The organism is Pseudomonas sp. IB20, assembly GCF_009707325.1.
GTDB lineage: Bacteria > Pseudomonadota > Gammaproteobacteria > Pseudomonadales > Pseudomonadaceae > Aquipseudomonas.
This window is the reverse complement of the sequence record NZ_CP046103.1, coordinates 4,686,344-4,744,014: the sequence shown is the minus strand read 5'-3', so window position 1 is coordinate 4,744,014 and position 57,671 is coordinate 4,686,344. Positions and strand designations below refer to the sequence as shown.

The window sequence follows — 57,671 nt, the reverse complement described above, 5'->3', positions numbered from 1 at the left end:
TACGGGCATGCCCAGCACACCCACACCAGGATCTACGGATAAAGTGATGTGGACGCTTTGTGGACGGCAATGACTCTGTGAAATTTCCCGATTGGAAATTCTACACGTCAAAAAACGACAAAAGCCGCGCAGTGCGCGGCTTTCAAGATGGTGGGCCCAGTAGGACTCGAACCTACGACCAAGGGATTATGAGTCCCCTGCTCTAACCAACTGAGCTATAGGCCCTCAGTAGGTCGCGGATTATAACGATGGTTTCCCCACTGTGCCATCCGAAAAGTCTGAAACCCTCATATGAAGAAAAGCCTCGGCAAAAAGCTCGGGCGGCAGGGGCAGGCTGACGATGTAGCCTTGCATCTGTTCACAGCCTTCGGCGGCGAGGAATGCTTGTTGCGCGGGGTTTTCCACGCCTTCGGCGATGATGGTGAATTGCATGCTGTGGCCTAGGGCGATGATGGCGCGCACGATGGCGGCGTCGTGGGGGTCGTCGGGCAGGCCGCGTACGAAGGATTGGTCGATCTTCAGGAAGTCCAGCGGCAGGCGCTTGAGGTAGCTGAGGGATGAATAGCCGGTGCCGAAGTCATCAATCGCCAGTTGCACGCCCAGGCGTTTGAGTTGGTGCAGTACTTCCAGTGCTTCTTCGGCCTGGCTCATGATGAAGTTTTCGGTGATTTCCAGTTGCAGGCAGCCGGGCTCCAGGCGGTAGTCGCGCAGGAGCTGTTCGATGCGTGCGAGCAGGCCGGGGTGGCGCAGTTGGGCGCCGGCAAGGTTGACCGACAGTGGGCCGAAGTCATCGAAGGCTTCTTTCCACTGGTGCATCTGGCTGCATGCCTGTTCCAGTACCCAGTCACCGATCTGCAGGATCGTGCCGTTCTCTTCGGCCAGGGCGATGAAGTGTTCAGGCGGCACATCACCAAAGGTCGGATGGTGCCAGCGAATCAGGGCTTCGGCGCCGATCAGTTCCTGGGTGATCAGGCTCAGCTTCGGCTGGTAGTACAAAAATAACTCTTCACGCTCGATGGCGCGGCGCAGTTCGTGTTCCAGGGCCACGCGTTCGTTGGCCTGGGCGGTGAGGTCTTGGGTGTAGCTTTCGACGCGGTTGCGGCCCTTGGCCTTGGAGCGGTACATCGCCGCGTCGGCGTTTTTGACCAGGGTGGCGACGTCGGTGCCGTCCTGTGGGTACAGGCTGGTGCCGATACTGGCGCTGATAAAGAACTCGTGCTCGCCGGCCTGGAACGGCGGGGTGAAGCAGGCGAGCAGTTTATTGGCCAGGTGCTCGGCATCGCTGGCGTGCTGCAGGCCGGGCAGCAGGATAATGAATTCGTCGCCGCCCAGGCGAGCCACGGTGTCGACGTCGCGCAGTTGGTCTTTGAGGCGCACGGCGATGTCTTTGAGCAGCAGGTCGCCGACGGGGTGGCCAAGGCTGTCATTGATGTGTTTGAAACGGTCCAGGTCGAGGAATAGCACCGCGCCTTGGTTGCCGCTTTCTTGCTGGCCATTAAGTGCCGCCTGCAGCCGGTTTTCGAACAGGGTGCGGTTAGGCAGGCCCGTCAGTGGATCATGATGCGCCTGGTAGTCGAGGCGCGCCTGGGCATGCTTGAGGCTGGAGATGTCGGCAAACACGGCAACAAAGTGGGTGATCAGTTGCTCGCGGTTGCGCACGGCACTGATGGTCAGCCAACTGGGGTACAACTCGCCGTTCTTGCGGCGGTTGGAGATCTCGCCCTGCCAATGCCCCTGGGCGGTCAGTTGGTGCCACATGGCCGCATAGAACGCGCTGTCATGCAGGCCGGAAGCGAGCAGGCGCGGCGTACTGCCGAGGGCTTCGGCTTCGCTGTAGCCGGTGATTTCGCTGAAGGCGCGGTTGACGGCGCTGATGTTCTGCCGGGTGTCGGTGATCAATACGCCTTCGGCCGTACTTTCGAACACCGTCGCGGCCTGTTGCAGCTTTTCCTGCATGAATTGGCGTTCGGTGATGTCCCGGGCGATGGTCAGCATGCAATCTTCATCGCCGATGGGCAGTGGGCGGCTGGACACTTCACAGAGGCGAATCTGGCCGTCGTTGCGGCGTATGTGGCAGACGAAATCGCGGACAAGCCCGTCGCGCTGCATCAGTTCCAGCATGTGTTTGCGTTCGTTGAGGTCGACCCAAATGCCCAGTTCCAAGGTGGATTGGTCGAGCGACGTTGCGCTGGTGAACCCGGTCAGCCGGCTGAAACCGTCATTCACTTCAATCAGCAGCCCATCGCGCTGGCGGCTGAGCAGCAAGCCATCGGGTGAGGCGTGGAAGGCCTTGGCGAATTTCTCTTCGGAGGTTTGCAGTTGTTGCTGGGTTTCCTTGAGCGGGGTGATGTCACGCACCACCACCACCAAGGCTTCGGTGGTGTCGAGTTGGAATGGCTCTGCCGAGATCAACCCGGTAAAGGTTTGGCCGTTGCTGCGCCGAAAAGGCATTTCCAGGTTGCGGATGCTGGTGGTCTGCACCCGTTGCAGCAGGTCGGGACCGACGCCTTGAATACCCCAGATATCTAATTCGGTGGCGGTTTTGCCCACCACGTCTGCGGCGCTCAGGCCGATCTGGTCCTCAAACGCCTTGTTGACCTCCAGCAGGCAGCCATCGGACAAGCGCGCAATCACCAAGATGTCCGGGCATTGCTGGAACACCGAGGCAAATTTCTCCTCGGACAATTGCAAGGCTTCTTCGGTGCGCTTGGCTTCGCTGATATCGATCATCAGGCCGCGCAGTACTGGCTCATGCCCGTGCTCGATGAGGCTGACAATGTCGCGCACCCACAAGCAGCGGCCGTCGGCGGTGATTACCCGATAATCGACGCTGTGATCACGGTTGGCGCGGGTTTCCTGGTAGCAGTAGGCCTCGGCACGTGTCAGGTCGGCGGGGTGGATGATGTTGCGCCAGAAGCCTGGAATCAGCCAATGCGCACGCGGGTAGCCGAGCAAGTCTTCGGCATGGGGCGACACGTAGCTGTAGGTGAAATCGGTGATGCTGGCTTCCCAGGCGATGGCGGACAAGCTCTCTACCAGGCCGCGGTAGTGGTATTCGCTGCTGCGCAGTTCTTGCTCGAGGGCCACCCGGCGGGAGATTTCCGAGCTGAGCCGGCGGTTGATCCGAATCACAATGGCCAGCACGGTGCTCAGCAGCAGCACTGCCGGCAGGCCGTACATCAGCAGGTCGGACCAAAACGTGCGGTGATCGGTGATGCTGCCGACCCAGTGTTGCTGGATGGCGTCGGTTTCGCTGGGGCTGAGGTCGGCGAGGACCTTGTCGAGGATGCCCACCAGCATTTTCTCATCCCGCGGCACGCCCATTGCCAGCTGATAGCGGTAGGGCGTTTCGCCGCTGACGTATAAACCATCGAGCTTGAGCTGGCGCAGGCTCCAGACGCTGGACGCGAGGTCGCCGACCACGGCATCCACTTCGTCGGTGGCCAGGGCTTGCAGCGTCGAGCTGACGTTGGGCAAAGCCACCAGGTTGAGGTCGGGATGGTGGGTGCGCAGCAATTCGTGGGGGGCGTAGTTTTCCACTACGGCGATCTTCAGCCCGTAAAGGTCCTTGAGGTTGCGCGGTTTCGCGCCGCCTTCATGGGCGAGGATGACAATAGGGAAATCCAGGTACGGGCGCGTAAAGGCCAGGAAGCTCTGGCGCTCCGGCGTGGACATGATGCCGGGCAGCAGGTCGAGCTGGTTGTTTTTGGCCTGCTCAAGCACGGCGGTCCAGTTGACCGGCTCGATCAGCTTGATTCTGACGCCCAGGCGGTCCTGGATCAGGCGGATGTAATCAGCGGCCAAGCCCTGATAGCGGCCATTTTCATCACGGTATTCGAAGGGTGGCCATGAGGCGTCCACCCCAAGGCGCAGCTCCTGATGGTCCGACAGCCAGCCACGCTCTTCATCAGTAAGAGTCAACGCGCCAGCCGTTGCGGTCCAGGTCAGCAGCGACAGCAGTATCACGGTCGGCAGTCTGGGCATAACGGTCTCGTTATGGCACGGGGAATGTTTCGAGTGTAGACGGGCATTGCGGGGGAGGGGGGGGGCGCGGCAGTTAATCTATAGAAAGTAATCGGCACAAAGCAAAACCCCCGGCCTGGGCCGGGGGTTCTGGTATCACTCGTCGAGGAAGGAGCGTAGATGCTCGCTTCGCGTCGGGTGGCGCAACTTGCGCAGCGCCTTGGCTTCGATCTGACGGATCCGCTCGCGGGTCACGTCAAACTGCTTACCGACTTCCTCAAGGGTGTGGTCGGTATTCATGTCGATGCCGAAACGCATGCGCAGTACCTTGGCTTCACGGGCAGTGAGGCCGGACAGTACGTCGCGAGTCGCTTCTTTCAAGCTCTCAACAGTGGCGACATCGATAGGCGACTGCATAGTCGAGTCTTCGATGAAGTCACCCAAGTGGGAGTCTTCGTCATCACCAATCGGCGTTTCCATGGAGATCGGCTCTTTAGCGATCTTCAATACCTTGCGGATTTTATCCTCAGGCATTTCCATGCGTTCGCCCAGCTCTTCCGGGGTCGGTTCGCGACCCATTTCCTGCAACATCTGCCGGGAAATACGGTTGAGCTTGTTGATGGTCTCGATCATGTGCACCGGAATACGGATGGTGCGGGCCTGGTCGGCGATCGAGCGAGTGATCGCCTGACGGATCCACCAGGTGGCATAAGTCGAGAACTTGTAGCCGCGACGGTATTCGAACTTGTCCACAGCCTTCATCAAGCCGATGTTGCCTTCCTGGATCAGATCGAGGAATTGCAGGCCACGGTTGGTGTACTTCTTGGCGATGGAGATCACCAGACGCAAGTTCGCTTCAACCATCTCTTTCTTCGCGCGGCGGGCCTTGGCCTCACCGATCGACATGCGACGGTTGATGTCCTTGATCTCGGCAATCGTCAGACCGGTTTCGGTCTGCAGCGCAGTCAGCTTCTGCTGGCAACGGATGATGTCGGGCTGCAGGCGACCAATGGCTTCGGCGTATTTTGCCTTGCCTTTGGCCAGTGCGTCGGTCCAGCTTTCGTCAACTTCGTTGCCCGGGAACTGGCGCAGGAAGTCAGTACGCGGCATGCGTGCATCACGTACACAGAGCTGCATGATTGCGCGCTCTTGGGCACGCAGACGCTCAAGGGCACTGCGAACACGCTCAACCAGGCCTTCGAATTGCTTCGGCACCAGCTTGATCGGCATGAACAGCTCAGCCAGGGCTATCAGCTCGGCGATTGCCAGCTTGTTGCCACGACCGTGCTTTTTCAGGGCCTTGCGGGTGATTTCCATTTGATCGGAAACCGCACCGAAACGCTGGGCAGCGACGATTGGGTCCGGGCCGCTTTCGACTTCATCTTCGTCGTCGGTGCTGGCTTCAGCCTCGTCGTCATCAGTGTCGTCGTCAGCTTTAACCGCCTTCGGGTCGACTGGCGGCGGTACTTCGGCGGCAGGCGGCGCAATGCCGTCGTCCGGGTCGATGTAACCGCTCAAGACGTCAGACAGGCGACCACCTTCGGTGGTGACGCGGGTGTACTCGGAGAGAATGTGGTCAACCGTGCCAGGGAAGTGCGCGATTGCGCCCATCACTTCACGGATGCCCTCTTCGATACGCTTGGCGATTTCAATTTCGCCTTCGCGTGTCAGCAACTCGACCGTACCCATTTCGCGCATATACATGCGCACAGGGTCCGTCGTGCGACCGATATCGGTCTCCACTGCTGCCAACGCTGCTGCTGCCTCTTCGGCCGCCGCTTCGTCGGTATCGGCGTCGGCCAGCATAAGGGAATCCTTATCTGGCGCAACCTCGAATACGTTGATCCCCATGTCATTAATCATGCGGATGATGTCTTCCACCTGCTCTGGATCTGAAATATCCTCAGGCAGGTGGTCGTTGACCTCCGCGTAAGTCAGGTAACCCTGCTCACGACCGAGTGTGATCAACTCTTTGATACGAGACTGCTGTTGCGCTTTTCCGGACATAACACCCTATCCACTGAAGGTCTTGGCGGGCAAAAAACAAGCCGAGGATTATACCCGAGCTATGACCTCACGCGCCAGCTGAGGTCGGGTTTGATGCGGAAACATTCTGTTTTAAGAGGTCGCGCATCTGTTTTGCTATCTGAATTTGCTCTTCAGCCGACAATCCCGGCTGTCTTGCTCTTTTGATGAGTTCGTCGAGGGTCTGCGTATGCTGACCCGCGGATAACCTAGTAATGGTGTCTAAAAACTGTTGTTCAAGGTTATCGCCGTCAATTAGCCACTCCTTTTCTGCGAGTGCTCTCAAGAGGCGGCCTTGTTCGGTGCCATGCCAACGAGCCATAAGCTGAATTGAGTTTAGCTTAGGATTTTTCTGTACCGCCCCGATCAAGGCGATCAGTACCTGCGCATAGGTGTTGCTTTCGTTGGCAAAATGATCAGCGCTCTCGACCTTCTTGGCCAATTGCGGGTGGTGGATAAGCGTGCGCAACGCAATAAGCGTCGGTGCTTCCACCGCCACTGGCGTACGTGGCGCGTAGGCTTCATCGCGGTCGCCGCGTTTGCCGTTCTTGCTCCAGGGTTTCTTATCCCATTTCTTGCCGCCGGCGCCGGGTTTCTTCGGTGTCCACTCCTGCTGGGGCGTGAACGCATCCTGCGGTTGGTGGAAGTCTGAATAGTCCGGCATGGCGTCGTAATCCATGCCCGGGTCGTACGCCGGTGGCGCATTTTGTGGTGCGTTGTGCACCAGCTGGCTGACGGCTTCACCGCTCAAACCGGTGATTTCCAGCAGGCGCATGCGCATCAGTGATTTCAGGTTGGCGCCCGGCACTTTGTCGATCAGCGGTGCTGCGAGGGTAGCCATATGGGCCTTGCCTTCGAGCGAGCGCGGGTCGGCTTCTTCGGTCAATTGCTGGAAGAAATAGTCCGCCAGTGGTTGCGCGTGTTGATTGATGCGCGCACGGAACGCGTCGGTACCTTCGGAGCGCACCAGGGTGTCCGGGTCTTCGCCTTCGGGTAGGAACAGGAAGCGCGCACGGCGGCCATCCTGCAGGCTCGACAGCGTGGCTTCGAGTGCGCGCCAGGCGGCGTTGCGGCCGGCCTGGTCACCGTCGAAACAGAACAGTACGTTGGGCACCACGCGAAACAGGCGTTTCATGTGTTCTTCGCTGGTGGCGGTGCCCAGGGTGGCCACGGCGTTACGCAGGCCTTGCTGGGCGAGCGCGATCACGTCCATATAGCCTTCAACCACGATGATTTCATCGAGGTTGCGGTTGTTTTTGCGCGCTTCGAACAGCCCGTAGAGCTCCTGGCCCTTATGAAACACCGGGGTTTCCGGGGAGTTCAGGTACTTGGGCTTGTCGTCGCCGAGTACGCGGCCACCGAACGCGATGATCCGGCCACGGCTGTCGCGGATCGGGAACATCACGCGGTCGCGGAAACGGTCATAGCGCTTGCCGGTCTCGGCGTTTTCCACCAGCAGGCCAGCGTCGATCATGGCTTTCTGCTGCAGGGTGTCGCTGCTCAGGTGCTTGTACAGGTTGTCCCAGCCGGGCGGCGCGAAACCCAGGCCGAAGTCCCGGGCGATTTCACCGGTGAGGCCGCGACCCTTGAGGTACTCAACGGCGGCCTTGCGCTGCGGATGGCTTTTAAGCGCCTGACGGTAGAAGTCGGCAGCGGCCGTCAGCAGCGGGTACAGCGGCGAGTCGGTGGGTTGGCGCGGCTTGTGCGGGCGGCCACTTTCTTCGCGAGGTATTTCCATGCCCGCGGCTTTCGCCAGTTCCTCGACGGCCTGGGGGAAGTCCAGGTTGTCGTGGTCCATGATGAAGCCGAGGGCATTGCCGCCCGCGCCGCAGCCGAAGCAGTAGTAGAACTGCTTGTCGGGGCTGACGCTGAACGAGGGGGTTTTTTCTTTGTGGAACGGGCAGCAGGCGGTGTAGTTCTTGCCAGCCTTCTTCATTTGCACGCGAGAGCTGACAACATCGACGATGTCGGTGCGGTTCAGAAGGTCGTCAATAAAGCTCTGGGGAATTAGCCCGGCCATGGCGTTCTCGTCATCACTGCGTGTCAATGAGGCCCGCGAAGTGCTCAGGCGCGCATTATGCGGCTCGATCAGCTTTCGTCTGGTTGGGCTGTCAGGGAGTGTATCTGCCGAACATTCACTGACGTTAATTTCTATCAGTGTTCGGCTTTGAAATGTTGCCCTGGCGTCCGGTGTTGGCCAATAAAGGGCCTCGGAAACGCATCGTTGGGCACAGCCGACACAGTTGATCGTCTGCTTAAAAGAATGAGTGTGCTCGTCAGTAGCCTTGTTAGGCTCGTCAGAAGAGACGCGCACCGCTGGCAAAAGAGCCAGTCCTGACGTTTGAAGCAGTGTCTCGGTCGCATGTGCGGCGTCGACGATGAAGCATCAAGCGATATCCGCAAATGCCAATAGCCCGGCTGAGGGCCGGGCTTGGCAGAAGCTTGCTACGTAAGTCTGTGTATTAGTACAGACGAACGGCGCGGCGCTGCTCGCGCTGAACTTTCTTAGCGTGACGCTTAACAGCGGCTGCTGCTTTACGCTTACGCTCAGAAGTTGGCTTCTCATAAAATTCGCGGCTACGAACTTCAGCCAGAACACCGGCTTTTTCGCAGGAGCGCTTGAAACGACGCAGAGCTACGTCGAAGGGTTCGTTCTCTTTTACTTTGACGGCTGGCATCCAGAGCTACCTTCTTTCATTACCGGGAATCAACGTTCTCATCGCAAAAAATTCGCGGCTGAGGTCGTCGGTTTTTAAGGGTTGCGGATGTTAACCCCTCATTGCCCGGAATGCAAAGCCTCTGATCGAAAACCGCTAGTCGGGAGGGGGAGTGGCGACTATTATGCGCGCCTTCGAATTCAGCCTCTACAAGGCGCAAACCCATGCTAGTACTGGGACTTGAAACCTCCTGCGACGAAACCGGTGTCGCACTTTACGACAGTGAACGCGGGCTTTTGGCCGATGCACTGTTCAGCCAGATCGACCTGCACCGCGCCTATGGCGGCGTGGTGCCGGAGCTCGCCAGCCGTGATCACGTCAAACGCATGCTGCCGTTGATTCGCCAGGTGCTGGACGAGGCTGGCTGCGTGCCGACCGAGATTGACGCGATTGCCTACACCGCCGGCCCCGGATTGGTCGGAGCCCTGCTGGTTGGGGCCTCTTGCGCCCAGGCGCTGGCGTTTGCCTGGGGCATTCCGGCCCTCGGCGTGCACCATATGGAAGGCCATTTACTGGCGCCTATGTTGGAAAAAACACCGCCGCAGTTCCCGTTCGTCGCTTTGTTGGTGTCGGGTGGGCATACGCAGCTGGTTCAGGTCGATGGGATCGGCCAATACACACTGTTGGGCGAGTCTTTGGACGATGCCGCCGGTGAAGCGTTCGACAAAACCGCGAAGATGATGGGCCTCAATTATCCCGGCGGCCCGGAAATCGCGCGCCTTGCCGAAAAAGGCGTCCCAGGCCGCTACACCTTCCCGCGCCCAATGTGTGATCGCCCGGGCCTGATGTTCAGCTTCAGTGGTTTGAAAACGTCTGCGCTGAACACCTGGCAGCAGAGCGTCAGCGCCGGGGACGACAGTGAGCAAGCCCGTTGCGACATCGCACTGGCGTTCCAGCAGGCCGTGGTGGAGACTTTGACCATCAAGTGCAAGCGTGCCCTGAAACAGGCGGGCATGAAGCGCCTGGTGATCGCAGGCGGCGTCAGCGCTAACAAAGCCTTGCGCACCTCGCTGGAAAAAATGCTCGGCGACATGCAGGGCGATGTGTTCTATGCGCGCCCTGAGTTTTGCACCGACAACGGCGCGATGATCGCCTATGCCGGTTGCCAGCGCCTGCAGGCCGGGCAGCATGAAAGCCTGGCGATCAGCGTGCAGGCGCGCTGGCCGATGGAGCAACTGTCGCCGCTGTAGGCCGTTGTATGGCCGCGACGTGAGCCGGGCTCATCGAACGTATTTAAAAATGCCGTTCGCGCCCGGCAAACAGGTCGCGTAAATTGCCGCGGTGGCGCCAGACGATCAGCAGGGTCAACACGCTCATCGGCAACAGCGCTGCCGGCGCTTGCCAGGCCAGCAAGGGCAGGGTGAGCGGCGTGGCGATCAATGCGGCCAGCGAGCTGGTGCGGGTCAGGTAGAACGTCAGCAGCCAGGCAAGCACTGCCAGTAACGCCGCTGGAGGGTAAATCCCCAGCAACATGCCGGCCGCCGTGGCGACACCCTTGCCACCGCGAAAGCGGAAGTACAGCGGAAACAGATGGCCGAGGACGGCGCACACGCCTACCCAGGCCTGCTGTTGCAGGGTGAGGCCGGCGAGGCTGGCGATGAGTACGGGCAACAGGCCCTTGCAGATGTCGCCCAGCAGCGTCAGTACGGCGAGTTTTTTGCCGGCCAGGCGCAACATGTTGGTGGCACCGGCATTGCCTGAGCCACTCATTCGCGGGTCGGGATTTCCCGTCAGGCGGCTGAGCAAAATGGCGAAGGACAGCGAGCCGAGCAGGTAGGCGAGAATCGCCAGTGACCAAAACATGCTAACTATTCCGGGCGAGGACGCCCTGATTCTAACGGGGCATCGCGCCCTTGTCGTGCTGCGGAGAAGAGCTTGGACAGAGTGTTTATCGAAGGCCTGGAAGTCGACACCGTGATCGGGGCCTACGACTGGGAGCGCGGCATCAAGCAATGCCTGCGCCTGGACCTGAGTTTTGCCTGGGACAATCGCCCGGCCGCGGCCGGTGACGACCTGACCCTGGCGCTCGATTACGCCAGCGTGTCCGCGCGTATCCAGGCCTTTGCCGAGCAGTCCCAGTACCAACTGGTGGAAACCTTTGCCGAGCGTCTGGCCGAAGTGCTGATGAGCGAATTCCAGATTCCTTGGCTGCACCTCAAATTGACCAAGCCAGGCGCCGTGCCGGCAGCCAAAGGCGTGGGCGTGGAGATCGAGCGCGGATGTCGCTAACTCAGGTTTACCTTGGCCTTGGCAGCAATATCGAGCGCGAGCCGCACCTGCGCGCTGGCCTGGACGCGCTGGCGAGCTTCTTGACCGACGTGCGCTGCTCGCCCGTGTTCGAAAGCCAGCCGGTGGGGATCAAGAGTGGGCCGTTTTTCAATCTGGTGGTGTCGGCCTATACCGACTTGCCGTTGATGGAACTTGATCGCCGGTTGAAATTTATCGAGGCCGACAATGGCCGCTATGCGCCCGACCGCAAAGGGCTGCCGCTGGATATCGACGTATTGCTGTATGGCGAGCTGGTGGGGAATTTCGACGGCTTGATCCTGCCGCGCGCAGAAATCCTGAAAAACGCCTTCGTGCTGTGGCCGCTGTCGTTGATGGCACCGGATCGCGAGCACCCCGAAGCGGGCAAGACATTGGCCCAGCTGTGGCGCGATGCGCAGATCGATCAAGTGCTGGCGCCTGTCGGCTTCGAGTGGCAGGGCCGGCAACTCACCCCGGCCCTAGTGTTCCTTGTAGGTTTTCAGCGCTTTGAGCCGTTCGCGCTTGAGCGCCTCGCCCAGTTCCGGGCCTTTGAAGCCTTTCTCCAGCAGGGGCGCGACCGCCACTTCGCGCGCAACCTTGGCCGCACCACGTAAATAATCCGCCTGTGGATAACTTCGTTGCTCAAGCCCCTTGCGGCCACGCGCATCCATTTCACAGCTCACCACGAATTCCTCAAAGCGTTGCGGCCGGCGATACACGTCGAAACTCTGCAGCAACTCCAGCAATGTCGAAGCTTTTAGCTCCAGCGCTCGATGGCCATGAGTGTGATATTGGCCCACCAGCAGTGCCAGCTCCTGGCAGTCCTTCGGCACTTTGAAGCGCTCATTGACCGCCTTGATCAGCTTCAAGCCCGTATGCTCATGAGCAATATGCTGCGGCAACTTATCCACAGGTGTCAGGCCCTTGCCCACGTCATGCAGCAAGCAGGCCCAACGCACCGTGAGCGGTTGTTTGTGCAAGGCGGCCTGTTCCAACACGCTCAAGGTGTGCAGGCCGGTGTCGATTTCGGGGTGATGGGCCTCGGGCTGTGGCACGCCGAATAGCGCGTTCACTTCCGGCATCAGGGTTTTCAGCGCATCGCAGTCACGTAGCACCTGAATAAACACCTGTGGCTGATCTTCCATCAGTGCCCGGGAAATTTCCTTCCAGCTGCGTTCCGGTGTCAGTGCTTCCAGTTCGCCGGATTCGCTGAGCTGGCGCATCAATTCCAGCGTCTCAGGAGCGACCGTGAAACCCAGGTGCGCATAACGCGCCGCAAAGCGGGCAACACGCAATACGCGCAGAGGATCTTCGGCGAACGCCGGGGAAACGTGACGCAAAATGCGCGCCTCCAAATCGCTCTGGCCGTGGTACGGGTCGGTCAAGTTGCCGTCATCGTCCTCAGCTATGGCGTTGATGGTCAGGTCGCGACGAATCAAGTCTTCTTCCAGCGTGACCTCGGGGCTGGCATGAAACACAAAGCCGCCGTAACCCCGGCCACTCTTGCGTTCGGTGCGGGCGAGGGCGTACTCATCGCCGTTTTTCGGGTCGAGGAATACCGGGAAGTCAGCGCCCACCGGCTTGTAGCCCTTGGCGAGCATTTCTTCAGTGGTCGCGCCGACCACAACGCGGTCGATGTCAGTGACCTTGATGCCGAGCAGGCGATCACGCACCGCGCCGCCAACTGTGTAGATTTTCATGAAAAAGCCTCCATTAGCGGCACAGGATAACGCCTGTGCCTCACCAATGGAGGCTTTGGTGTTTCAGAGATGAACGACGGCCAAGTCCAGGCGGCCGTAGTCGTTGTCGTTGTGATCGCTGCGCGGTGGCACGTGGTGAGTCTTCATCACTTGGTCGCCCTGCAGGGTTTCCAGGTGAATGTCGAAGCCCCACAACCGGTGCAGGTGCTTGAGCACTTCCTCGGTGGATTCGCCCAAGGGTTTGCGGTCGTGCTGCTGGTGACGCAAGGTCAGCGAGCGGTCGCCGCGCACATCGATGCTGTAAATCTGAACGTTGGGTTCGCGGTTGCCCAGGTTGTACTGCGCCGCCAGGGTTTCACGGATGGTGCGGTAGCCGGGTTCGTCGTGGATGGCCGGCACCACCAGATCATCCTTGAGGTCGTCGTCCATGATGCTGAACAGCTTGAGGTCGCGAATCACCTGGGGTGACAGGTACTGCAGGATGAAACTCTCGTCCTTGAAGCTGCTCATGGCGAACTTGATGGTCGACAGCCAATCGCTGCCGGCGATTTCCGGGAACCAGCGGCGGTCTTCTTCGGTGGGGTGTTCGCACATGCGCCGGATGTCGCGGTACATGGCAAAGCCCAGCGCATAGTGGTTGATGCCGCTGTAATAGGGGCTGTCGAAGCCGGGTTGGAACACCACGCTGGTATGGGAGGTGAGGAACTCCATCATGAAACCGTCCGTGACCAGGCCCTCGTCGTACAGGTCATTCATCAAGGTGTAGTGCCAGAACGTCGCCCAGCCTTCGTTCATTACCTGGGTCTGGCGCTGTGGATAAAAGTACTGGGCGATCTTGCGCACGATACGCACGATTTCGCGCTGCCAGGGCTCCAGCAGGGGCGCGTGTTTTTCCAGGAAGTACAGGATGTTTTCCTGAGGTTCGGCGGGGAAGCGTGCATTGTCTTTGTCGCTGTTCTTGCCGGCGCGCTTTGGAATGGTGCGCCACAAATCGTTGATCTGCTTCTGCAGGTGCTCCTCGCGCTCCTTCTGGCGCAGGCGTTCTTCCTCGGCGGAAATCGGGTATGGGCGTTTGTAGCGGTCGACCCCGTAATTCATCAGGGCGTGGCAGGAATCGAGCAAATCCTCCACTGCATCGATGCCGTGGCGTTCCTCGCACTGCATGATGTACTGCTTGGCGAACACCAGGTAATCGATGATCGAGCTGGCATCGGTCCAGGTGCGGAACAGGTAGTTACCCTTGAAGAAGCTGTTGTGCCCGTAGCACGCGTGCGCCACCACCAGTGCCTGCATGCAGATGGTGTTTTCTTCCATCAGGTAGGCGATGCACGGGTCGGAGTTGATCACGATCTCGTAGGCCAAACCCATCTGGCCACGCGTGTAGGACTTCTCAGTGCTGAGGAAGTGTTTGCCATAGGACCAATGGTGATAGCCCAAAGGCATACCCACCGAGGCATAGGCATCCATCATCTGTTCGGCGGTGATCACTTCGATCTGGTTGGGGTAAGTGTCCAGAGCATAACCGGCCGCGATACGGCTGATTTCCCGGTCATAGGCCTGGATCAGTTCAAAGGTCCACTCGGACCCGGTGGAAATGGGTTGGCGCTTATGCTCTTTTTTGGCGGTCATGTCACTAACCTGCGCTGGAAGAGTTCACGGAAGACCGGGTAGATATCGCCGGCCGAGACCAGTTGCTGCTGGGCGAACGTGTCGGCAAAGGCTTCGCCGATGCGTTCATATTCGAACCACAGGGCCTGGTGCTCACGAGGGGTAATTTCGACGTAGGTGTAGTACTGCACAAACGGCATGATCTGGTTGATCAGAATGTCGCGGCAGATCGGCGAATCATCATTCCAGTTGTCGCCGTCGGAAGCTTGGGCTGCGTAGATATTCCACTCATTAGCCGGGTAGCGTTCGGCCATGATTTCCTGCATCAGCTTCAACGCGCTGGAGACGATGGTGCCGCCGGTTTCCCGCGAATAGAAGAACTCTTCTTCGTCGACTTCCCGGGCGCTGGTGTGATGGCGGATAAACACCACATCGATCTTGTCGTAGTTCCGCTTCAGGAACAGGTACAGCAGGATGAAGAAGCGCTTGGCAATATCCTTGGTTGCTTGGGTCATCGAGCCGGACACGTCCATCAGGCAGAACATCACGGCCTTGGAGCTCGGGTTGGGTTGTTTGACCAGCAGGTTGTATTTCAGGTCGAAGGTGTCGAGGAACGGCACGCGGTGAATCCGCGCGCTGAGTTTCTCGATTTCCACTTCGACTTCCTGGATATCGCCGAAGTTGTCGGGCTCTTCGCGTTTTAAACGCGCCAACTCTTCCTTGGCCTGCTTTAGTTTGGCGCGGCTGCTGCCGGACAGGGCGATACGCCGGGCGTGGGCCGAGCGCAGGGTGCGGATGATGTTGATCCGCGACGGGTTGCCCTCATTGCTGATCCCCGCGCGCACGGTCTTGAAGGTGTCGGTGCCGGTCAGGTTGCGTTTGACCAGGTTGGGCAGTTCCAAGTCTTCGAACATGAACTCCAGGAATTCTTCCTGGGTGATCTGGAACACGAACTCATCCATGCCTTCGCCAGAGTTACCGGCCTTGCCTGGGCCTTTACCGCCGCCACCGCCTTGCGGGCGTTGGATATGTTCGCCGGTGGTGAATTCCTTGTTGCCGGGGTGCACGACGGTTTGTTTGCCGCCGCGCCCGTGGTGCAGCACCGGTTCGTCGATGTCGCGTCCGGGAATGCTGATTTGCTCGCCATGCTCCATATCCGTAATGGAGCGGCGGCTGACGGCCTCTTCAACGGCCTTTTTGATGTGGTCACGGTAACGCCGCAGGAAACGCTGACGGTTTACCGTGCTCTTGTTCTTGCCATTGAGGCGTCGGTCGATCACATAGCTCATGGGGAGCCCTCCGGGCAGCTTCACGTTACAAGCTTCAAGCCGCGAGCTGGAAGCTTAGAGACAAGCGGTCAGCTGCCAGGCCAAAGGCCCGGCAGCGCGCGCCTGTCGCTGCCTTACTGTGATTTACGAACCCGCAGGTACCACTCGGAGAGCAGCCGTACCTGTTTGTCGGTGTAGCCACGCTCGACCATTCGTGTAACGAAGTCGTTGTGTTTTTGCTGATCCTCCTTGCTGGCCTTGGCGTTGAAGCTGATGACCGGCAGCAGATCCTCGGTGTTGGAGAACATTTTCTTCTCGATGACCACCCGCAGCTTCTCGTAGCTGAGCCAGGTAGGGTTCTTGCCGTTGTTGTTGGCGCGGGCGCGCAGCACGAAGTTGACGATTTCGTTGCGGAAATCCTTCGGATTGCTGATGCCGGCCGGTTTCTCGATCTTCTCCAGCTCCTCGTTGAGGGCCACGCGGTTGAGGATCTCGCCGGTTTCCGGGTCGCGGTACTCCTGGTCCTGGATCCAGAAGTCGGCGTACAGCACGTAGCGGTCGAAGATGTTCTGGCCGTACTCGCTGTAGGACTCCAGGTACGCGGTCTGAATTTCTTTGCCGATAAACTCGATGTAGCGCGGCGCCAGGTATTCCTTGAGGAAGCGCAGGTAGCGTTCGCGGGTTTCGGCCTGGAACTGTTCCTGTTCGATCTGCTGCTCCAGCACATACAGCAGGTGCACGGGGTTGGCGGCGATTTCGTGTGGGTCGAAGTTGAATACCTTGGAGAGGATCTTGAACGCGAAACGTGTGGAAAGGCCATTCATGCCCTCATCCACGCCCGCAGTGTCGCGGTATTCCTGGATCGACTTGGCCTTGGGGTCGGTGTCCTTGAGGTTTTCGCCGTCGTAGACGCGCATCTTCGAATAGATGTTCGAGTTCTCCGGCTCCTTGAGGCGCGACAGCACGGTGAACTGGGCGAGCATCTTCAAGGTGTCAGGCGCGCAATGGGCCTTGGCCAGGGAGCTGTTGAACAACAACTTGTCGTAGATCTTGATCTCATCGCTGACGCGCAGGCAGTACGGCACCTTGACGATGTAGATCCGGTCGATGAAGGCTTCGTTGTTCTTGTTGTTACGGAAGGTGTGCCATTCCGATTCGTTGGAGTGGGCCAGCAGGATCCCGGTGAACGGAATCGCGCCCAGGCCTTCGGTACTGTTGTAGTTACCTTCCTGGGTGGCGGTCAGCAGTGGGTGCAGCACCTTGATTGGCGCCTTGAACATCTCCACGAATTCCATCAGGCCTTGGTTGGCCCGGCACAGCGCGCCCGAGTAGCTGTAGGCGTCGGCGTCGTTCTGTGGGAACTCTTCGAGTTTGCGGATATCGACTTTACCCACCAGTGCCGAGATGTCTTGGTTGTTCTCATCGCCCGGTTCGGTCTTGGCTACGCCGATCTGGTTGAGGACCGACGGGTAGAGTTTCACCACGCGGAACTGGCTGATATCGCCGCCAAACTCAGCCAGGCGCTTGGTGGCCCAAGGCGACATGATGGTATTGAGGTAGCGCCGTGGGATGCCGAAGTCTTCTTCGAGGATCGCGCCATCTTCCGTGGCGTTGAACAGCCCGAGAGGCGACTCGAAGACCGGCGAGCCCTTGATCGCGTAGAAGGGCACTTTCTCGATCAGTTGTTTGAGTTTTTCCGCCAGGGACGACTTGCCGCCGCCGACGGGGCCGAGCAGGTAGAGGATTTGCTTCTTCTCTTCCAGGCCTTGGGCGGCATGGCGGAAGTAGGAGACGATCTGGTCGATGCATTCTTCCATGCCATGGAAGTCTTCAAAGGCCGGGTAGCGGCGGATCACCTTGTTGGAGAATATTCGCGACAGGCGCGAATTGTTGGCGGTTTCCACCAGCTCCGGCTCACCAATTGCCAATAGCAGGCGTTCGGCGGCAGACGCGTAGGTGCTGCGGTCCTGTTTGCACAGCTCGAGATACTCTTGCAGCGTGAGTTCTTCCTGCTGGGTGGACGCGAAGCGTTGTTGGAAGTGGCTAAAGATACTCATGACGTCGTCACCTCGCTCGATACGTGGAGCCGACGCCGGGTCAATCAGTCGATGCTGGCAGTCATTGGTGATCAACCAATGGCCGTTTTCCCCCCAAACACCCTGAAACGCTACCGATGACCCGTACGCCGGTGTACCGGCTCTCCCCTGATTCGGATGGCCTGCGCTTAAGGATAGTTCGGAATCCGGGAGGTCAAGGCGGGATACGTAATTAGTTTGGCTGCGCCGTTCGTCAGAAACGGCGCGAGCCCAAGCGTCACGCGGGGTAGCGGGGTGTGAAAAAAATTATTGCGAATCGCTGGAGGCAATTTCCGCAGGATAGGTCGCACGCCACAGCTCAAAGCCGCCGTCCAGGCTATAGACGTCGGAGAAGCCCTGGCTGATCAGATAGGCCGCTGCGCTCTGGCTGGAGTTGCCGTGGTAGCAGGCCACGATCACGGGCGCGTCGAGGTCGGCGGCACGGATGAAGTCGGCAATGCTGTGGTTGTCCAGATGCTGCGCGCCGGTGATATGGCCAGCGGCGTGAGCCTGAGGGTCGCGGATGTCGACCACCACGGCACCTTGCTCGCGCAGGGCCTGGGCTTGTTCGGGAGGGATACGTTTGAATTCGCTCGGCGCTTGGTGGCAGCCGGCAGTGTAACGGGAAGGGGAGATTCGCACTGGCAGCTCAGGCGCTCGCCGGTGTCGATGTTCATCAGGGTCATGCTACCGCCCCACACGCAGCCGGTGTCGAGTGCGAATACGCCGGGTTCATTGCACTTGCCCTCAAGGGCTGCCCAGTGGCCGAAGATGATCTTCGTGTCACGGGTCTTGCGTTCCTTGTGCGCGAACCACGGCTTATAGCCGGGCAGTGCGGTGTCGGCGCCTTCCTTGCTTTTGAGGTCGAGCTTGCCCTCTGCAGTGCAGAAGCGCATGCGTGTGAAATAGTTGGTGATCACGCGCAGGCGGGCCAAGCCAGTGAGGTCGTTGTCCCACTTGACCGGCTCGTTGCCGTACATGCCGTCGAGGTAGGCGGTGTACAGGCTGTCATCGGTCAGGGCGCTCTCGACTTCGGCGGCGCACTTGAGGGCTTTTTTCAGCGTCCACTGCGGCGGGATACCGGCATGGACCAGCGCCATGTTGCGGCCTTCGTCGTAATGCATGAGTTTCTGCCCACGCAGCCACTCCAGCAGCTCGGTGCGATCCGGCGCTTCAAGGATCTCACGCAGGGTGTCGCCCTTTTTCAGGCGCTCGATGTTATTGCCGGCGGCCAGCAGGTGCAGGTCATGGTTGCCCAGTACGCACACCAGCGATTCGCGCAGGCTATATAAGTAGCGCAAAGTCTCCAGAGACTCGGGGCCGCGATTGACCAGATCCCCCACCAACCACAGGCGGTCGCTTGCCGGGTTGAAGGCCACCCGCTCCAGCAAGCACTTGAGGGGCTCCAGGCAGCCTTGCAGGTCGCCGACCGCGTATGTCGCCATCAGTGCAGGGCTCCAGGCACTGCGAGGCGGAACGGCGCGATGATGGCGTCGAACAACTTACCGTCGGTGGCCTTCATCTGATACGAGCCCTGCATGGTGCCGACCTTGGAGGTCATGACCGTGCCGCTGCTGTAGGTATGGCTGGCGCCAATGTCGATCAACGGTTGCTGACCAACCACACCGGCGCCGCGCACCTCTTCGACCTGGCCGTCACCGTCGGTGATCACCCAGTGGCGCGACAGCAGCTTGGCCGGCACCTGCCCGTTGTTCTTCACCGTGATGGTGTAGGCAAAGGCGAAGCGGTTGTGTTCGGGTTGCGATTGGTCCGCGAGGAAGCGGGTGACGACGCTGACGTCGATCTGGTAGCGAGGATCGGACATGCAAGAGGCCTTAAAAGCAAAAGCGGAGGACAGCAGATGCGGATCAGTCTAGGCCATGAGGAGGGCACTAGGCCAGACATGCTGTCTGGCCCATGCTTGGCAGGCTTTAGTCCGCGGCTGGCGCAGGCTGGATGGCAAGCTGGTCGGCCAGGCGCACGAACGCGGCCAGGTCCAGTTGCTCGGGGCGCAAGCTGCCATCGACGCCGGCGGCTTCGATTTCGGCGTTGCTGAGCAGCGCCTTGAGCGTGTTGCGCAGGGTCTTGCGGCGTTGGTTGAACGCCTCGCGTACCACGCGCTCCAGCAGCTTGTGATCCTTGGCTGGGTGGGGCAGCACGGCGTGAGGCACCAGGCGCACGATGGCCGAATCGACCTTCGGCGGCGGGTTGAACGCGCCCGGGCCGACGTTGAACAGGTGTTCCACGCGGCAATGGTACTGAACCATGATCGACAAGCGGCCCCAATCACCACCGCCGGGACCTGCGGCCAAGCGCTCAACCACTTCTTTTTGCAGCATGAAGTGCATGTCGCGGATGATCCCTGCGTTGTTCAGCAGGTGGAAAATCAGCGGCGTGGAGATGTTGTACGGCAGGTTGCCCACTACCCGCAGGCTGTTGGGCGCAGCGTTGAGGCTGTTGAAGTCGAACTTCAGTGCATCGCCCTGGTGCAGGTTGAAGTTGGATTTGCCGGCGAACTGCTGGTTGAGGATCGGGATCAAGTCCTTGTCCAGCTCCACGACGTCCAGTTGGCCGCCACTGGCCAGCAGGCCTTGGGTCAATGCGCCCTGGCCCGGGCCAATTTCCAGCAAGCGGTTTTCGGGCTTGGCATGGATGGAGCGCAGGATACGGTCGATCACGCCGGCGTCGTGCAGGAAGTTTTGCCCGAAGCGCTTGCGCGCCCGGTGTTGGTAATGCTCAGTCATATACGGGTCTCGGCCATCTGATAGGCGGTTTCCAGGGCCACGTGCAGGCTGCCGGTATCGATCTTGCCGCTGCCCGCCAGGTCCAGGGCAGTGCCATGGTCGACGGAGGTGCGGATGATCGGCAGGCCCAGTGTCACGTTGACTGCGGCGCCGAAGCCTTTGTATTTCAGCACGGGCAGCCCTTGGTCATGGTACATCGCCAGCACTGCGTCGCAGTGCTCCAGATATTTGGGGGTAAACAGAGTGTCAGCAGGCAGTGGGCCACGCAGGTCCATGCCTTCTTGGCGCAGACGCTCTAATGTCGGTTCAATGATGTCGATTTCTTCATGGCCCAAGTGGCCGCCTTCACCGGCGTGGGGGTTGAGCCCGCAGACCAGGATGCGCGGTTGGGCAATGCCGAATTTGTGTTGCAGGTCGGCGTGCAGGATGCGCGTGACGCGCTCCAAACGCTCGGCAGTGATGGCGTCGGCGATATCACGCAACGGCAAATGCGTGGTCACCAGGGCCACGCGCAGGCCGTGAGTGGCCAGCATCATCACAACTTGGGCGGTATTGGTCAGCTCGGCGAGGAATTCGGTATGGCCGGAAAAGGCGATGCCGGATTCGTTGATCACACCCTTGTGCACCGGGGCAGTGATCATGCCGGCGAAGTCGCCGTCGATGCAGCCCTGGCCTGCACGCGTCAGGGTTTCCAGCACAAATGCCGCATTGGCTTTGTTCAGTTGCCCGGCAATCACCTTGGTCGCAAGTGGGGTGTCCCATACGTACAGGCTGCCCGCAGGTGCCGGCAGGTCGGGCCAGTTGCCTGGCGCCACGTCCAGCAGGTTGACAACCACGCCCAACTGCGCGGCCCGCTCAAGGAGCAGGTCGCGGCTGGTAATGGCAATCAGGGGGTGTGGCTGAGGTTGCGAGGCGAGCAGCAGGCACAGGTCTGGACCAATGCCGGCCGGCTCGCCGGGTGTTACCGCGAAACGCTGGGGTTTCACTGCGCTGCCTGGTCGGTGCCTGTTTGCTCGGCGCCTGGCAGCTTGTTTTCTACGTAGGCTTCGTCACGGATCTGACGCAACCAGGTTTGCAGCTCTTCGTCGTACTTGCGGTTACGCAATACGGACAGTGCTTGTTGCTCGCGGGCCTGGGTGGTGTTGTCGGTGGCGCGACGGCCAAGGACTTCCAGGACGTGCCAGCCATATTGGGTCTTGAACGGCTTGGACAGCACGCCTTGCGGCGTATCGGCCATTACTTGCTGGAACTCAGGCACCAAGGCTTTCGGGTCGATCCAGTTCAGGTCGCCACCGTTGAGGGCCGAACCTGGGTCTTCCGAGAAGCTCTTGGCCAAGGTGGCGAAATCTTCACCGCCTTCGATGCGGTCATAGATCTTCTGGGCCAGTTCCTTGGTTTGTGCTTCGGTGCGAATTTCGCTTGGTTTGACCAGGATGTGACGAACATGTACTTCGTCTTTCAGCGAAGTCTCGCCACCGCGTTTTGCCAGCAGCTTGAGGATGATGAAGCCACCCGGTGTGCGTGCTGGCTGGGTGATTTCACCCGGCTGCATGGCGCTCAGCTCGCGGTCGAACGGAGGTGGCAATTGAGCGGCTTTACGCCAGCCCATGTCACCGCCGTCCAGGGCGTTGTCGCTGCCCGATACCGCGATAGCTGTTTGGGCGAAGTCAGCGCCAGCCTTCAGGCGGTCATAAACTGCCTGGGTTTTGGCGGCGGCTGCATTGAGCTGCTCGGCGTTGGCGCTGTCCGGGGTTGGAATCAGGATATTGGCCAGGTGCAGTTCTTCGGAGAGCTGCATCTTGCCAAGGTCCGAGGCCAGGAAGTTCTTCACTTCCTGCTCGGAAACCTGAACCCGCTCGGCCACACGGCGCTGACGCACACGGCTGATGATCATTTCGCGGCGGATCTGGTCACGGGCGTCCTCATAGGACAAACCGTCGCGGGCCAGGGCAGCGCGGAACTGGTCAATGCTCATGTTGTTGCGTTGAGCGATGGTGCCGACGGCCTGGTTCAGTTCTTCGTCCGAAATACGGATGCCGGAACGATCGCCGATCTGCAGTTGCAGGTTTTCGACGATCAGGCGCTCCAGAACCTGTGGGTCCAGCACGCTGGTAGGCGGTACACCGCCGCCACGCTTGGCGATGGTTTGCTGAACTTCCTTGACCCGTTGGTCCAGTTGGCTCTGCATGATCACGTCGTTATCGACAATGGCCACTACCTTGTCCAGCTGTTGAACCGCAGCGTGTGCCGATGCGGTCCCCAGGAACAGTGCGCCCAGCACTAGCGGGCGCAGACAATCAGAAAGCTTGATCTTCACGTTCACGATAACCTTGAATGCCTTTGTCGAGGAAGCTCTCTACCTTGGCGCCAGTCAGGCCGCCGAGTCCTTTAAGGACGATCTGGAAGAAGAGCCCGTGGTCACCCTTTTCGTTCAGCGGGGCGATCTGGCTGTATTCGTCGTTGGAAACCCAGTAACGGTTGATGACGCGCAGTTTCCAGCAGCAGTTGTCGTACTCGAAACCACCAAAGGCTTCCAGGGTACGGTTGCGGGCATAGTCATACTGCCAGCGGGTGATCAGGTTCCACTGAGGAATGATCGGCCACATCATCGAGAAGTCGTGTTGCTGGATTTTGTAGTAATCCTTGATGAAGTTCGGTTGGCCCGCAGTACCGTAATCACCACCGAACTGCCATTTGCCGGTCAGCTGGTTGTAGACCACTTGGTCGTTACGATAGCGGTAGCCGACGTTGATGATCTTGTTCGGGTTGTCTTCCGGCTGGTAGTGGAGCATTGCGCTACCGGAACGAGGGGTGTGTTCCTCAGTGTCCCAGTTGTAGTCGGCAGTGGCGCGCCAGTCGCGGTTGAAGCGGAACTCGTATTCCAGGGCAACTGGCGATACGTCAGACTGTGCGTCGGCACGGTCAGAGGCGAGGATGCCCGGCAGTTGAACCTGGCGATCCTTGAAGTACACCGCCTGGCCTATGGCCGCGCGTTGACGTTCGAAGCCATTCTCTTCGATCCAACGGCTGGTTAAGCCCAGGGACAGCTTGTTCTCGTCGCCGATCCGGTCGTTGCCGCTGAAGCGGTTGTCGCGGAACAGAGAGGCGTAGCTGAACGAGTACTCGCTGGTGTCGAACACCGGGATATCGCTCTGGTCCTTGTTCGGGACATAGAGGTAGAACGCGCGCGGTTCCAATGTCTGGCGATAGTCTTTGCCGAACCAGTTGGTATTGCGGTCGAAGTACAGGCCGCTGTCTACGCTGGCGATTGGGATTGCGCGGTCTTGGTTGCTCTTGAAGGTGCCACCGGCATAAGGGTTTGCCGCAGTGGCGGCTGCTTGCGCAGCAATAATTTCGTTCTTGCCCTTGGTATCAAGGTCCAGATCGTACTTGGTGTAGACGTACTTGAGCTTCGGCGTAATGAAACCGTAGGTCCAGTTCATCGGGTATTCGACGGCTGGTGCTACGTTCAGGCGAGTACCGTTTGCACGGGTCAGACCTGTTACGTAGTCATCCAGACGCTTATCACCTACAGCAACACCGTTCGCAGCGAACGGGCCACCGTCCTTGTCGAAAATGGTGCCGCTCCTGAGGTCCCGGTCAAACCGAACAGCCTCAGTCTCATAGGTAAAGTTCACGCCACCCGGGTGGTACGGCAGCATCCCATTGAAGGTGATCTGCGGCAGCCGGTCATACGGGGTGATCTGGGAAATCGTCGCCAGTTGGTAGGCCTGAACGTTCAGGCGCGCCTGGTAGCTGTCACCGCGATAGGTCAGGGAACCCTGCTGGTTGACGAAGTCCTGGGTTTGGATGCCTTCCTGGTAGGACTTCAAGTCCTGGTAGTAGAACGGATCGCTGATCTTGGTGTAGTCGACCTGGGTCGCCAGACGCGAATCCAGCCCGCCCTTATGCTGCCAATTGAGCATATAGCGAGTTTTTTCGTAATCAGTCTGTTTCTTCCGCTCGTCGCTGTCGTCGTTCAGGTACGCGCCGCCGAACTGACCTTCGCTGGATTTGGTGAGGTAGCGGAATTCGCCTTCCATCAACAAACCGCGCTTGGTCATGTATTGCGGGTACAACGTGGCGTCGTAGTTTGGCGCCAGGTTGAAGTAGTACGGCGTGACGAGCGTGAAGCCGGTTTCGCTGCCGGTGCTGAAGCTCGGCGGCAGGAAGCCGGATTGACGACGATCGTCGATCGGGAAATAGATATACGGGGTGTACAGGATCGGAATGTTCTTGACCCGCAACGTCGCGTTGGTCGCCGTACCGAAACCGGTGGCCGGGTTCAACGTGATGTTGTTGCCTCTGAGCTGCCAGGCGTTGCTGTCCGGCTCACAGGTGGTGTACGTACCGTCCTTGAGACGGATGATCGCGTTCTCGGCACGCTTGGCGTACAGCGCGTTACCGCGGATACGCGATTTGTGCAGCACGTATTCGGCGTTGTCGATCTGGGCGGCGCCAGTATCGAGCTGGACCTCAGCGTGGTCACCAACGATCAGAGCGCCGTTGTCGCGCAAACGAACGTTGCCGTTCAGCTCGCCACGGTTCTCGGCCTGATACAGGCTGGCTTCCTGAGCCTCCAGCTGCATGCTGCCCTGGCGCATGACGACGTCACCGGCCAGGGTTGCGATCTGTTGTTCTTGCTCGTAACGAGAGGCCTTGGCACCGATGAAGGTCGGCGCATCGCTCTTGTCCGTCTTGTCGTTCATGCCAGGACGCATCGGCTCGATGTACGCGCCGGCGCAATAAGGACCGGTTTCGGCCAGCTGGGCTGCAGTCAGCTTCTCGCGCGGTACCCAGTCCAAGTGGCTGTAGTCGGCGCTGCGCGCACGCAGGCCTCGGCCCTTGGCTTCGGTGACCAGTGCGGTCTTCGGTTCGGCCTCGGCGCTGCCACCAGCATCGGCTTGCGCCGTGCTGCCGGCGGAGCTGACGGCTGCGCCGTCATGCACCGGGCGTGGTGGCAACGGGGCTGCGGCGGTTTTTGGCGCGCAATCCCAGGCACCCGAAGCAGAGACTGAGCAGTCATACTGTTCCGCGGCGACCACGAATGAGGTGGCGAAAGGTTGCATGGCCAGCAGACTGCCGGTTACCAGCAACGGAAATTTTCTACGAAACGCGGGGGATTTCAATGCCATCTTATTAGTCCGGGCTTCCTGCGTGCCATCTGCCCGCGGTTTGGGCCGCACGCCTCTCGATGGTCTGAAAAAGATGCGTGATAATAAAGCATGACCCGCTTGACGGCTAGCGCCGTCGGAGACCCTTGTAATGCCCGAGCAAGATCTACGTTTACAACAGCTGAAAGTCTGGCTGGATGAGCAGTTGCCAATCCTTTTCAACGCTCAGGACTGGGGTGTCGTACCTCCGGCCACGTTGACCGCGGCCAGCAGTGACGCGAGTTTCAGGCGTTACTTCCGGTGGGAAGGCGGTGGGCGAAGTTTCGTCGTCATGGACGCGCCGCCGCCCCAGGAAAACTGCAAACCTTTCGTCGATATCGCTGATTTACTGGCGAAATCAGGAATAAATGTTCCAAAAATTTATGCAGAAGATTTGCCCCGCGGCTTTATTTTGCTCAATGACCTGGGTAAAAAAACCTATCTGGACGTGATTGACGAGCAAAACGCCGATCAATTGTTTGCCGATGCCATCGACGCGTTGCTGGCTTTTCAGCAATTGCCGATGGACACGCCGCTGCCCAGCTATGACGTCGCCTTGTTGCGCCGTGAGCTGGAATTGTTTCCGGAATGGTACGTGCGCCGGCACCTGGGCATCGATTTCGACGCCCAGCAGCAGGCTCTCTGGCAGCGCGTCAGCGACCACTTGATCGACAGCGCCCTGGCTCAGCCCAAAGTGCTGGTGCATCGCGACTATATGCCGCGCAACCTGATGATCAGCGAGCCGAACCCCGGCGTGCTGGATTTCCAGGACGCGGTCTACGGCCCGGTCACCTACGACATCACCTGCCTGTTCAAGGATGCATTCCTCAGCTGGCCCAAGGCACGTGTACGTGAATGGCAGCGTGGCTACTGGGAGCGTGCCGGGCAACTGGGCATTCCGGTGCAGGCCGACTTTGCAGCGTTCCTGCGGGCCAGCGACCTGATGGGCGTGCAGCGCCACCTTAAGGTGATCGGCATCTTTGCGCGTATCTGCCATCGCGACGGTAAGCCGCGCTACCTGGCCGACGTACCGCGCTTCTTTGCTTATATAGAGGCGGTGCTGGCAGACCGGCCGGAGCTGGACGAGCTGGGCGAACTGCTCGCCAGCCTGCGCCAACCTGTCGAGGCGGGCGTATGAAGGCCATGATCCTGGCGGCCGGCAAGGGCGAGCGCATGCGCCCGCTCACCTTGCACACGCCCAAGCCGCTGGTGCAGGCGGGCGGCAAGCGGTTGATCGAATATCACCTGGAAGCGCTGGCCAAGGCCGGTTTCAGCGAAATTGTGATCAACCATGCCTGGCTCGGCCAGCAGATCGAAAGCTACCTGGGCGACGGTGCGCAGTTTGGCCTGCGCATCCAGTATTCCGCCGAAGGCGAGCCGCTGGAAACCGGAGGCGGGATTTTCAAGGCGTTGCCGCTGTTGGGAGATGAACCCTTCCTGCTGGTTAATGGTGATGTCTGGACGGACTTCGACTTTGCCAGCCTGCTCAACAAACCGTTGGAAGGGCTTGCCCACCTGGTCATGGTCGACATGCCTGACCATGCGCCTACTGGTGGCGACTTCTATTTGAGCGGCGGCTTGCTTCATGATGCGGCGCCCGGTGCCGATAACCTGACCTTCAGTGGCATCTCAGTGCTCGACCCTCAATTGTTCGCGGGTTGCAGTGCCGGTGCCTTCAAGCTGGCGCCGCTGTTACGGGTGGCCATGGCCAAAGGTCTGGTAACGGGGGAACACATGACAGGACGCTGGATTGATGTCGGCACGCTGGAGCGTCTGGCGCAGGTTGAAACCTTGCTGACTGCGGGGCAATAAGATGTTGTGGCCAGGGACACTGATCGGTGCCGGGGCTGGCTTTGCCATTGCCAGTATTCCGGGGGCCTTATTGGGGGCATTGCTGGGGCAGGCGCTGGATCGCCGCCTCCAGTTGCAAAGTTGGGCGCAACTGCGCGAGCGCCTGGGCGGGCGCCCGGCGTTGCGCAATGACGAACTGTTGTTCGTGCTGTTAGGGCGTCTGGCCAAGAGTAATGGCCGCGTGGTGGATGGGCATATCCAGCAGGCGCGCCAGGAAATGCGCGCGCTGGACATGACTGAGCACGCCCAGCGCCGGGCGATCAGCGCGTTCAATCGCGGCAAGTCCGGTTCCGACCGGGTGCGTAATTATCTGCGTGTGCTCAAGGCTCAGCCCCATGCCGCCGAAGGTGTGTTGCGCGCGTGTTGGCGCATGGCCTGGGCGGACGGCAAGGCGGATAACGCCGAGCGCGACTTGATCGACCTGTGGGGCAAGTGGCTCGGCTGGACGCCGCAACAGCTTCAGGCACTGGCGGCCGATTACGTGCGCGAGCGCAAGCCGTTGGCCAATCGTGCCGGAGCTTATCAGGACGCGATGCGGGTACTGGGAGTAACGTCCACCACCGAGCCGACCGTGATCAAACGCGCCTATCGCCGCCTGCTCAGCCGCCACCACCCGGACAAGATTGCAGGCACTGGCGCCAGCCCAGCGCAGGTGCGCGAAGCGACCGAGCGAACCCGAGAGTTGCATAACGCCTATGCATTGATTCGCGAGCGCCGAGATTTTCGCTAGCCGCCACAAATCCTGAGTTGCTAACCCAATTAGTGTGAGAGCTGGCTTGCCAGCTCCCACACTAATTGGAGTATCAAGCCAAGATCACTCGGCGGCAGCGCGGCTCCTCCCACACTAATTGGAGTATCAAGCCAAGATCACTCGGCGGCAGCTTGCGGGCTCAACCACCCGCGAATCCGTCGATACAACTGCTCCTGCTCGGCAGCACTGTTGCCGGGCAGGGTCTTGAGTGACACCTGCTTATACCCTTCATTCTTCCCACGCTTGGCGGCGTGGGCGCGCGCGAGTGCGTTTTTGCGCTCCAGGGCGCCGTCTTGGTAGAAGACATCCGCCGTCGGCACTTTCAACGCGGGGGCCAGTTGTTGCAGGTCTGGCTGGCGACCGGCAGGCGCTTTGCCGGCCACCATCACCAACTTCTGCACTTGGGCCGGTTGTTTCTCGCTCAGGTAACGCGCGGCCCACCAGGCGCCCGTGCCATGGCCGAGCAGCACCACGCTGCGTGCGCTCTGGGTCTGGGCAAAGGCGACGGCAGCGTCGATGCGATCGAAGATGCGCTTGGCGTCGGTCTTGTCCTGTTCATCTGCGCCCGGCACTACCGCCGGATCGGTGCCCTCGGCTTCGGCGCTGGCGGCCTGTTCGATAGGTTTGGCGGCGGTGCTGCCGTCTTTGCTGCTGGTGTCGACGGCGGCCTTGGGCGATTCCATGACGCGTGGCGGCAAGGTGTCGACGTTCACGTCCGGCAGCGACAGGCTGAGTGTGCCCCAGTTGGCATCGGGCAATTTGCGTCGCAACGGTGCGATTGCTTGCGGCCAGTCAGCACTTTCGCCGGCGCCCGGCACGATAATCACCACGCCTTCGGGCTCGGCGCTGTTGGCCGGTTTCCACAAGGCCAGAAATGAATCGCTGCCGGCCTGCAATTGTTGCTGTTCCTGTTGCGGAACCTGGCGCTCCAGGGCGTTGGCTTCTTCCTGGCTGCGCTCGGGCAGGGGTTGGCGTTCAGCCGGTTTGTCGGCAGCGGGTGCCGGCGCGTCGGCGGCCTGAACAGAAAAGGCGCTGGTAAATAGCAGCGACAGGCACAATGCTGGCAGTGCCGAACGGTGGATAAAGGGCATCGTTAATTCCCGGCCAGAAGTGATTCCAGCAGCCTAATGGGTTGGTCAGTATTTGTCAGTGATGTGAGACGTGGATCATGGGTTTTCGCTGTCTGCTGGTTATCGGCGGTTTGTGCTTTGCCTTGATGGCGAATGCCGCGCCTGCGCCTGTTGCACCACAGGCGCAGCTCAATGCACCGCAGCGTGAATGGCTGGCCGAGCACCCGGAGCTGCGCGTGGGCGTGGTATTGCAGGCGCCGTACGCGCAATACGATCGGCGCCTGCAGCGTTTGTCCGGGGCCAATGTCGAGTTGATGCAGTGGCTGGCCAAGGCGCTGAACATCGAGCTGACGTGGCGTAACTTCCCCAGCCAGGAACAACTGGAAACCGCTGTGCGCGACGGCGAGGTGGATATTGCCCCCGGCCTGCAGCAAACCCCGGCCGGCTTGCGCCTGTGGTTATTCAGCGACCCTTATATGCGCGTGCCCCAGCATATCGTCGGTATCCGCGAGGGCAGCGGCGCGGTGGAGCTGGAGAAACTCGACGAACTGTCCCGCGTTGCCGTGCGCATGCCCAGCGCTGTGGCCGATTACCTGCGCAGCAATTATCCCAACCTCAACCTGCAAGGCGTGCCCATGGAGCGCCAGGCGCTGCAATTGCTGGTCAGCCAGCAAGCGCGTTATGCCGTGGTGGATGAGGCACAGTTGAGTCGGTTGTCCGGCGAGGCGGAGTTTGCCGGGCTAGCAGTGGTCGGCGATATCGGCCTGCCGCAACTGCTGCGCGTGGCCACCCGCCGCGAATGGCCTGCGCTTGCCGGCATCATGCAAAGCGCTTTGCGCGCGATACCCGCTCGCGACCTCGATCAATTGCACAGCCGCTGGCTGCAACCCAAATACCCACGGCTGACCGAATCGCCGGGACTGTGGCAAAACCTTAGCCTGCTCTTGGCGATGTTCTTGCTCGCCAGCCTGGCGGTGGTGTTCTGGCAGCGCCGTCACCAGCGCGTGCTGGAACACAGCCTGCTGGCCGCCCGGGAAGAAAGCGCCGCCCGCGCCGCCGGCGCCGAAGCCTTGCGCTTGACGCAGTTCTCCATTGATCAAAGCACCGTGGGCATCTTGTGGGTCAATTGGGACAGCCATGTGCGATACGCCAACCGCGCCGCCGAGACCATGCTGGGCTACGGCCCCGGCGCGTTGATCGAGCGACCGCTGATCGATTTCGACCCGACCTTGAACATGGACCGCTGGCTCAACATGTGGAAGCGTGCGCGTGCCAGCGAAGAAGGCGCGCAAACCTTCGCCGCCGATTGCGTGCGCGCCGACGGCAGCATCCTGCCGGCCGATGTGTCGCTGAGCTTTTTGCGCTTTGCCGAAGGCGAGTACCTAGTGGTCTACCTCAATGACGTCACCGAGCGCCGCCGTTACGTGGCCGCGTTGCAGCAAAGCGAAACACAATTACGCGAACTCTCGGCCCACCTGGAAACCGTGCGCGAAGAAGAAAAGGCGCGCATCGCCCGTGAAGTGCACGACGAACTCGGGCAGATGCTCACGGTGCTCAAGCTGGAAACCTCGATGTGCGAGCTGGCCTATGCACAACTGGACCCAGGCCTGAACGAGCGCTTGAACAGCATGAAGCGCCTGATCGCCCAGCTGTTCCAGCTTGTCCGGGACGTGGCGACCGCACTGCGCCCACCGATTCTCGACGCGGGCATTGCCTCGGCCATTGAATGGCAGGCCCGCCGCTTCGAAGCCCGCACACACATCCCTTGCCTGGTCCAAGTCCCGGATAACCTGCCGGCCCTGAGCGATGCCAAGGCCATTGGCCTGTTCCGCATCCTGCAGGAGGCGCTGACCAATGTGATGCGCCATGCCCAGGCGCATACTGTCGAGCTGACCTTGAGCGTGGAAGGCGCCGACCTGCGGCTGACCATCAGCGATGACGGCATCGGTTTCGTCGAAACCCAGGGCCGCCCGGTGTCCTTTGGCGTAGTCGGTATGCGCGAGCGCGTATTGATGATGGGTGGGCAACTGAGCCTGCACAGCGAACTGGGGGAGGGCACGACCTTGAGTGTCACGGTGCCGTTGGATGCATAACCCTAAGAGGAAGCCCCTGTGATTCGTGTACTGGTAGCCGAAGACCACACCATCGTCCGTGAAGGCATCAAGCAATTGATCGGCCTGGCCAAAGACCTGCTGGTGGTCGGCGAGGCCTGTAATGGCGAGCAGCTGCTCGAGACCTTGCGCCATGTGCAGTGCGAGGTGGTGTTGCTGGATATCTCGATGCCCGGTGTGAATGGCCTGGAAGCCATCGCGCGTATCCGTGCACTGAGCCATCCGCCGGCGATTCTGGTGTTGTCGATGCACGATGAAGCGCAAATGGCCGCCCGCGCCCTGAAGGTCGGGGCGGCAGGGTATGCCACCAAGGACAGCGACCCGGCGCTGCTGCTGACGGCGATTCGCAAGGTCGCGGCAGGCGGGCGCTATATCGACCCGGACCTGGCCGACCGCATGGTCTTTGAAGTCGGCCTCACCGATACGCGGCCGCTGCATTCATTGCTGTCGGAGCGCGAGTTCTCGGTGTTCGAGCGCCTGGCCCAGGGTGCCAACGTCAATGACATCGCTCAGCAACTGGCGCTGAGCAGCAAGACCATCAGCACCCATAAGGCGCGGTTGATGCAAAAGCTCAATATCACTTCATTGGCTGAATTGGTGAAGTACGCCATGGAACACAAGCTGTTGTGACCCCGTGATCGTTCCCGCGCTATGCATGATCCGGAGCTCGCCCCTTGTCGCTGCCCTGTCCCATCCCCGCCATACGTGTAGGGCAATCCCTACCCCGAACCTTCTATCCTACTGATGCGATTCTCTCCTGGCCCCCGATTTCCGGGGCCTCGCGCCTGGACTACGCTTGTGCCACAGCAGTCCAAAACAAAAAGGTGCGGGTATGAGCGAGGCGGATTCAAATGATGTGCTGGTCAGCTTTCGTGGCGTGCAGAAAAGCTACGACGGCGAGAACCTGATCGTCAAAGACCTCAACCTGGAGATTCGCAAGGGCGAGTTCCTCACCCTGCTCGGGCCCTCTGGTTCGGGCAAGACCACCAGCCTGATGATGCTCGCCGGCTTCGAGACGCCGACCGCCGGTGAAATCTTGCTGGCCGGGCGTGCCATCAATAACGTGCCGCCGCACAAGCGCGACATCGGCATGGTGTTCCAGAACTATGCGCTGTTCCCGCACATGACCGTGGCCGAGAACCTGGCATTCCCGCTGTCGGTGCGCGGCTTGAGCAAGACCGATGTCAGCGAGCGGGTCAAACGCGTGCTGAGCATGGTCCAGCTGGATGCCTTCGCCCAGCGCTACCCGGCGCAACTCTCCGGCGGCCAGCAACAGCGCGTGGCCCTGGCCCGGGCGTTGGTGTTCGAACCGCAACTGGTGCTGATGGACGAGCCCCTCGGCGCGCTCGACAAGCAACTGCGCGAACACATGCAGATGGAGATCAAGCACCTGCACCAGCGCCTCGGCGTGACCGTGGTGTACGTGACCCACGACCAGGGCGAAGCCTTGACCATGTCCGACCGCGTGGCGGTGTTCCACCAGGGCGAGATCCAGCAGATCGCCGCGCCGCGCACCTTGTACGAAGAACCCAAGAACACCTTCGTTGCCAACTTCATCGGCGAGAACAACCGCCTCAACGGCCGCCTGCACAGCCACACTGGCGAGCGCTGCGTGGTGGAGCTGGCGCGCGGTGAGAAGGTCGAGGCACTGGCGGTGAATGTCGGCCAGATCGGTGGCCCGGTGACGTTGTCGGTACGCCCGGAGCGCGTCAGCCTCAATGGCTCCAGCGAATCGTGTGTGAACCGTTTCTCCGGGCGCGTGGCCGAATTTATCTACCTGGGCGACCACGTGCGTGTGCGCCTGGAAGTCTGCGGCAAGGCCGATTTTTTTGTGAAACAACCGATTGCCGAGCTGGACCCAGCCCTGGCGGTCGGCGACGTGGTACCGATTGGCTGGCAAGTCGAGCACGTTCGCGCACTCGACCCACTTCTAGAGGCGAATTGATCGCCCCCTGGCTTCACCAACCCTGCACGTGGAGAGAACAACAATGTTGAGATCCCTGAAATATTCAGCGCTGGCCATCGGTTTGATGGGCGCGACACAGGCCATGGCAGGCCCGGACCTGACGGTCGTGTCCTTTGGTGGCGCGAACAAGGCGGCCCAGGTTAAGGCCTTCTATGCACCGTGGGAAAGCGCGGGCAACGGCAAGATCGTCGCCGGTGAGTACAACGGTGAAATGGCCAAGGTCAAAGCCATGGTCGACACCAAGAGCGTGTCCTGGGACTTGGTGGAAGTGGAGTCGCCGGAACTGTCTCGTGGCTGTGACGAAGACATGTTCGAGCCGCTCGACCCGAAACTGTTCGGCAATAGCGCTGACTACGTGAAGGGCGCAATCCAGCCCTGCGGCGTGGGCTTCTTTGTGTGGTCCACCGTGCTGGCGTACAACGCCGACAAGCTGACCTCTGCACCGACCAGTTGGGCGGACTTCTGGGATACCAAGAAATTCCCAGGCAAGCGCGGCCTGCGCAAGGGCGCCAAGTACACCCTGGAATTCGCCTTGATGGCGGACGGTGTGGCACCCAAAGACGTGTACAAAGTGCTGGCCGGTAAAGACGGCCAGGACCGCGCGTTTAAGAAACTCGACGAACTCAAGCCGTCGATCCAGTGGTGGGAAGCCGGCGCCCAACCGCCGCAGTACCTGGCCTCTGGCGACGTGGTCATGAGTTCGGCCTATAACGGCCGTATCGCGGCCGTGCAAAAAGAAAGCAACCTGAAAGTGGTGTGGAACGGCGGCATTTATGACTTTGATGCCTGGGCCATTCCAAAAGGCCTGGCCAAGGACCGCGCCGAAGCGGCGAAGAAGTTCATCGCCTTCTCGGTGCAGCCACAGCAACAGAAGATCTACTCGGAAAACATCGCCTACGGTCCGGCGAATACCCAGGCCGTGCCGTTGCTGGCCAAAGATGTGCTGAAGGATATGCCGACCACGCCGGAGAACATCGCCAATCAGGTGCAGATCGACGTGAGCTTCTGGGCGGATAACGGCGAGCAGCTCGAGCAGCGCTTCAATTCCTGGGCGGCCAAGTAACCCCGCATAACCCCCTGTGAAAGCAGGCTTGTGTGGGAGCAGGCAAGCCAGCCCCCACAAAAAAGCCCGCCCGACAGGCTTGTGTGGGAGCAGGCAAGCCAGCCCCCACAAAAAAGCCCGGCCCACAGGGGATCCTTAGAAGATTTCCGGAGTTAGCCATGGCCATCGCCGTTCCCTCCAACGAGGTCAACAGCCCCACCCTCAAGCAGCGCCTGGCGCGTGCCGAGCGGCTCAACCGCTGGAAGGCCCAGGCCTTGATTGCGCCGCTGGTGCTGTTTTTGCTGCTGGTGTTCCTGGTGCCGATTGTTGCGCTGCTCTACAAAAGCGTCGGCAACCCGGAAGTGGTGGGCGGCTTGCCGCGCACCGTGGTGGCGGTCAAAACCTGGGACGGCCGTGGCCTGCCGGCTGAGCCGGTGTACCAGGCGCTGAGCGAAGACCTGGGCGAGGCGCGTAAAAACCAGACCTTGGGCGACCTGTCCAAACGCTTGAACATGGAACTGGCCGGCTACCGTAGCCTGCTGACCAAAACTGCGCGGGCGCTGCCGTTCACTCAAGCGCCGGCCTCTTATAAAGAAGCGTTGGAAAGCCTCGACGAACGCTGGGGCGACCCGGCGTACTGGCAGGCGATCCGGCGCAATACCAGCAGCCTCACGCCGTACTACCTGCTGGCAGCGGTTGATCACCGCATCGATGACCTGGGCGAAGTGGCCCCGGCCACGCCCGATCAGGCGATCTACCTGGACATCTTCGCCCGCACGTTCTGGATGGGCTTGGTGATCACCTTCGTCTGCCTGCTGCTGGCGTATCCCTTGGCCTACCTGCTGGCTAACCTGCCGGCACGCAAAAGCAACCTGCTGATGATTCTGGTGTTGTTGCCGTTCTGGACCTCGATTCTGGTGCGAGTGGCGGCATGGATCGTGCTGCTGCAGTCCGGGGGGCTGATCAACAGCGCGTTGATGGGCATGGGCCTGATCGATAAACCCATGGAGCTGGTGTTCAACCGCACCGGGGTTTACATCTCGATGGTGCACATCCTGTTGCCGTTCATGATTTTGCCGATCTACAGCGTGATGAAAGGTATCTCGCCCACGTATATGCGCGCGGCGATTTCCCTGGGTTGCCACCCGTTCGCCAGCTTCTGGCGCGTGTATTTCCCGCAGACCTATGCCGGTGTCGGCGCCGGTTGCCTGCTGGTGTTCATCCTGGCGATTGGTTACTACATCACCCCGGCGCTGCTCGGCAGCCCGAACGACCAGATGGTCAGCTACTTCGTGGCGTTCTACACCAACACCAGCATTAACTGGGGCATGGCCACGGCGTTGGGCGGCTTGTTGCTGCTGGCGACGGTGGTGTTGTACCTGATCTATAACCGGCTGGTGGGCGCCAGTCGCCTGCGCCTGAGCTGAGGAGACCTAGCGATGCTGAGCCCTTATATGTCACCGGTGGAACGGGTGTGGTTCTACAGCTTGCGGATCCTGTGCGGCTTGATCCTGCTGTTCCTGATCCTGCCGGTGCTGGTGATTATCCCGCTGTCGTTCAACAGCGGCAGTTTCCTGGTGTACCCGCTGCAAGGCTTCTCGCTGCATTGGTATCAGGACTTTTTCGCCTCGGCCGAGTGGATGCGTGCGCTGAAGAACAGCGTCATCGTCGCCCCGGCGGCCACCGTGCTGGCCATGGTCTTCGGCACCTTGGCGGCAATTGGCCTGACGCGCGGCAACTTCCCCGGCAAAGCGCTGGTGATGGCCTTGGTGATTTCGCCGATGGTGGTGCCGGTGGTGATTATTGGCGTGGCCAGCTACTTGTTCTTTGCGCCGTTGGGCTTGGGCAACAGCTTCTTTTCGCTGATCGTGGTGCACGCGGTGCTGGGCGTGCCGTTTGTGATCATCACCGTGTCGGCGACGTTGCAGGGCTTTAACCATAACCTGGTGCGGGCGGCGGCCAGCCTGGGCGCTTCGCCCTTGACCGCGTTTCGCCGGGTGACCTTGCCGCTGATCGCGCCGGGGGTGATCAGCGGGGCACTGTTTGCCTTCTCAACGTCCTTCGATGAAGTGGTGGTGACGCTGTTCCTCGCCGGCCCGGAGCAAGCGACCCTGCCTCGGCAGATGTTCAGCGGCATCCGTGAAAACTTAAGCCCGACGATTGCGGCGGCGGCCACGTTGCTGATTGCCTTCTCGGTGCTGTTGTTGCTGACCCTTGAATGGCTACGAGGCCGCAGCGAGAAACTGCGTACTGCTCAGGTCTAACTGTGGAAACCCGATCAAATGTGGGAGCTGACTTGTCGGATCGCCGCACCGCTGCGATAGCATCACCTCGGTTTGCCTGTAACGCCGAGTCGCCCGCATCGCAGGCAAGCCAGCTCCCACATTGACCGAGCCATTCAGCCCCTGAATGCTAGGCAACCCAAAATACCCAGCTATCCTTGTGCCAGCCCATCATTAATAAGAGGCCGCGCACATGAGTACCTCCTCATTCAAGATCGCCCACAAGCTGCTGACCGGCGCTGGCGCCATCGAGCAGCTCGCCTTTGAGCTCACCCGCCTGGATGTGGATAACCCGCTGATCGTCACCGACGCCGCGCTGGTTAAGTCCGGCACCGTGGCGCTTGCGCTGGAACACTTGGGCGAACGGCCCTATGAAATATTCGACCGCGTGCTGCCCGACCCTGAAATCGCCATCGTCGAGGACTGCATGCGCGCGTACCGCGAAGGTGGGCATGACGGCCTGATCGGCGTGGGCGGTGGCAGTGCCATCGACATCGCCAAGAGCGTTGCGGCCTATGCCGGTTACCACGGCGCGCTGGCGGACTTGTTCGGCGTCGACCAAGTGCCGCGCAAAGGGCCACCGTTGATCGCCATCCCCACTACCGCCGGTACCGGCTCGGAAGTGACCAATGTGGCGATCCTCTCCGACAAGGCCGCACAACTGAAAAAAGGCATCGTCAGCGATTACCTGCTGCCGGACGTCGCGTTGATCAGCCCGCAAATGACCCTCACGTGCCCGCGCAGTGTGACCGCCGCCAGTGGCGTGGATGCCATGGTGCATGCCATCGAATCCTACCTGTCGCTGAATGCCTCGCCGATCACCGATGCCCTGGCCATCGGCGCGATCAAGCTGATCGCCAAGGCGCTGCCCAAGGCTTACGCCAACCCGGCCAACCTGCAGGCCCGCGATGACATGGCCACCGCCAGCCTGATGGCCGGCATGGCGTTCGGCAATGCCGGGGTGGGCGCGGTGCATGCGTTGGCGTACCCGCTGGGCGGGCGTTTCAATATCGCCCACGGCGTGAGCAATGCGCTGCTGCTGCCCTACGTGATGCACTGGAACAAGCTGGCGTGTGTGGAGCGCATGCGCGACATTGGCGAGGCCATGGGCGTGAATGTCAGTGGTTTAAGCGTTAATGATGCCGCCGACCAGGCCGTCGAAGCGATGACGCGACTGTGTGCCGCAGTGGAGATCCCGTCAGGCCTGCGCAGCTTCGGTATTCCCGAGGACGCGATCCCGGCCATGGCCACTGAAGCGGCGGGCATTGAACGCTTAATGCGCAACAACCCGCGCAAGCTCAGCGCGGCGGATATCGAGAAAATCTACCGGGCGGCTTACTAACCGTTGAGTTAGGTCACGGTGCGCGCAGCAAAGCATGAGGTATACAATGCGCGCCATCGTGATTTAGCTCAAAAAAGGTGCGTCATGCAGCCCTTCGTTATCGCTCCATCGATTCTCTCCGCCGATTTCGCCCGTCTGGGTGAAGAAGTGGACAAGGTGTTGGCCGCCGGCGCCGACTTCGTGCACTTCGATGTCATGGACAACCACTACGTGCCCAACCTGACCATCGGCCCGATGGTCTGCGCGGCGCTGCGCAAGTACGGCATCACTGCGCCGATCGATGCGCACCTGATGGTCAGCCCGGTGGACCGTATCGTCGGTGACTTCATCGAGGCCGGCGCGACCTACATCACCTTCCACCCGGAAGCCACGCTGCACGTCGACCGCACCTTGCAACTGATCCGCGAAGGCGGCTGCAAGGCGGGCCTGGTGTTCAACCCGGCCACCCCGCTGAGCGTGCTTGAATATGTGATGGACAAGGTCGACATGGTCTTGCTGATGAGCGTCAACCCAGGCTTCGGCGGGCAGAAATTCATCCCTGGCACCCTCAACAAGCTGCGCGAAGCCCGCGCGCTGATCGACGCGTCCGGCCGGGATATCCGCCTGGAAATCGACGGTGGGGTCAACGTCAACAATATCCGCGAAATCGCCGCCGCTGGCGCTGACACCTTCGTGGCCGGCTCGGCGATCTTCAACGCCCCGGACTACCAGGAAGTCATCGACAAGATGCGTGCCGAACTGGCGCTGGCGCGTCCATGAGCGGCTTTGAGCAGCTGTTCCCCGGCAAACTGCCACGGCTGGTGATGTTCGATCTGGACGGTACCTTGATCGACTCGGTGCCGGACCTGGCGGCAGCGGTGGACCAGATGCTGCTCAAGCTGGGGCGCAAGCCTGCGGGTGTTGAGTCGGTGCGTGAGTGGGTCGGCAACGGCGTGCAGATGCTGGTGCGCCGGGCCCTGGCCAATCACATCGATGCCGAAGGTGTCGATGAGGTGGAGGCCGAACACGCCCTGGAATTGTTCAACGCCGCCTATGAGGACGGCCACGAGCTGACCGTGGTTTACCCCGGTGTGCGCGACACCCTCAAATGGCTGCACAAGCAAGGCGTGGAAATGGCCCTGATCACCAACAAGCCGGAGCGTTTTGTCGCGCCGCTGTTGGATCATATGAAAATCGGCCGGTATTTCCGCTGGATCATCGGCGGCGATACCTTGCCGCAGAAGAAACCCGACCCGGCGGCGCTATTCTTTGTGATGAAAATGGCCAATATCCCGGCTTCCCAGTCGTTGTTTGTCGGTGATTCGCGCAGTGATGTGCTGGCCGCCAAAGCCGCAGGCGTGCAGTGTGTGGCGCTCAGTTACGGCTATAACCATGGCCGGCCGATCGCCGAAGAATCACCGGCACTGGTGATTGATGACCTGCGACGGCTAATCCCCGGTTGCTTGGGAGCGGGCGCTGAGATAACGTTGGCCGACATCGAACCAACCCCTTCTGGAAACGCCATCGTGGTGGTCACTCGCAAACTCTGGATGAAAGTCATCAAGGCCCTGGCCCGCTGGCGTTGGCGCGCCTGACTGATCCTGGCCGCGCTGCGGCACGTTTGCACACCTGACCGTTTGACCCTCATGCCACGAGGCACCTCATGATCCGCGAAGAATTCCTGCGTTTGGCCGCTGCCGGCTATAACCGTATCCCCTTGGCCTGCGAAACCCTGGCCGACTTCGATACGCCGCTGTCGATCTATTTGAAGCTGGCCGACGAGCCCAACTCCTACCTGCTGGAATCGGTACAAGGCGGCGAGAAGTGGGGCCGTTACTCGATCATCGGCTTGCCGTGCCGCACCGTGCTGCGGGTGCATGATCACCACGTGAGCATCACGCTGGATGGCGTCGAGATCGAAAGCCACGACGTTGAAGACCCTCTGGCTTTCGTCGAGGCATTCAAAGCGCGTTACAACGTGCCGACCATCGCTGGCCTGCCGCGCTTCAACGGTGGCCTGGTGGGGTATTTCGGCTACGACTGCGTGCGCTACGTGGAAAAACGCTTGGGCAAATGCCCGAACCCGGACCCGCTGGGCGTGCCGGACATTCTGTTGATGGTCTCTGACGCGGTGGTGGTGTTCGACAACCTTGCCGGCAAGATGCACGCGATTGTACTCGCTGACCCTTCCCAGGCGGGCGCCTTCGAGCAAGGCCAGGCCAGCCTCGAAGCGCTGCTGGAAAAACTGCGCCAGCCTATCACCCCACGTCGTGGCCTGGACCTCAGCCGCCCTCCGGCCGCCGACCCGATATTCCGCTCCAGCTTTACCCAAAACGACTACGAACGCGCCGTCGACACCATCAAGGAATACATCCTCGCCGGTGACTGCATGCAGGTGGTGCCGTCGCAACGCATGTCCATCGACTTCAAGGCCGCGCCGATTGACCTGTACCGCGCGCTGCGTTGCTTCAACCCGACGCCATACATGTACTTCTTCAACTTCGGCGACTTCCACGTGGTGGGCAGTTCGCCGGAAGTGCTGGTGCGGGTCGAAGACAACCTGATCACCGTGCGCCCGATCGCCGGGACGCGCCCGCGTGGCGCCACCGAAGAAGCTGACCTTGCGCTGGAAGAAGACCTGCTGAGCGACGACAAGGAAATCGCCGAGCACTTGATGCTGATCGACCTGGGCCGTAATGACACCGGCCGCGTTTCGGAAATCGGCTCGGTGAAGCTGACCGAGAAGATGGTCATCGAGCGGTATTCCAACGTGATGCACATTGTGTCCAACGTCACCGGCGAGCTGAAAGAAGGGTTGACCGCCATGGACGCGCTGCGGGCGATTCTGCCGGCGGGCACCTTGTCGGGCGCGCCGAAGATTCGCGCGATGGAGATCATCGACGAACTGGAGCCGGTCAAACGCGGTGTGTATGGCGGTGCCGTGGGCTATTTCGCCTGGAACGGCAACATGGATACCGCGATTGCGATCCGCACCGCCGTGATCAAGGACGGCGAACTGCATGTGCAGGCCGGCGGCGGGATTGTGGCTGACTCGGTGCCAGCGCTGGAATGGGAAGAAACCCTGAACAAGCGCCGCGCGATGTTCCGTGCGGTGGCGTTGGCCGAGCAAACTCCGCAAAACTGAGATCAAAATGTGGGAGCGGGCTTGCCTGCGATAGCATCACCTCGGTCTACCTGATACACCGAGGTGTCTGCATCGCAGGCACGCCAGCTCCCACATTGGGTTTGCGCTGGTTTCAAGACCGCATCAGAAATCCAGACTCACCCCCACACTCACCCCTTGCTGGGTCAGGCTGTCATCCTTCCTCACGTTATACGCCGCCCGTAACGCCAGCTCCTGAGTCAGCTTATGGCTGACACCCACACTCAAGCGATCCGAATTGCTGCGTGGCGTGTAGCCATCCAGTTTGAAATCGATCCCTTGCACGCTGTTGAGCGACATCTTCACCTTTTGGGTGTCGTTTTCGAACTCATGCTCGTGAGCCACTTCGCCAAACACCTGGGTTTGCGGGGTGACGCGGTAGCTGCCCTGCAGGCCTACGCCCAGGCGCTTGGAGTCGCGTTGTTGATCATCGAAGGTCAGCGCGGTAGAGCGGTTGTCTTTTTCCGAATAGCCGTTCACTTCGACCCGCGCATAGTCGGCGCTGACGAACGGTGACAAGTGCCAGTCGCTGCCGGCCCCGGCGATGTCATAACCCACGCGGCCGCTCAAGGCCCAGAGCCAGCCGTCGGTGTCGCCTTTTTCCGAGCCTTCGCCGACGCCCAGGGCGAACTTGCGCTTAAGGCTGTCGAAGTCCAGCTTGCCGCCGGTCAGTGCGGCATCGGCCCACCAGTGATTTTGCTGATATTGCGCGAACGCGGTGCCCATGTAGCTGTTGAGCTTGTAGTTTGAATCGCTGGCGCCTGCTTCGAGTGTCTGTCGATACAGGCCGGCGGCCACGCCGACGCGCCAGTTTTCGTCGAGCCGGTAGCTGCCGCCGACGTTCAGGTTATAGCCACTGCCGTCACCGCTGGCCGAGCTGCTTTGATCATCGAAGTCCAGGTGCTGGCCGCCGCCGGCCACAATCGCGCGCCATTGGCCGACCGCTTGCCAGCTACCGTTGTCGGCCTGCCACTGGTTGCGCAGTTCATCTTGGTGGGCGCGCAAGGTGCCTTGGGCCATCTCCGGCAGCAAGGTCAGTTCCCATGGCGCTGCCAGCAGTGAATAGGCGTAGTCGGCGATCAAGCGTTGCCCGGCGATGGTGGGGTGGACCGAGTCGTTGTAGATCAGCTTGGTTGGGTCCGGGTGGGTGCCGCCAATGCCGTAGGTCGGGTTGGCGGTGCAGCTGTTACCGCTGAAGCAGGTGCCGGTGAGGTTTTGCCCGGTGGCCAGGCCGAAGCGGGCAGGGTCGGCGAAGGTTTCCTTCAGCAGCAGCGGAATATTCAGCGGGATGATCTGCGCGTCGATCTGTGACAGGCGCTGCACCAGTGACTGGTTGAAAATGTTACTCAGGGCCGAGCTTGCTGCCTGCGCCGGCGTGCCATTGATGGCTGGGGTCAGGCCCAGGTCAGGCAGCATCCACACCATGATGTAGCGCGCGCCGGCTTGTTGCAGGGCTTGGGCGCTGTCTGCCAGCCGGCCGCCGGCGGCAACAGCCTGGCCCGGGCTGAGAACGCGCCCTTGCAGGAAGTCGTTACCGCCACCGGAGAGGAAGTACAGCGCGTTCGGGTCGGCCCGCCCGCCGTTTGCTGGCAGATAACCCTGGCGGCTGCGCAAAACAGTGCCGCCACCTGGGTTGCCCGGCGGAATCGCCGCGTTGGAGACTGAGGTGATGGAGTCCAGAATGTTGTCGGTGCGGTAGCCGCCCACTGCCCAGTTGTTGCCGTCAGGCAAGCCTTGGGCTGCGCGAACCGGCGAGGTGGAGGCGTTCAGGTCGTTTGGCGCTACGCCCAGTTTCGAACCCAGTAAGGTCGATGAAACCAGGCCGTAGTCGCCCTGAAACGTGGGGCCGGTGCGGTTGGTAAAGCGCAGGGTGGCGCCGTTCGAACCATCCGGGAACTGGCCGGCGTCAGCCAGGCTGTCGCCAAAGACGATCATGGTTGAGTACGGCGAAGGGGCTGCCAATGCCTGCGCGCAGGCCAGTGACAGGAGACAGCCGGCCAGGGGCGCGAAAAACGGTGGTCTGAGCATGCGAAATTCCATTTAGTTGTTTTTGTATCGGAAGCGAAACACTAGCAATGTATTGCGAGAATTCGACGAAGAAAACCGTTTTTTCCTATAAAGATTCCGTCGTGATTTCCCCGTATTCGCTGCTCCATATTGCACCGCTGGCGAGGCTACGTTACTGTGCCTGAACGTATGAATGAGACCCTCCCCGTGTTGATCATCAGCAAACTCTTGATGCGAGTAGTCAAGGCACACGCCCGTTGGCGTTGGCGCGCCTGACATTTTTCTCTGCCGGCCCGGCCGGACCTGTACCGATTTGCCTTCTTCACCCGTTGTTTGACGCCCCTTGTCGGCTAACCCTGGCAACCGGAACGTGCGTCTGGCAGCGGGTCACTCTCTTGGAAGGCGGTCATTTGAAATCAGTGAATTCAAGAGGTTTGAACCCACATGTTGCTGATGATTGATAACTACGACTCCTTTACCTACAACGTTGTGCAGTACCTGGGTGAACTCGGTGCCGAGGTCAAGGTGGTGCGCAACGATGAACTGACGGTCGCCGAAATCGCCGCCCTGAACCCGGAGCGCATCGTGGTTTCGCCTGGCCCTTGCACGCCGACTGAAGCCGGTGTGTCCCTGGAAGCGATCAAATATTTCGCCGGCAAGTTGCCGATCCTGGGCGTGTGCCTGGGCCACCAATCCATCGGCCAAGCCTTTGGCGGTGATGTGGTGCGCGCGCGCCAGGTGATGCATGGCAAGACCAGCCCGGTGTTCCATAAGGACCTCGGTGTATTCCACGGCCTTAACCTGCCGGTGACGGTAACCCGCTACCACTCGCTGGTGGTCAAGCGTGAGACCCTGCCGGAGTGCCTGGAACTCACCGCCTGGACCCAACTGGAAGACGGCTCGGTCGATGAGATCATGGGCCTGCGCCACAAAACACTGAATATCGAAGGGGTGCAATTTCACCCCGAGTCAATCCTGACCGAGCAGGGCTACGAGCTGTTCGCTAACTTTCTCAAGCAGAGCGGCGGCACGCGCTAAGGACTTTCCATGGATATCAAGACTGCCCTGAGCCGTATCGTCGGCCACCTGGACCTGAGCACCGCTGAAATGAGCGATGTGATGCGCGAGATCATGACCGGCCAATGCACGGACGCGCAGATCGGCGCGTTCATGATGGCGATGCGCATGAAGAGCGAAAGCATCGACGAAATCGTCGGCGCCGTGTCGGTGATGCGTGAGCTGGCTGACAAGGTCGAACTCAAGACCCTCGACGGTGTGGTCGATGTGGTCGGCACCGGCGGTGACGGTGCGAATATTTTCAACGTGTCGACGGCGTCCTCCTTTGTGGTCGCGGCCGCCGGCTGCACCGTGGCCAAGCACGGTAACCGTGCGGTCTCCGGCAAGAGCGGCAGCGCCGACTTGCTGGAGGCGGCCGGCATCTACCTGAACCTGACGCCGGTACAAGTGGCGCGCTGCATCGACAGCGTCGGAATTGGCTTCATGTTTGCCCAGTCCCACCACGGCGCGATGAAACACGCCGCCGGCCCGCGCAAGGACCTTGGCTTGCGCACCCTGTTCAACATGCTCGGCCCGCTTACGAATCCGGCCGGTGTGAAACATCAGGTGGTCGGCGTGTTCAGCCAGGCGCTGTGCCGCCCGCTGGCCGAAGTGTTGCAACGCCTGGGCAGCAAGCATGTGCTGGTGGTGCACTCCAAAGACGGCCTGGACGAATTCAGCCTGGCGGCCCCGACCTTTGTGGCGGAGCTGAAGAACGACGAAGTCACCGAATATTGGGTTGAGCCCGAAGACCTCGGCATGAGAAGCCAGAGTTTGCATGGCCTGTCGGTGGAAAGCCCGGCGGCCTCGCTGGAGCTGATTCGTGATGCCTTGGGGCGTCGCAAAACAGAAAACGGCCAGAAAGCTGCCGAAATGATCGTACTGAATGCCGGTGCGGCACTCTATGCGGCAGACCATGCCTATAGTCTTAAAGAAGGTGTCGCGTTGGCTCATGATGCGCTGCACACCGGCCTGGCTCGCGAGAAGCTCGAAGAACTCGGGGCATTCACCGCAGTATTCAAGATGGAGAATGAAGGATGAGTGTGCCGACCGTTCTGGAAAAGATCCTGGCCCGCAAGGCTGAAGAAGTCGCTGAGCGCCGCGCACGCGTCAGCCTGGCTGAGTTGGAAGGCCTGGCGAAAAGTGCCGATGCACCGCGTGGTTTTGCCAATGCCCTGATTGCCCAGGCCAAGCTCAAGCAGCCGGCCGTGATCGCCGAGGTCAAGAAGGCCTCGCCGAGCAAAGGTGTGATCCGTGAGCACTTTGTGCCGGCTGACATTGCCGTCAGCTATGAGAGGGGCGGCGCAACCTGTCTGTCGGTACTGACCGACATCGACTTCTTCCAGGGTTCCGACCTGTTCCTGCAACAGGCCCGCGCTGCGTGCAAGTTGCCGGTAATCCGCAAGGACTTCATGGTCGACCCCTATCAAATCGTCGAAGCCCGTGCCTTGGGCGCCGATTGCGTGCTGCTGATCGTCTCCGCACTGGATGACGTGAAGATGGCTGAGCTTGCGGCCGTGGCCAAAAGCGTCGGCCTGGATGTGCTGGTGGAAGTGCACGACGGCGATGAGCTGGAGCGTGCACTGAAAACCCTCGACACACCGTTGGTGGGGGTCAATAACCGTAACCTGCACACGTTTGAAGTCAGCCTGGAAAACACGCTGGACCTGCTGCCGCGTATTCCACGTGACCGCCTGGTGATTACCGAGAGTGGCATCGTCAACCGCGCTGATGTGGAGCTGATGGAAATCAGCGGTGTGTATTCGTTCCTGGTGGGCGAGACCTTTATGCGCGCCGAGAACCCGGGGGCGGAACTGCAGCGTTTGTTCTTCCCGGAGCGCGGTGTGGCGGTTAGCGGCTCCACCCTGGATTAATTTGAAACACAGTCAATGTGGCAGCTGGCTTGTGTGGGAGCTGGCTTGCCTGCGATAGCATCACCTGGGGAACCCGGCTCCCACACTTGCCGGCTCCCACATTTGGAATGGGTTTGCGCAGTGAGGATGGCGCAATGATTAAGCCAGTCGCGATGACCGTTGAAGCAGGCCTCGCCGCCGAGCAAGAACTGCTGGCAGCTGTTTGCGCCGGTGAGCAGGCATTTGGACTGTTGTTCTGGCAGCCCAGTGATCAAGCATTGGTGATGCCGCGCCGCTTGAGCCGCCTGCCGGCGTTCGACGCCGCCAGCCAAGTATCAGACGAAGCCGGCTGGCCGGTATTGCTACGGGAAACCGGCGGTGAGCCGGTGCCGCAATCTGCCGCGACCGTCAATATCGCCTTGGTGTACGCGCCGCCGCGCAGCGAAGGCGATCAGGGCCGCATCGAAACCGGCTACCAGCGTTTGTGCCAGCCGATTTGTGACTTGCTGATCGAGTTGGGCGGCGATGCGTCCGTCGGTGAAATCGACGGTGCGTTCTGCGACGGTCGCTACAACGTCAACCTCAATGGCCGAAAAATGGTGGGCACTGCCCAGCGCTGGCGGCAGAGCGGTGGCCGCCCGGTGGGGTTGGTGCACGGTGCGTTGTTGCTGGATAACGACCGCGAGGCGTTGATTGCGGCAGTCAATCGCTTCAATGAAGCGTGTGGCCTCGACCAGCGAGTGCGTGCCGACAGCCATATCGCACTGCACGAAGCATTCCCCGCGCCGGATGCGATCAGCCGGCTGGATACCTTGTACCGGCAGATGCTGGCCGGTTTTGTGCCGGGTTAACGCGTCCCGAACACCACCATTGTCTTGCCTTTGACGTGCACCAGGTTGCGTTCTTCCAAGTCTTTGAGCACGCGCCCGACCATTTCCCGTGAGCAGCCGACAATACGCCCGATTTCCTGGCGTGTGACTTTGATCTGCATGCCGTCCGGGTGGGTCATTGCGTCAGGCTGTTTGCACAGTTCCAGCAGGCAACGCGCCACGCGGCCGGTGACGTCAAAGAACGCTAGGTCGCCGACTTTGCGTGTGGTGTCGCGCAGACGTTGGGCAATCTGACCGCTCAGCGCGTAGAGAATGTCGGGATCATGTTGGGCCAATTCGCGAAATTTCGCGTAACTGATTTCGGCAACTTCGCACTCAATCTTGGCGCGCACCCAGGCGCTGCGTTCCTGCTCTTTACCGGCTTGTTCGAATAGCCCTAGTTCGCCGAAGAAATCCCCGGTATTGAGGTAGGCGATGATCATCTCGCGGCCGTCTTCGTCCTCGATCAGGATGGTGACCGAGCCCTTGATGATGAAGAACAGTGTTTCGGAGCGTTCACCCGCGCAGATGATGTTGTGCTTAGCCGGATAACGTCGGCGTTGGCAGTGCATCAGCAGCTTGTCGAGGTTCTTGATCTTGGGTGTGGGAGTAAGAGCAACCATGGTTGTATCCCGAAAAGACTGCACGGTGTGGTTGGATTTATTTTTATCCAGCGGGGTGGGCATTGATACACGCTGTACAAAGGATGGCAATGCGCCATTGAATTGGCGCCAGCTTACCAGACACATTCTGCCTCGATTAAGGAATTTACCCGGCAAACGTTGTCATTGATCGTTTTCAGGAAGAAAGCTGCTGCTTCGAGGCTCTGTGCTAAGCTGGCGACCCTTTTTTAGCAGTGGAGTCTGGGCGATGAAGGCACGCATCCAATGGGCGGGCGAAGCCATGTTCCTCGGTGAATCGGGCAGTGGCCATGTAGTGGTCATGGACGGCCCGCCGGAAGCCGGTGGCCGTAACCTAGGCGTACGCCCGATGGAAATGCTCCTGCTGGGTGTTGGCGGTTGCAGCAATTTCGACGTGGTCAGCATCCTGAAGAAATCCCGACAGGCTGTGGAAAGCTGCGAAGCTTTTCTGGAAGCCGAGCGCGCCACTGAAGATCCCAAGGTGTTTACCAAGATCCATATGCATTTTGTGGTGAAGGGCAGGGCGCTGAAAGAAGCTCAGGTCAAGCGTGCCATTGAGCTGTCAGCTGAGAAGTATTGCTCGGCGTCGATCATGCTCGGCGCAGCTGGTGTGGTCATTACTCATGATTACGAGATCATCGAGTTGGGTTGATCGCCAGTCGGCAAAAAAAGAAGGGCGCCTCGATGGCGCCCTTTTTTGTGGATCAGATTCGATGCACCTAAATTCGATAGGTGCTTTTGGTCATGACCTTGGCCAAAAGGCTCATGCCAAACCTGACCGGCGCCGGGAAGCGGAAACCGCCCGCATCCAGTGCGCTTTCGGCGTGGTGTTCTTCATCAATGCGCATCTGCTCAAGGATGGCGCGGGACTTTTCGTCTTCGGCCGGCAGTTGCTCAAGGTGCTCATCCAGGTGTTTGCACACCTGATGTTCGGTCGCGGCGACAAACCCGAGGCTGACCTTGTCGCTTATCAAGCCGGCAGCCGCACCGATACCGAACGACAAACCGTAAAACAGTGGGTTCAGCACACTGGGATGGCTACCCAGCTGGCGAATGCGCTGCTCGCACCAGGCCAAGTGGTCAATTTCTTCCTCGGCGGCATGTTCCATCGCTGCACGTACTTGCGGCAGCTTGGCAGTCAGCGCCTGGCCCTGGTACAGCGCCTGGGCACAGACTTCGCCGGTATGGTTGATACGCATCAGGCCGGCGACGTGGCGGGTGTCGGTTTCGCTCATCTGCGCGTCAGGCTGCACGATGGCGGGCGATGGGCGGTACGGTTGGCCGCTGAACGGCAACAGCGTGCGCATGGCCATGTCGGCTTGCAGCAACAGGCGGTCAATCGGCGAGTAGTGACGTTGGGTAGTCATGCTGACCTCCGGGAAGAATCTCGGCGGCCAGTTTACCGCAAGAGAGGGCGAAGCGTTTGCGCTGAGTCAAGGGCATGAGGTCGCAGCCTGGGGCCACGACCTATGCAGCAAGGCTGATCAGCCCGGTGGCCAGTTCATCTGGCGCTGACCCAGTACGTGCATGTGGATGTGGTAAACGGTCTGGCCGCCATCCTCATTGCAGTTCATGACCACGCGAAAGCCTTTCTCGCAGCCTTGCTCCACCGCCAGCCGCTGAGCGGTGAACAGAATGTGGCCGGCCAGGGCTTTGTCTTCTTCGGTGAGGTCATTGAGGGTGCGAATCGGCTTTTTTGGAATGACCAAAAAATGCACGGGCGCCATTGGGGCAATGTCGTGGAAGGCGAGGACCTGGTCATCTTCGTAGATGATCTTCGCCGGTATTTCCCTGTTGATGATCTTGGTGAACAGAGTATCCACAGCTGTTTCTCCATTGTGAAAGTGCAGGGGAGTGTACCCAGCCAGTCAGCGTGGGCAATAGGCCTTGTTGATCGCGCCGGCAATCTTGCGCGTCAGCCAGCGTGGGCTAAAACGCGGGCTGAATGCCAGCCAGCGGTTGCGTCGGCCGGGAATGATGATGGCTTTGTTTTTTTCCAGTGCGCGAACGGTGTAGAGCGCGACTTCTTCCGGGCTCATCAACTGTTGGCTGCGGTCGAGCTTGGCGGTGTCCATTTGCGCGGTGCCGAAGAACGCGGTGCGCGTAGGGCCAGGGCACAGCACCGATACCTGGATGCCGCAGGTCTTCAGCTCTTCGCGCAGGCCTTCGGAAAAGTGCAGCACATACGCCTTGCTGGCGTAATAGCTGCTCATCCAGGGGCCGGGCTGGAAGGCTGCAACCGAGGCAACATTGAGAATATGCCCGCCGCCCTGCAACGCCATGGCATTGCCCAGGGCATGGCACATGCGGGTCAGGGCGAGGATGTTGACTTCGATCAGGTCTTGTTCGGTCATCCAGTCCTGGGCCAGGAAGGGCCCGCTGGTGCCCATGCCGGCGCAGTTGACCAGCAGGTCGATCTGGCGCTCACCCTCTTCAAGTTCCAGCAGAAACCCGGACAAACGCAATGGCTCACCCAAGTCGCAGGCTCGAAACAGCACCTCGACGCCGAAGCGTTGAGTCAGTTCGATTGCAATGCTTTCCAACTGATCACGCTGGCGGGCTACCAGAATCAAGCTGCGGCCGCGACGGGCCAGTGCTTCGGCCAAGGCCAGGCCGATGCCGCTGGAGGCACCGGTGATCAGAGCGTAACGGGTCATGCCTTTCTCCATCGCAACGCCGCCGGGCCTGTGACAGAGGCATCACAGGCGGCGGGCGTTTCTTCACTGTTCTGGAGAGTCTACAGGTTCGGCCGCGTCGTCAGCACTTTGCGCGCCTTCTTCTTCATCAACGGTGACGCTTTGATCGGTGGCGTCATCGGAGGTGATGGAGCTGCTTTCGTAGCTGCTGTCTATGTTGGCTTCGAGCTGATTCAGGTAGCCGTTCATGCCCAGCGTCACCAGAATGGCGAGCATCACCGGAATGAACGCCAGCCACAGCGCGGCCAGCACTTTTACCGCTGTGGAGTTGCGCGGCGGTGGCGGGCCGTACTGGTTGGCGCCGGTATTGCCCGGCAGTACCAGCAACAGCAGTGGGAAAATGCTGTTTACGAACGGCACCAGGTTCAGGAAGTACAGCCAGCCTGACCACCCGAGGTCGTGCAGGCGCTGCACACCGATTTGCACACTGACCCAGACAATCGCTACAAACAATGCGAAACCCAGCAGCGAGCCAAGAATGACGCCCGCTGTTGGCGAGGCGGTCGCCACGGCGAAGCTAGCGGTGGAGATGATCCCCCCGATGACCAGCATCGCGATGGTCAGTACCAGCGTCCAGGCCAGGTAGCGCAGGCGGCCGATACGCCCGTGGATGGTGAAGACTTTGAGCGTCGAGTACTCCGCAGTGTTGTCACCCACAGCGGCACGCGGCGGTGCATAGGGCGAAGCGGCAGGACGTGAGAAGTCCGAGGCGCCGGAATCGGTCTCGTGCGCTTCGGCCAAGCTGAAGGCCACAGGTTGTTCAGGCTCGATACGGGCATCGACACCGGCGTTTTGCAGCGCGGTGAGGTAGGTTTCGGCGTCGGAACGCGACAGGTCACGCTTGAGCGCTACCGAGCGGCCGGTGAAGAGTTTCTCGATGGCTTCCACATCGCTTTTGAATAGCTCGGCGAGGTTCAATTTGGCGGTTGTGCTTTCGACACCCGGGAGCAAGGCTCCGTCAAACACAATCTTGAAACGGTTGTCGCTCATGCGGGCATCCTTGTCACTTAATCAGGAAGGGGAGTGCAGGTCGGCTTAATCAGCAGACCTGGCGGTGATCAACGCGGCCATTGTAACTGGGTGGCCTGCTCGCGCGCTTTGCGATATTCGGCATCCAGGCGCGCAATCAGTTCATCGACGCTGGGCAAGTCATCAATTTCACCGACGCCTTGGCCGGCGGACCATACCGTTTTCCAGGCCTTGGCCTCCTCGCTCAACGGCTTGAGCTTGGAACCAAAATTGACTTCACCTTTGCCCTGCAGGGCGGCGAGGTCGAAACCGGCGTTTTCCAGGCTCTGGCGCATAAAGCTGGCGGGCACGCCAGAGACTGCCGGAGTGTGCACGATGTCGGCAGCGCGCGATGTGAGCAGCATCTCTTTATACGCATCCGGGGCATGGCTTTCGGTGGTGCCGATAAAGCGTGTGCCGAAATAAGCCAGGTCTGCGCCCAGCAATTGGGCGGCGAGGATCTCGTGCCCATGGTTGAGGCAGCCGGCCAACAGCAGGGTTTTGTCGAAGAATTGGCGAATCTCTGCAATTAATGCGAATGGGCTCCAGGTGCCGGCATGGCCGCCTGCGCCTGCGGCCACGGCGATCAGGCCATCAACACCTGCTTGCGCGGCTTTTTCGGCATGGCGCCGGGTGGTGACATCGTGAAACACCAGGCCGCCGTAACTGTGCACGGCATCCACCAGTTCCTTCACCGCGCCCAGGCTGGTAATCACGATCGGCACCTTGTGCTCGACGCAGATCGCCAGGTCGGCTTCCAGGCGTGGGTTACTGTTGTGCACGATCAGGTTAACGGCATAGGGCGCGGGGTTGTCCAGTTGTGCCAGGCCCGCTTCGATTTCTTCCAGCCAGGCTTTGAAACCACTGCTTTCGCGCTGGTTGAGCGCTGGGAAACTCCCGACCACGCCATTGCGACAGCAGGCTAGGACCAGCTGCGGGTTGGAAATCAGGAACATCGGCGCAGCCACTACGGGCAGGCGCAGACGTTGTTCAAGCAAAGCGGGCAATGACATTGGAGGTACCCCGAGTGATTGAAGTTAAAACGGTTTGACCACGACCAAAATTACGATAGCCAGCAATATCAGAACCGGCACTTCATTGAACCAGCGATAAAAGACATGGCTGCGGGTGTTTTCGCCACGGGCGAAGCGTTTTACCTGCGCGCCGCACATATGGTGGTAGCCGATCAGCAGTACGACCAAGGTCAGCTTGGCATGGAGCCAGGCGCCGGATTGAAAGATGGCAGGGTTGAGGTAGATCAGCCAGCCGCCGAATATCAGGGTGGCGATCATCGCCGGGCCCATGATGCCGCGATAGAGCTTGCGCTCCATGATGCAGAAGCGTTCTTTGCTGACGGTGTCCTCACTTTGCGCGTGGTAGACGAACAGGCGTGGCAGGTAGAACAGCGCGGCAAACCAGCAGACGACGCTGACGATGTGGAAGGCTTTGATCCATAGATAGAGCATTTCTAATTATTCCCAGGTTCACGGTAACTGGAGATAGTAGTGGCTCATGCGCCCGTACGTCACGTTGACGGTTGTCGCAGGACGATACGGCCCCTATTATCGACGGCTTTCCAGTGGGTTCGTTGAGGGCAGGTTTATGGTCAAGGTCGGTATCGTCGGCGGCACGGGTTACACCGGTGTCGAATTGCTGCGTCTGTTGGCTCAGCATCCGCAAGCAGAGGTGGTGGTCATCACTTCCCGATCCGAGGCCGGGCTGGCCGTGGCCGATATGTACCCGAACCTGCGAGGCCACTATGATGGCCTGGCGTTCAGCGTGCCGGACATCAAGACCCTGGGTGCCTGTGACGTGGTGTTCTTTGCCACGCCTCACGGTGTTGCGCATGCGTTGGCTGGCGAACTGTTGGCGGCGGGCACCAAGGTCATCGACCTGTCTGCCGACTTCCGCTTGCAGGATGCTGATGAGTGGGCCAAGTGGTACGGCCAGCCACATGGCGCGCCTGAGTTGTTGGAAGAGGCGGTGTACGGCCTGCCGGAAGTCAATCGCGAGCAGATCAAGCAAGCGCGCCTGATTGCCGTGCCGGGTTGCTATCCGACCGCAACGCAGCTGGGTTTCCTGCCATTGCTGGAGGCCGGCTTGGCAGATACTTCGCGCCTGATCGCCGACTGTAAGTCGGGTGTGAGCGGTGCCGGTCGTGGGGCAGCGGTAGGTTCGCTGTACTCTGAGACGTCGGAAAGCATGAAGGCCTATGCGGTAAAAGGGCATCGTCACTTGCCGGAGATTCGCCAGGGGCTGCGTCGCGCCGCCGGTAAAGACGTGGGCCTTACCTTCGTGCCGCACCTGACGCCGATGATCCGTGGCATTCACTCCACGTTGTACGCCACCGTGGTGGATCGCTCGGTAGACCTGCAAGCCTTGTTTGAAAAACGCTACGCCAACGAACCGTTCGTCGATGTAATGCCTGCCGGCAGCCACCCGGAAACCCGTAGCGTGCGCGGTGCCAACGTATGCCGGATTGCCGTGCATCGTCCGCAGGATGGCGACCTGGTGGTGGTGCTGTCGGTGATCGACAATCTGGTTAAAGGCGCTTCGGGCCAGGCTGTGCAGAACATGAACATCCTCTTCGGCCTGGATGAGAAGTTGGGCCTGTCCCACGCTGGAATGCTGCCGTAAGGCTTGGCGACTGATTACAAAAGGCCCGTTGATCGGGCCTTTTGTGTTTTTAAGGGCCGCAGCGCAGATTGATATACCGTAACAATAGTTGACCGCTTTTCTAGGAGAAGCGGATAATGCCCGTCATTACGCATATGGCGGCGGTACGCCGGGAGATTATCAGCATGAGCGTTGAGTCCTTCACCCCCACGGCTTTGCAATTCACCCACGGTGCTGCGCACAAGGTGAAGAGCCTGGTCGATGAAGAGGGTAATGATCGCTTGAAGCTGCGCGTATTTGTTACGGGCGGCGGTTGTTCAGGGTTTCAGTACGGTTTTACCTTCGATGAAGATGTGGCCGATGACGACACCATCGTCGAGCGCGAGGGCGTCAGCCTGGTCGTGGACCCGATGAGCTTCCAATACCTGGCAGGTGCCGAGGTGGATTACCAGGAAGGTCTGGAAGGCTCGCGTTTCGTGATCAAGAACCCTAATGCCACCACGACGTGTGGCTGCGGGTCTTCGTTCTCGATCTGATCGACTGCGCGATACAAGAACGCCGCTTGGCTTTGATCGGCCAAGCGGCGTTTTGCTGTCTGCGAATTATGAAGACGTCAGGCCGGGTAGATCGCGCCCAGTACCCGCAGCCCGAGTGCGCCGGTGACGCTGGGGCGGTTGGCGGCTATGCCTTCGAGGCAGCAATGCGCCAGCCAGGCGAAGGCCATGGCTTCGACCCAGTCAGGATCGACGCCATAAGTGGCGGTGCTGCTGACCTGGGTGGAAGGCAACAGTGCCGCCAGACGACTCATCAGTGCGGCGTTATGTGCGCCGCCGCCACAGATCAGCAGGGTTTCGGTGTCGGTCTGTGCGGCTTGCAGGGACTCGACGATGGTGAGTGCCGTCAGTTCAAGCAGGGTTGCTTGCACATCCTGGGGTTGCAGTGCTGGCAATCGACCGAGGTGGAGTTGCAGCCATCCCAGGTTGAAGACTTCTCGGCCGGTGCTTTTTGGGCCTTTAGTCAGGAAGAAGGGATCGCTGAGCAGGGCGTTGAGTAGTTGAGCCTCGACCTTGCCACTGGCCGCCCATTGGCCGTCGCGATCAAAGTGCTCACCACGTTGATGGTGAATCCAGGCATCCAGCAGCACGTTGCCCGGCCCGCAGTCAAAGCCGGCTACGGGCTTGCCCGTCTCGATCAGGCTGAGGTTACTGAACCCGCCGACGTTCAATACGGCACGGTTGCCGCTGTGTTCGCCAAATAATGCTTCATGAAAGGCGGGTACCAGCGGCGCGCCTTGGCCGCCAGCGGCCACATCACGGCTGCGGAAATCGCTGACGACGGTAATGCCTGTCAGTTCGGTCAGCAGGGCGGGGTTGCCAATCTGCACGGTAAAACCTCGAGCAGGTTCATGGCGGATGGTTTGGCCGTGGCTGCCAATCGCGCGGATGTCCTGAGGCTTGAGGTTCTGTTGTTCCAGCAAAGCATGGATGCCCTGGGCGGCAAGTGTCACCCAGTGCTGCTGGACGATTGCCGAGCGGGCGATCTCGTCCGGGCCGCTGGCGCATAGGTTCAGCAACTCAGCACGCAGGCTGTCGGGCATCGGGATGTAGTGCGTGGCGATCAGTTTGATCGCCGGGTCTTGTTCGATCAGGGCGATATCCAGGCCATCAAGGCTGGTCCCGGACATCACACCTATATAGCGCGGCATACCTTAGCGCTTCGCCGAGGCCAGCAGGGTAGAGCGCTCCTGGTCCATGCGTGCCATCAGCGGCTGGCTTTGCTGCAGGAAGCGGGCCCGCTCGGCTTTGGCGATCGGGTCGGCCATCGGCAGCTTCTGGCCCAGTGGGTCAACGTGGACGCCATTCACCTGGAACTCATAGTGCAAGTGCGGACCGGTGGACAGGCCGGTGGTACCGATATAACCGATTACTTGGCCTTGCTTAACGTTGCCGCCCGTCGACACGCCCTTGGCGAACCCTTGCATGTGGCCATACAGCGTACGGTAGGTGTTGCCGTGCTGGATGATCACAGTATTGCCGTAGCCGCCGCGACGCCCGGCCAGCAGAACCTTGCCGTCACCGGCCGCCTTGATTGGCGTGCCACGTGGGGCGGCATAGTCGACGCCTTTGTGGGCGCGGATCTTGTTCAGGATCGGATGCTTGCGCCCCATCGAGAAGCGCGAGCTGATGCGGGCGAAGTCCACTGGCGTGCGGATGAAGGCCTTGCGCATGCTGTTGCCATCAGCCGTGTAGTAGCTGCTATTGCCTTGTTTGTTGGTGTAGCGCACTGCGGTGTAGGTCTTGCCGCGGTTGGTGAAGCGTGCGGACAGGATATTGCCAGTGCCGACGACTTTGCCGTTGGCGACTTTCTGCTCGTAGATCACGTCGAATTCGTCACCCTGGCGGATGTCCTGGGCGAAGTCGATGTCGTAGCCAAACACACTGGCCATGTCCATGGTCATGCTGTGAGACAGGCCCGCGCGGGCGGCCGATTGCGACAGGGAGCTGTTGATCACGCCGTGTACGTAGGCGGAGCGCATAACCGGTTTGGTGGTGGTGCGGTTGAAAGCGAAGCCTTTGGCGCCCTTGGTCAGGGTGATGCTTTCGAGGTCGCTGACACTGCTGTGCAGGTTGTTCAACTGGCCGTTGGGCGACAATTCGAATTCAAGTTTCTGGCCGTGTTTGAGCTGAGTGAATTGTTTGGCTTGTTTATCGCTGGCCAGCACCTCATTAACAGTGGCAGCTGGCAGGCCGACCTTCTCGAACAGGGTCGACAGCGTGTCGCCTTTGGCCACGATCACTTCGCGGTGCAGCGGGTTCTTGGCCGCGGGCGGCTCTTGGGTGGCTTGTTGAGTGTCCCCAGGCGTGCTTTCTATCTGTGCGAACGGCGACTCAACAGGTGCATTTGTGGCTTGTTGCACGTCGGCAGCGTCTTGATCTTGTGTCAGTTGGTCAACTGGACTTTCCAAGTCAAGGCTCAGGGACGTTCGTTTGGCTTCTACGTCACTGGAAGGGAATACCAGGAGTGCCAGGCTGAGAAGGGCGGCGATACCACTTGCGGCGAGCAGGTGGGTCTTCGGGTAAAGCGGCGGCGCTTTAGACGGTTCTGTGGTCATAAGTAGTTTTTGACTTTAAAGATGAAATGGAAAAGATGAATGACATGATGAAGATGAAATAACTGTATAAAATATAACCAAATCATCTGTGGCGCAAGCTCGCGAACGCTGGGCTTGCTGAACGGTGTCCGTGCGCAGGGCAAAACTTGTAATTAGTCCCTGATCTTGTATGGTTGGTTCCCTTTTGAATCTGAGCCTTGCGGGTCTGTTATGAAGTCGGTTGAAGAGCAGCTAGCGCTGATAAAACGTGGTGCGGAAGAACTGTTGGTCGAGGCCGAGCTGATCGAAAAGCTCAAGCGTGGCCAATCCCTGCGTATTAAGGCTGGCTTCGATCCTACGGCGCCGGACCTGCACCTGGGTCATACCGTGCTTATTAATAAGCTGCGTCAGTTCCAGGAGCTGGGGCATCAGGTCATCTTCCTTATAGGTGACTTCACTGGGATGATCGGCGATCCGAGCGGCAAGAGCGCGACGCGTCCGCCGTTGACCCGTGAACAGGTTCTCGATAATGCCGAGACCTATAAGACCCAAGTGTTCAAGATTCTCGATCCAGCCAAGACCGAGGTGGCGTTCAACTCCACCTGGATGGACCAGATGGGCCCGGCGGACTTCATTCGCCTGACATCCCAGTACACCGTGGCGCGCATGCTTGAGCGTGACGACTTCGACAAGCGTTACTCCACCAACCAGCCAATTGCGATTCACGAGTTCTTGTACCCGCTGGTTCAAGGGTATGACTCGGTGGCGTTGCGCGCG

Annotated in this window: 49 protein-coding genes, 1 tRNA gene and 2 pseudogenes (1 of these 52 cut by a window edge); 24 read left to right on the top strand and 28 right to left on the bottom strand. The window is 60.2% G+C overall.

Translation table 11 applies throughout. The features are described from left to right. Positions 1–148 precede the first annotated feature (148 nt). The 5 genes from GJU48_RS22200 to rpsU all read right to left on the bottom strand — a co-directional run bounded on the left by GJU48_RS22200 (position 149) and on the right by rpsU (position 8,666). Positions 149–225 (bottom strand) — tRNA-Ile (locus GJU48_RS22200). Positions 226–240: 15 nt separating this feature from the next. Continuing rightward, on the bottom strand, positions 241–3,984 hold the full coding sequence (locus GJU48_RS22195) for a bifunctional diguanylate cyclase/phosphodiesterase (protein ID WP_094951993.1): 3,744 nt from the start codon (positions 3,982–3,984) through the stop codon (positions 241–243). A 135-nt stretch (positions 3,985–4,119) separates the two neighbouring features. Beyond that, positions 4,120–5,970 carry an RNA polymerase sigma factor RpoD gene (gene rpoD, locus GJU48_RS22190; RefSeq protein ID WP_094951992.1) on the bottom strand — a complete coding sequence of 617 codons (1,851 nt, stop codon included), beginning with the start codon at positions 5,968–5,970 and terminating at the stop codon, positions 4,120–4,122. A 67-nt stretch (positions 5,971–6,037) separates the two neighbouring features. Further along, positions 6,038–8,008: a DNA primase gene (gene dnaG, locus GJU48_RS22185; RefSeq protein WP_094951991.1), complete on the bottom strand. Its 1,971-nt coding sequence runs from the start codon at positions 8,006–8,008 to the stop codon at positions 6,038–6,040. 442 nt (positions 8,009–8,450) lie between these two features. Then, positions 8,451–8,666: a 30S ribosomal protein S21 gene (gene rpsU, locus GJU48_RS22180; RefSeq protein WP_002551877.1), complete on the bottom strand. Its 216-nt coding sequence runs from the start codon at positions 8,664–8,666 to the stop codon at positions 8,451–8,453. Between the two features lie 203 nt (positions 8,667–8,869). Between rpsU and tsaD the strand changes: the two genes are divergently transcribed. Further along, positions 8,870–9,895, top strand: coding sequence for a tRNA (adenosine(37)-N6)-threonylcarbamoyltransferase complex transferase subunit TsaD (tsaD, locus tag GJU48_RS22175; RefSeq protein WP_094951990.1), 1,026 nt, complete (start codon positions 8,870–8,872; stop codon positions 9,893–9,895). 43 nt (positions 9,896–9,938) lie between these two features. Here tsaD and plsY read toward each other — a convergent pair whose 3' ends face one another. Next, a complete protein-coding gene (gene plsY / locus GJU48_RS22170) occupies positions 9,939–10,508 on the bottom strand; it encodes a glycerol-3-phosphate 1-O-acyltransferase PlsY (protein WP_094951989.1) in 570 nt (189 codons plus the stop codon). Between the two features lie 72 nt (positions 10,509–10,580). On the opposite strand from plsY, the gene folB reads away from it, so the two are divergent. Then, positions 10,581–10,934, top strand: a complete 354-nt coding sequence (gene folB / locus GJU48_RS22165; protein WP_026140135.1) for a dihydroneopterin aldolase — start codon at positions 10,581–10,583, stop codon at positions 10,932–10,934. Continuing rightward, positions 10,925–11,428, top strand: a pseudogene (folK, locus tag GJU48_RS22160) (2-amino-4-hydroxy-6-hydroxymethyldihydropteridine diphosphokinase); the annotation flags it as partial. The gene folB and the pseudogene folK, both read left to right, overlap by 10 nt. A gap of 3 nt (positions 11,429–11,431) precedes the next feature. On the opposite strand, the gene GJU48_RS22155 reads toward folK, so the two are convergent. From GJU48_RS22155 to GJU48_RS22105, 11 genes and pseudogenes are all read right to left on the bottom strand, one after another. Next, positions 11,432–12,652: a multifunctional CCA addition/repair protein gene (locus GJU48_RS22155; protein WP_155296079.1), complete on the bottom strand. Its 1,221-nt coding sequence runs from the start codon at positions 12,650–12,652 to the stop codon at positions 11,432–11,434. A gap of 63 nt (positions 12,653–12,715) precedes the next feature. Further along, positions 12,716–14,281 carry a SpoVR family protein gene (locus GJU48_RS22150; protein ID WP_094951399.1) on the bottom strand — a complete coding sequence of 522 codons (1,566 nt, stop codon included), beginning with the start codon at positions 14,279–14,281 and terminating at the stop codon, positions 12,716–12,718. Beyond that, positions 14,278–15,549: a YeaH/YhbH family protein gene (locus GJU48_RS22145; RefSeq protein WP_094951400.1), complete on the bottom strand. Its 1,272-nt coding sequence runs from the start codon at positions 15,547–15,549 to the stop codon at positions 14,278–14,280. Before GJU48_RS22145 ends, GJU48_RS22150 begins: the two co-directional genes overlap by 4 nt. Before the next feature lie 113 nt (positions 15,550–15,662). Further along, positions 15,663–17,585 (bottom strand): PrkA family serine protein kinase, encoded by a 1,923-nt coding sequence (locus tag GJU48_RS22140; RefSeq protein ID WP_094951401.1) that lies wholly within the window; start codon positions 17,583–17,585, stop codon positions 15,663–15,665. Positions 17,586–17,870: 285 nt separating this feature from the next. Continuing rightward, entirely contained in the window at positions 17,871–18,239 is a 369-nt protein-coding gene (glpE, locus tag GJU48_RS22135) for a thiosulfate sulfurtransferase GlpE (RefSeq protein WP_155296099.1), read from the bottom strand. Then, positions 18,203–19,048: pseudogene (locus GJU48_RS22130) on the bottom strand (symmetrical bis(5'-nucleosyl)-tetraphosphatase); the annotation flags it as partial. The pseudogene GJU48_RS22130 and the gene glpE, both read right to left, overlap by 37 nt. Beyond that, positions 19,048–19,428 carry a Co2+/Mg2+ efflux protein ApaG gene (apaG, locus tag GJU48_RS22125; RefSeq protein WP_069551974.1) on the bottom strand — a complete coding sequence of 127 codons (381 nt, stop codon included), beginning with the start codon at positions 19,426–19,428 and terminating at the stop codon, positions 19,048–19,050. The pseudogene GJU48_RS22130 and the gene apaG, both read right to left, overlap by 1 nt. A 106-nt stretch (positions 19,429–19,534) precedes the next feature. After that, entirely contained in the window at positions 19,535–20,347 is an 813-nt protein-coding gene (gene rsmA / locus GJU48_RS22120) for a 16S rRNA (adenine(1518)-N(6)/adenine(1519)-N(6))-dimethyltransferase RsmA (RefSeq protein WP_094951404.1), read from the bottom strand. Next, a complete protein-coding gene (gene pdxA / locus GJU48_RS22115) occupies positions 20,344–21,333 on the bottom strand; it encodes a 4-hydroxythreonine-4-phosphate dehydrogenase PdxA (RefSeq protein ID WP_094951405.1) in 990 nt (329 codons plus the stop codon). Before pdxA ends, rsmA begins: the two co-directional genes overlap by 4 nt. After that, positions 21,330–22,664, bottom strand: a complete 1,335-nt coding sequence (locus GJU48_RS22110) for a peptidylprolyl isomerase (protein WP_094951432.1) — start codon at positions 22,662–22,664, stop codon at positions 21,330–21,332. Before GJU48_RS22110 ends, pdxA begins: the two co-directional genes overlap by 4 nt. Next, a complete protein-coding gene (locus tag GJU48_RS22105) occupies positions 22,645–25,482 on the bottom strand; it encodes an LPS-assembly protein LptD (protein WP_094951406.1) in 2,838 nt (945 codons plus the stop codon). Before GJU48_RS22105 ends, GJU48_RS22110 begins: the two co-directional genes overlap by 20 nt. Positions 25,483–25,612: 130 nt before the next feature. Here GJU48_RS22105 and GJU48_RS22100 point away from each other — a divergent pair, with 130 nt between their 5' ends. The 3 genes from GJU48_RS22100 to GJU48_RS22090 are packed head-to-tail and all read left to right on the top strand — an operon-like array spanning position 25,613 to position 28,081. Then, positions 25,613–26,638: an aminoglycoside phosphotransferase family protein gene (locus GJU48_RS22100; RefSeq protein ID WP_094951407.1), complete on the top strand. Its 1,026-nt coding sequence runs from the start codon at positions 25,613–25,615 to the stop codon at positions 26,636–26,638. Beyond that, positions 26,635–27,312, top strand: a complete 678-nt coding sequence (gene murU / locus GJU48_RS22095) for an N-acetylmuramate alpha-1-phosphate uridylyltransferase MurU (protein WP_094951408.1) — start codon at positions 26,635–26,637, stop codon at positions 27,310–27,312. Before GJU48_RS22100 ends, murU begins: the two co-directional genes overlap by 4 nt. 1 nt (position 27,313) lies before the next feature. Next, positions 27,314–28,081: a TerB family tellurite resistance protein gene (locus tag GJU48_RS22090; RefSeq protein ID WP_094951409.1), complete on the top strand. Its 768-nt coding sequence runs from the start codon at positions 27,314–27,316 to the stop codon at positions 28,079–28,081. Between the two features lie 137 nt (positions 28,082–28,218). Here the strand turns inward: GJU48_RS22090 and GJU48_RS22085 are convergent, their stop codons facing one another. Continuing rightward, entirely contained in the window at positions 28,219–29,193 is a 975-nt protein-coding gene (locus GJU48_RS22085) for an alpha/beta hydrolase family protein (protein ID WP_094951410.1), read from the bottom strand. Between the two features lie 77 nt (positions 29,194–29,270). Between GJU48_RS22085 and GJU48_RS22080 the strand changes: the two genes are divergently transcribed. The 10 genes from GJU48_RS22080 to trpE all read left to right on the top strand — a co-directional run bounded on the left by GJU48_RS22080 (position 29,271) and on the right by trpE (position 41,039). Next, complete coding sequence (locus tag GJU48_RS22080) at positions 29,271–31,265, top strand: PAS domain-containing sensor histidine kinase (RefSeq protein WP_094951411.1); 1,995 nt, start codon at positions 29,271–29,273, stop codon at positions 31,263–31,265. A gap of 18 nt (positions 31,266–31,283) precedes the next feature. After that, entirely contained in the window at positions 31,284–31,913 is a 630-nt protein-coding gene (locus tag GJU48_RS22075) for a response regulator (protein WP_094951412.1), read from the top strand. A gap of 202 nt (positions 31,914–32,115) precedes the next feature. Further along, positions 32,116–33,228, top strand: a complete 1,113-nt coding sequence (locus GJU48_RS22070; RefSeq protein ID WP_094951413.1) for an ABC transporter ATP-binding protein — start codon at positions 32,116–32,118, stop codon at positions 33,226–33,228. A 43-nt stretch (positions 33,229–33,271) separates the two neighbouring features. Continuing rightward, entirely contained in the window at positions 33,272–34,312 is a 1,041-nt protein-coding gene (locus tag GJU48_RS22065) for an ABC transporter substrate-binding protein (protein WP_094951414.1), read from the top strand. Positions 34,313–34,470: 158 nt separating this feature from the next. After that, positions 34,471–35,718: an ABC transporter permease gene (locus GJU48_RS22060; RefSeq protein WP_094951415.1), complete on the top strand. Its 1,248-nt coding sequence runs from the start codon at positions 34,471–34,473 to the stop codon at positions 35,716–35,718. A 12-nt stretch (positions 35,719–35,730) separates the two neighbouring features. After that, positions 35,731–36,555, top strand: a complete 825-nt coding sequence (locus tag GJU48_RS22055; protein ID WP_010206955.1) for an ABC transporter permease — start codon at positions 35,731–35,733, stop codon at positions 36,553–36,555. A gap of 211 nt (positions 36,556–36,766) precedes the next feature. Then, positions 36,767–37,915 carry an iron-containing alcohol dehydrogenase gene (locus GJU48_RS22050; RefSeq protein ID WP_094951416.1) on the top strand — a complete coding sequence of 383 codons (1,149 nt, stop codon included), beginning with the start codon at positions 36,767–36,769 and terminating at the stop codon, positions 37,913–37,915. Positions 37,916–37,999: 84 nt separating this feature from the next. Next, positions 38,000–38,674: a ribulose-phosphate 3-epimerase gene (gene rpe / locus GJU48_RS22045; RefSeq protein WP_034116070.1), complete on the top strand. Its 675-nt coding sequence runs from the start codon at positions 38,000–38,002 to the stop codon at positions 38,672–38,674. Next, on the top strand, positions 38,671–39,489 hold the full coding sequence (locus GJU48_RS22040) for a phosphoglycolate phosphatase (protein WP_094951417.1): 819 nt from the start codon (positions 38,671–38,673) through the stop codon (positions 39,487–39,489). The genes rpe and GJU48_RS22040 overlap by 4 nt, the downstream gene beginning before the upstream one ends. 68 nt (positions 39,490–39,557) lie before the next feature. Further along, a complete protein-coding gene (gene trpE / locus GJU48_RS22035) occupies positions 39,558–41,039 on the top strand; it encodes an anthranilate synthase component I (protein WP_094951418.1) in 1,482 nt (493 codons plus the stop codon). Between the two features lie 123 nt (positions 41,040–41,162). On the opposite strand, the gene estP is transcribed toward trpE, so the two are convergent. After that, on the bottom strand, positions 41,163–43,085 hold the full coding sequence (gene estP, locus GJU48_RS22030; RefSeq protein ID WP_094951419.1) for an esterase EstP: 1,923 nt from the start codon (positions 43,083–43,085) through the stop codon (positions 41,163–41,165). A 423-nt stretch (positions 43,086–43,508) separates the two neighbouring features. Between estP and GJU48_RS22025 the strand changes: the two genes are divergently transcribed. The 4 genes from GJU48_RS22025 (at position 43,509) to GJU48_RS22010 (ending at position 46,824) form a co-directional block, all read left to right on the top strand. Beyond that, positions 43,509–44,102 (top strand): aminodeoxychorismate/anthranilate synthase component II, encoded by a 594-nt coding sequence (locus GJU48_RS22025; RefSeq protein WP_094951420.1) that lies wholly within the window; start codon positions 43,509–43,511, stop codon positions 44,100–44,102. 9 nt (positions 44,103–44,111) lie between these two features. Beyond that, entirely contained in the window at positions 44,112–45,161 is a 1,050-nt protein-coding gene (gene trpD / locus GJU48_RS22020) for an anthranilate phosphoribosyltransferase (protein WP_094951421.1), read from the top strand. Beyond that, a complete protein-coding gene (trpC, locus tag GJU48_RS22015) occupies positions 45,158–45,994 on the top strand; it encodes an indole-3-glycerol phosphate synthase TrpC (RefSeq protein WP_094951422.1) in 837 nt (278 codons plus the stop codon). The genes trpD and trpC overlap by 4 nt, the downstream gene beginning before the upstream one ends. 134 nt (positions 45,995–46,128) lie before the next feature. Beyond that, a complete protein-coding gene (locus GJU48_RS22010) occupies positions 46,129–46,824 on the top strand; it encodes a lipoate--protein ligase family protein (RefSeq protein ID WP_094951423.1) in 696 nt (231 codons plus the stop codon). On the opposite strand, the gene crp is transcribed toward GJU48_RS22010, so the two are convergent. After that, the gene (gene crp / locus GJU48_RS22005; protein WP_094951424.1) at positions 46,821–47,465 is read right to left on the bottom strand and encodes a cAMP-activated global transcriptional regulator CRP; all 645 of its coding nucleotides are present in this window, start codon (positions 47,463–47,465) and stop codon (positions 46,821–46,823) included. The two genes, GJU48_RS22010 and crp, sit on opposite strands and share 4 nt — an antisense overlap. Positions 47,466–47,712: 247 nt before the next feature. On the opposite strand from crp, the gene GJU48_RS22000 reads away from it, so the two are divergent. Next, positions 47,713–48,135, top strand: a complete 423-nt coding sequence (locus tag GJU48_RS22000; protein WP_003194686.1) for an OsmC family protein — start codon at positions 47,713–47,715, stop codon at positions 48,133–48,135. Between the two features lie 67 nt (positions 48,136–48,202). Here the strand turns inward: GJU48_RS22000 and coq7 are convergent, their stop codons facing one another. From coq7 to hemJ, 6 genes are all read right to left on the bottom strand, one after another. Beyond that, complete coding sequence (gene coq7 / locus GJU48_RS21995; protein ID WP_017739622.1) at positions 48,203–48,850, bottom strand: 2-polyprenyl-3-methyl-6-methoxy-1,4-benzoquinone monooxygenase; 648 nt, start codon at positions 48,848–48,850, stop codon at positions 48,203–48,205. 117 nt (positions 48,851–48,967) lie between these two features. Then, complete coding sequence (locus GJU48_RS21990) at positions 48,968–49,306, bottom strand: histidine triad nucleotide-binding protein (RefSeq protein WP_003210943.1); 339 nt, start codon at positions 49,304–49,306, stop codon at positions 48,968–48,970. A 45-nt stretch (positions 49,307–49,351) separates the two neighbouring features. Then, on the bottom strand, positions 49,352–50,140 hold the full coding sequence (locus GJU48_RS21985; protein WP_094951425.1) for an SDR family NAD(P)-dependent oxidoreductase: 789 nt from the start codon (positions 50,138–50,140) through the stop codon (positions 49,352–49,354). Positions 50,141–50,203: 63 nt separating this feature from the next. Next, positions 50,204–51,169 (bottom strand): DUF805 domain-containing protein, encoded by a 966-nt coding sequence (locus tag GJU48_RS21980; RefSeq protein WP_094951426.1) that lies wholly within the window; start codon positions 51,167–51,169, stop codon positions 50,204–50,206. Between the two features lie 68 nt (positions 51,170–51,237). Then, positions 51,238–52,200, bottom strand: coding sequence for an NAD(P)H-dependent flavin oxidoreductase (locus tag GJU48_RS21975; protein WP_094951427.1), 963 nt, complete (start codon positions 52,198–52,200; stop codon positions 51,238–51,240). Positions 52,201–52,224: 24 nt separating this feature from the next. After that, positions 52,225–52,653 carry a protoporphyrinogen oxidase HemJ gene (gene hemJ, locus GJU48_RS21970; RefSeq protein WP_094951428.1) on the bottom strand — a complete coding sequence of 143 codons (429 nt, stop codon included), beginning with the start codon at positions 52,651–52,653 and terminating at the stop codon, positions 52,225–52,227. A gap of 136 nt (positions 52,654–52,789) precedes the next feature. On the opposite strand from hemJ, the gene argC reads away from it, so the two are divergent. Both argC and erpA read left to right on the top strand, forming a co-directional pair. Next, complete coding sequence (gene argC, locus GJU48_RS21965) at positions 52,790–53,824, top strand: N-acetyl-gamma-glutamyl-phosphate reductase (protein ID WP_064454365.1); 1,035 nt, start codon at positions 52,790–52,792, stop codon at positions 53,822–53,824. A gap of 164 nt (positions 53,825–53,988) precedes the next feature. Beyond that, a complete protein-coding gene (erpA, locus tag GJU48_RS21960; RefSeq protein WP_003176443.1) occupies positions 53,989–54,339 on the top strand; it encodes an iron-sulfur cluster insertion protein ErpA in 351 nt (116 codons plus the stop codon). A gap of 77 nt (positions 54,340–54,416) precedes the next feature. On the opposite strand, the gene GJU48_RS21955 is transcribed toward erpA, so the two are convergent. Both GJU48_RS21955 and GJU48_RS21950 read right to left on the bottom strand, forming a co-directional pair. Continuing rightward, the gene (locus GJU48_RS21955; protein ID WP_094951429.1) at positions 54,417–55,508 is read right to left on the bottom strand and encodes an anhydro-N-acetylmuramic acid kinase; all 1,092 of its coding nucleotides are present in this window, start codon (positions 55,506–55,508) and stop codon (positions 54,417–54,419) included. A 3-nt stretch (positions 55,509–55,511) separates the two neighbouring features. Further along, the gene (locus GJU48_RS21950; protein WP_094951430.1) at positions 55,512–56,915 is read right to left on the bottom strand and encodes a peptidoglycan DD-metalloendopeptidase family protein; all 1,404 of its coding nucleotides are present in this window, start codon (positions 56,913–56,915) and stop codon (positions 55,512–55,514) included. 210 nt (positions 56,916–57,125) lie between these two features. On the opposite strand from GJU48_RS21950, the gene tyrS reads away from it, so the two are divergent. Further along, positions 57,126–57,671, top strand: the beginning of a protein-coding gene (tyrS, locus tag GJU48_RS21945) for a tyrosine--tRNA ligase (RefSeq protein ID WP_094951431.1). Its footprint extends 654 nt past the window's final position; the window shows 546 of its 1,200 coding nt (coding positions 1–546); its start codon is at positions 57,126–57,128; its stop codon lies beyond the right edge, outside the window.

Coding starts and splice junctions, on each gene's coding strand:
- GJU48_RS22080 (WP_094951411.1), top strand. CDS start 29,271: ATGGGTTTTCGCTGTCTGCTGGTTATCGGCGGTTTGTGCTTTGCCTTG.
- GJU48_RS22140 (WP_094951401.1), bottom strand. CDS start 17,585: ATGAGTATCTTTAGCCACTTCCAACAACGCTTCGCGTCCACCCAGCAG.
- GJU48_RS22025 (WP_094951420.1), top strand. CDS start 43,509: ATGTTGCTGATGATTGATAACTACGACTCCTTTACCTACAACGTTGTG.
- erpA (WP_003176443.1), top strand. CDS start 53,989: ATGAGCGTTGAGTCCTTCACCCCCACGGCTTTGCAATTCACCCACGGT.
- plsY (WP_094951989.1), bottom strand. CDS start 10,508: ATGTTTTGGTCACTGGCGATTCTCGCCTACCTGCTCGGCTCGCTGTCC.
- rpe (WP_034116070.1), top strand. CDS start 38,000: ATGCAGCCCTTCGTTATCGCTCCATCGATTCTCTCCGCCGATTTCGCC.
- GJU48_RS21980 (WP_094951426.1), bottom strand. CDS start 51,169: ATGAGCGACAACCGTTTCAAGATTGTGTTTGACGGAGCCTTGCTCCCG.
- GJU48_RS22155 (WP_155296079.1), bottom strand. CDS start 12,652: ATGAAAATCTACACAGTTGGCGGCGCGGTGCGTGATCGCCTGCTCGGC.
- GJU48_RS22070 (WP_094951413.1), top strand. CDS start 32,116: ATGAGCGAGGCGGATTCAAATGATGTGCTGGTCAGCTTTCGTGGCGTG.
- dnaG (WP_094951991.1), bottom strand. CDS start 8,008: ATGGCCGGGCTAATTCCCCAGAGCTTTATTGACGACCTTCTGAACCGC.
- trpC (WP_094951422.1), top strand. CDS start 45,158: ATGAGTGTGCCGACCGTTCTGGAAAAGATCCTGGCCCGCAAGGCTGAA.
- trpD (WP_094951421.1), top strand. CDS start 44,112: ATGGATATCAAGACTGCCCTGAGCCGTATCGTCGGCCACCTGGACCTG.
- crp (WP_094951424.1), bottom strand. CDS start 47,465: ATGGTTGCTCTTACTCCCACACCCAAGATCAAGAACCTCGACAAGCTG.
- estP (WP_094951419.1), bottom strand. CDS start 43,085: ATGCTCAGACCACCGTTTTTCGCGCCCCTGGCCGGCTGTCTCCTGTCA.
- GJU48_RS22060 (WP_094951415.1), top strand. CDS start 34,471: ATGGCCATCGCCGTTCCCTCCAACGAGGTCAACAGCCCCACCCTCAAG.
- GJU48_RS21955 (WP_094951429.1), bottom strand. CDS start 55,508: ATGCCGCGCTATATAGGTGTGATGTCCGGGACCAGCCTTGATGGCCTG.
- GJU48_RS22100 (WP_094951407.1), top strand. CDS start 25,613: ATGCCCGAGCAAGATCTACGTTTACAACAGCTGAAAGTCTGGCTGGAT.
- tsaD (WP_094951990.1), top strand. CDS start 8,870: ATGCTAGTACTGGGACTTGAAACCTCCTGCGACGAAACCGGTGTCGCA.
- GJU48_RS21975 (WP_094951427.1), bottom strand. CDS start 52,200: ATGTCATTGCCCGCTTTGCTTGAACAACGTCTGCGCCTGCCCGTAGTG.
- GJU48_RS22055 (WP_010206955.1), top strand. CDS start 35,731: ATGCTGAGCCCTTATATGTCACCGGTGGAACGGGTGTGGTTCTACAGC.
- GJU48_RS22000 (WP_003194686.1), top strand. CDS start 47,713: ATGAAGGCACGCATCCAATGGGCGGGCGAAGCCATGTTCCTCGGTGAA.
- murU (WP_094951408.1), top strand. CDS start 26,635: ATGAAGGCCATGATCCTGGCGGCCGGCAAGGGCGAGCGCATGCGCCCG.
- GJU48_RS21950 (WP_094951430.1), bottom strand. CDS start 56,915: ATGACCACAGAACCGTCTAAAGCGCCGCCGCTTTACCCGAAGACCCAC.
- GJU48_RS22065 (WP_094951414.1), top strand. CDS start 33,272: ATGTTGAGATCCCTGAAATATTCAGCGCTGGCCATCGGTTTGATGGGC.
- trpE (WP_094951418.1), top strand. CDS start 39,558: ATGATCCGCGAAGAATTCCTGCGTTTGGCCGCTGCCGGCTATAACCGT.
- GJU48_RS22105 (WP_094951406.1), bottom strand. CDS start 25,482: ATGGCATTGAAATCCCCCGCGTTTCGTAGAAAATTTCCGTTGCTGGTA.
- rpoD (WP_094951992.1), bottom strand. CDS start 5,970: ATGTCCGGAAAAGCGCAACAGCAGTCTCGTATCAAAGAGTTGATCACA.
- rpsU (WP_002551877.1), bottom strand. CDS start 8,666: ATGCCAGCCGTCAAAGTAAAAGAGAACGAACCCTTCGACGTAGCTCTG.
- GJU48_RS22090 (WP_094951409.1), top strand. CDS start 27,314: ATGTTGTGGCCAGGGACACTGATCGGTGCCGGGGCTGGCTTTGCCATT.
- GJU48_RS22085 (WP_094951410.1), bottom strand. CDS start 29,193: ATGCCCTTTATCCACCGTTCGGCACTGCCAGCATTGTGCCTGTCGCTG.
- GJU48_RS21985 (WP_094951425.1), bottom strand. CDS start 50,140: ATGACCCGTTACGCTCTGATCACCGGTGCCTCCAGCGGCATCGGCCTG.
- coq7 (WP_017739622.1), bottom strand. CDS start 48,850: ATGACTACCCAACGTCACTACTCGCCGATTGACCGCCTGTTGCTGCAA.
- apaG (WP_069551974.1), bottom strand. CDS start 19,428: ATGTCCGATCCTCGCTACCAGATCGACGTCAGCGTCGTCACCCGCTTC.
- GJU48_RS22040 (WP_094951417.1), top strand. CDS start 38,671: ATGAGCGGCTTTGAGCAGCTGTTCCCCGGCAAACTGCCACGGCTGGTG.
- GJU48_RS22050 (WP_094951416.1), top strand. CDS start 36,767: ATGAGTACCTCCTCATTCAAGATCGCCCACAAGCTGCTGACCGGCGCT.
- argC (WP_064454365.1), top strand. CDS start 52,790: ATGGTCAAGGTCGGTATCGTCGGCGGCACGGGTTACACCGGTGTCGAA.
- GJU48_RS22150 (WP_094951399.1), bottom strand. CDS start 14,281: ATGACCGCCAAAAAAGAGCATAAGCGCCAACCCATTTCCACCGGGTCC.
- GJU48_RS22010 (WP_094951423.1), top strand. CDS start 46,129: ATGATTAAGCCAGTCGCGATGACCGTTGAAGCAGGCCTCGCCGCCGAG.
- GJU48_RS22145 (WP_094951400.1), bottom strand. CDS start 15,549: ATGAGCTATGTGATCGACCGACGCCTCAATGGCAAGAACAAGAGCACG.
- rsmA (WP_094951404.1), bottom strand. CDS start 20,347: ATGACTGAGCATTACCAACACCGGGCGCGCAAGCGCTTCGGGCAAAAC.
- GJU48_RS22195 (WP_094951993.1), bottom strand. CDS start 3,984: ATGCCCAGACTGCCGACCGTGATACTGCTGTCGCTGCTGACCTGGACC.
- hemJ (WP_094951428.1), bottom strand. CDS start 52,653: ATGCTCTATCTATGGATCAAAGCCTTCCACATCGTCAGCGTCGTCTGC.